The 55,954-nt window shown below is 63.7% G+C and carries 56 protein-coding genes (1 of these 56 cut by a window edge); 39 read left to right on the top strand and 17 right to left on the bottom strand.

The window, feature by feature from the left end; all coding sequences use genetic code 11:
• The 11 genes from BV82_RS03570 to BV82_RS03520 form a co-directional block, all read left to right on the top strand.
• Positions 1-338 carry the 3' portion of an alpha-ketoacid dehydrogenase subunit beta gene (locus tag BV82_RS03570; RefSeq protein WP_010221688.1) on the top strand. Its footprint begins 682 nt before the window's first position, so 338 of the gene's 1,020 nt are visible here — the last part of the coding sequence; its start codon lies off the left edge, out of view; the stop codon is at positions 336-338.
• Positions 335-1,441, top strand: a complete 1,107-nt coding sequence (locus BV82_RS03565) for an acetoin dehydrogenase dihydrolipoyllysine-residue acetyltransferase subunit (protein ID WP_036995557.1) — start codon at positions 335-337, stop codon at positions 1,439-1,441. The genes BV82_RS03570 and BV82_RS03565 overlap by 4 nt, the downstream gene beginning before the upstream one ends.
• Before the next feature lie 90 nt (positions 1,442-1,531).
• Entirely contained in the window at positions 1,532-2,596 is a 1,065-nt protein-coding gene (locus BV82_RS03560) for a 2,3-butanediol dehydrogenase (RefSeq protein WP_244993544.1), read from the top strand.
• Positions 2,597-2,694: 98 nt separating this feature from the next.
• Positions 2,695-3,573 (top strand): 50S ribosomal protein L11 methyltransferase, encoded by an 879-nt coding sequence (gene prmA / locus BV82_RS03555; protein WP_036995555.1) that lies wholly within the window; start codon positions 2,695-2,697, stop codon positions 3,571-3,573.
• Positions 3,574-3,613: 40 nt separating this feature from the next.
• A complete protein-coding gene (locus BV82_RS03550) occupies positions 3,614-4,879 on the top strand; it encodes a DUF3426 domain-containing protein (RefSeq protein ID WP_036995553.1) in 1,266 nt (421 codons plus the stop codon).
• Between the two features lie 213 nt (positions 4,880-5,092).
• Entirely contained in the window at positions 5,093-6,106 is a 1,014-nt protein-coding gene (gene dusB / locus BV82_RS03545; RefSeq protein ID WP_010221683.1) for a tRNA dihydrouridine synthase DusB, read from the top strand.
• On the top strand, positions 6,103-6,423 hold the full coding sequence (gene fis, locus BV82_RS03540; RefSeq protein ID WP_003186237.1) for a DNA-binding transcriptional regulator Fis: 321 nt from the start codon (positions 6,103-6,105) through the stop codon (positions 6,421-6,423). The genes dusB and fis overlap by 4 nt, the downstream gene beginning before the upstream one ends.
• Before the next feature lie 82 nt (positions 6,424-6,505).
• On the top strand, positions 6,506-8,113 hold the full coding sequence (gene purH / locus BV82_RS03535) for a bifunctional phosphoribosylaminoimidazolecarboxamide formyltransferase/IMP cyclohydrolase (RefSeq protein WP_010221682.1): 1,608 nt from the start codon (positions 6,506-6,508) through the stop codon (positions 8,111-8,113).
• A 168-nt stretch (positions 8,114-8,281) separates the two neighbouring features.
• Entirely contained in the window at positions 8,282-9,577 is a 1,296-nt protein-coding gene (purD, locus tag BV82_RS03530; protein WP_036995552.1) for a phosphoribosylamine--glycine ligase, read from the top strand.
• A gap of 135 nt (positions 9,578-9,712) precedes the next feature.
• On the top strand, positions 9,713-12,484 hold the full coding sequence (locus BV82_RS03525; protein ID WP_036995550.1) for a hybrid sensor histidine kinase/response regulator: 2,772 nt from the start codon (positions 9,713-9,715) through the stop codon (positions 12,482-12,484).
• Positions 12,485-12,529: 45 nt separating this feature from the next.
• Entirely contained in the window at positions 12,530-13,126 is a 597-nt protein-coding gene (locus tag BV82_RS03520; RefSeq protein WP_036995548.1) for a MarC family protein, read from the top strand.
• On the opposite strand, the gene BV82_RS03515 is transcribed toward BV82_RS03520, so the two are convergent.
• The 7 genes from BV82_RS03515 to cobG all read right to left on the bottom strand — a co-directional run bounded on the left by BV82_RS03515 (position 13,123) and on the right by cobG (position 19,681).
• The gene (locus BV82_RS03515) at positions 13,123-13,749 is read right to left on the bottom strand and encodes a hypothetical protein (RefSeq protein WP_145997595.1); all 627 of its coding nucleotides are present in this window, start codon (positions 13,747-13,749) and stop codon (positions 13,123-13,125) included. The genes BV82_RS03520 and BV82_RS03515 overlap by 4 nt on opposite strands.
• Positions 13,742-14,428, bottom strand: a complete 687-nt coding sequence (locus BV82_RS03510; RefSeq protein ID WP_036995547.1) for a hypothetical protein — start codon at positions 14,426-14,428, stop codon at positions 13,742-13,744. Before BV82_RS03510 ends, BV82_RS03515 begins: the two co-directional genes overlap by 8 nt.
• 70 nt (positions 14,429-14,498) lie before the next feature.
• Entirely contained in the window at positions 14,499-15,194 is a 696-nt protein-coding gene (locus tag BV82_RS03505) for a hypothetical protein (protein ID WP_010221676.1), read from the bottom strand.
• Between the two features lie 102 nt (positions 15,195-15,296).
• Positions 15,297-16,997 carry a precorrin-3B C(17)-methyltransferase gene (gene cobJ, locus BV82_RS03500; protein ID WP_036995545.1) on the bottom strand — a complete coding sequence of 567 codons (1,701 nt, stop codon included), beginning with the start codon at positions 16,995-16,997 and terminating at the stop codon, positions 15,297-15,299.
• The gene (locus BV82_RS03495) at positions 16,997-17,731 is read right to left on the bottom strand and encodes a precorrin-2 C(20)-methyltransferase (RefSeq protein ID WP_420831689.1); all 735 of its coding nucleotides are present in this window, start codon (positions 17,729-17,731) and stop codon (positions 16,997-16,999) included. Before BV82_RS03495 ends, cobJ begins: the two co-directional genes overlap by 1 nt.
• The gene (locus BV82_RS03490) at positions 17,728-18,354 is read right to left on the bottom strand and encodes a precorrin-8X methylmutase (protein WP_036995543.1); all 627 of its coding nucleotides are present in this window, start codon (positions 18,352-18,354) and stop codon (positions 17,728-17,730) included. Before BV82_RS03490 ends, BV82_RS03495 begins: the two co-directional genes overlap by 4 nt.
• Positions 18,347-19,681 carry a precorrin-3B synthase gene (gene cobG / locus BV82_RS03485; protein WP_036995541.1) on the bottom strand — a complete coding sequence of 445 codons (1,335 nt, stop codon included), beginning with the start codon at positions 19,679-19,681 and terminating at the stop codon, positions 18,347-18,349. Before cobG ends, BV82_RS03490 begins: the two co-directional genes overlap by 8 nt.
• Before the next feature lie 116 nt (positions 19,682-19,797).
• Here cobG and BV82_RS03480 point away from each other — a divergent pair, with 116 nt between their 5' ends.
• The 13 genes from BV82_RS03480 to cycA all read left to right on the top strand — a co-directional run bounded on the left by BV82_RS03480 (position 19,798) and on the right by cycA (position 32,415).
• Positions 19,798-21,009 carry a bifunctional cobalt-precorrin-7 (C(5))-methyltransferase/cobalt-precorrin-6B (C(15))-methyltransferase gene (locus BV82_RS03480; protein WP_036995539.1) on the top strand — a complete coding sequence of 404 codons (1,212 nt, stop codon included), beginning with the start codon at positions 19,798-19,800 and terminating at the stop codon, positions 21,007-21,009.
• Positions 21,002-22,099, top strand: a complete 1,098-nt coding sequence (locus tag BV82_RS03475; protein WP_010221669.1) for a cobalt-precorrin-5B (C(1))-methyltransferase — start codon at positions 21,002-21,004, stop codon at positions 22,097-22,099. Before BV82_RS03480 ends, BV82_RS03475 begins: the two co-directional genes overlap by 8 nt.
• Positions 22,096-22,809, top strand: coding sequence for a cobalt-precorrin-6A reductase (locus tag BV82_RS03470; protein WP_010221668.1), 714 nt, complete (start codon positions 22,096-22,098; stop codon positions 22,807-22,809). The genes BV82_RS03475 and BV82_RS03470 overlap by 4 nt, the downstream gene beginning before the upstream one ends.
• Positions 22,810-23,041: 232 nt before the next feature.
• A complete protein-coding gene (locus BV82_RS03465) occupies positions 23,042-23,479 on the top strand; it encodes an NfeD family protein (RefSeq protein WP_036995537.1) in 438 nt (145 codons plus the stop codon).
• Between the two features lie 25 nt (positions 23,480-23,504).
• Positions 23,505-24,362, top strand: a complete 858-nt coding sequence (locus BV82_RS03460) for an SPFH domain-containing protein (protein WP_010221666.1) — start codon at positions 23,505-23,507, stop codon at positions 24,360-24,362.
• A 96-nt stretch (positions 24,363-24,458) separates the two neighbouring features.
• On the top strand, positions 24,459-24,851 hold the full coding sequence (locus BV82_RS03455) for a DUF2946 domain-containing protein (protein WP_010221665.1): 393 nt from the start codon (positions 24,459-24,461) through the stop codon (positions 24,849-24,851).
• A 47-nt stretch (positions 24,852-24,898) separates the two neighbouring features.
• Positions 24,899-25,369 carry a copper chaperone PCu(A)C gene (locus tag BV82_RS03450; RefSeq protein ID WP_010221663.1) on the top strand — a complete coding sequence of 157 codons (471 nt, stop codon included), beginning with the start codon at positions 24,899-24,901 and terminating at the stop codon, positions 25,367-25,369.
• A gap of 19 nt (positions 25,370-25,388) precedes the next feature.
• Positions 25,389-25,808: a DUF2946 domain-containing protein gene (locus BV82_RS03445; protein WP_036995534.1), complete on the top strand. Its 420-nt coding sequence runs from the start codon at positions 25,389-25,391 to the stop codon at positions 25,806-25,808.
• 78 nt (positions 25,809-25,886) lie between these two features.
• Positions 25,887-27,953 carry a TonB-dependent copper receptor gene (locus BV82_RS03440; RefSeq protein ID WP_010221661.1) on the top strand — a complete coding sequence of 689 codons (2,067 nt, stop codon included), beginning with the start codon at positions 25,887-25,889 and terminating at the stop codon, positions 27,951-27,953.
• Between the two features lie 178 nt (positions 27,954-28,131).
• Positions 28,132-28,920, top strand: coding sequence for an ABC transporter ATP-binding protein (locus BV82_RS03435; protein ID WP_010221660.1), 789 nt, complete (start codon positions 28,132-28,134; stop codon positions 28,918-28,920).
• Positions 28,917-29,867 carry an ABC transporter substrate-binding protein gene (locus BV82_RS03430; protein WP_010221659.1) on the top strand — a complete coding sequence of 317 codons (951 nt, stop codon included), beginning with the start codon at positions 28,917-28,919 and terminating at the stop codon, positions 29,865-29,867. The genes BV82_RS03435 and BV82_RS03430 overlap by 4 nt, the downstream gene beginning before the upstream one ends.
• Positions 29,864-30,886, top strand: coding sequence for a FecCD family ABC transporter permease (locus tag BV82_RS03425; protein ID WP_010221658.1), 1,023 nt, complete (start codon positions 29,864-29,866; stop codon positions 30,884-30,886). The genes BV82_RS03430 and BV82_RS03425 overlap by 4 nt, the downstream gene beginning before the upstream one ends.
• Positions 30,887-30,996: 110 nt before the next feature.
• Positions 30,997-32,415, top strand: coding sequence for a D-serine/D-alanine/glycine transporter (gene cycA / locus BV82_RS03420; protein WP_036995532.1), 1,419 nt, complete (start codon positions 30,997-30,999; stop codon positions 32,413-32,415).
• A 9-nt stretch (positions 32,416-32,424) separates the two neighbouring features.
• Here the strand turns inward: cycA and BV82_RS03415 are convergent, their stop codons facing one another.
• Positions 32,425-32,964: a hypothetical protein gene (locus BV82_RS03415; protein WP_010221655.1), complete on the bottom strand. Its 540-nt coding sequence runs from the start codon at positions 32,962-32,964 to the stop codon at positions 32,425-32,427.
• Positions 32,965-33,018: 54 nt separating this feature from the next.
• Positions 33,019-33,600: a hypothetical protein gene (locus tag BV82_RS03410; protein ID WP_397386684.1), complete on the bottom strand. Its 582-nt coding sequence runs from the start codon at positions 33,598-33,600 to the stop codon at positions 33,019-33,021.
• A 239-nt stretch (positions 33,601-33,839) separates the two neighbouring features.
• Between BV82_RS03410 and urtA the strand changes: the two genes are divergently transcribed.
• The 7 genes from urtA to BV82_RS03375 all read left to right on the top strand — a co-directional run bounded on the left by urtA (position 33,840) and on the right by BV82_RS03375 (position 40,498).
• On the top strand, positions 33,840-35,105 hold the full coding sequence (urtA, locus tag BV82_RS03405) for an urea ABC transporter substrate-binding protein (RefSeq protein WP_036995529.1): 1,266 nt from the start codon (positions 33,840-33,842) through the stop codon (positions 35,103-35,105).
• A gap of 145 nt (positions 35,106-35,250) precedes the next feature.
• The gene (gene urtB / locus BV82_RS03400) at positions 35,251-36,750 is read left to right on the top strand and encodes an urea ABC transporter permease subunit UrtB (protein ID WP_036995528.1); all 1,500 of its coding nucleotides are present in this window, start codon (positions 35,251-35,253) and stop codon (positions 36,748-36,750) included.
• Positions 36,750-37,829: an urea ABC transporter permease subunit UrtC gene (gene urtC, locus BV82_RS03395; protein WP_036995526.1), complete on the top strand. Its 1,080-nt coding sequence runs from the start codon at positions 36,750-36,752 to the stop codon at positions 37,827-37,829. The genes urtB and urtC overlap by 1 nt, the downstream gene beginning before the upstream one ends.
• Before the next feature lie 35 nt (positions 37,830-37,864).
• On the top strand, positions 37,865-38,686 hold the full coding sequence (gene urtD / locus BV82_RS03390; RefSeq protein ID WP_010221650.1) for an urea ABC transporter ATP-binding protein UrtD: 822 nt from the start codon (positions 37,865-37,867) through the stop codon (positions 38,684-38,686).
• A gap of 20 nt (positions 38,687-38,706) precedes the next feature.
• Complete coding sequence (gene urtE / locus BV82_RS03385) at positions 38,707-39,405, top strand: urea ABC transporter ATP-binding subunit UrtE (RefSeq protein ID WP_036995524.1); 699 nt, start codon at positions 38,707-38,709, stop codon at positions 39,403-39,405.
• Positions 39,406-39,443: 38 nt separating this feature from the next.
• On the top strand, positions 39,444-39,971 hold the full coding sequence (locus BV82_RS03380) for a GNAT family N-acetyltransferase (protein ID WP_036995523.1): 528 nt from the start codon (positions 39,444-39,446) through the stop codon (positions 39,969-39,971).
• Positions 39,972-39,976: 5 nt separating this feature from the next.
• The gene (locus BV82_RS03375; protein ID WP_010221647.1) at positions 39,977-40,498 is read left to right on the top strand and encodes a GNAT family N-acetyltransferase; all 522 of its coding nucleotides are present in this window, start codon (positions 39,977-39,979) and stop codon (positions 40,496-40,498) included.
• Positions 40,499-40,609: 111 nt separating this feature from the next.
• On the opposite strand, the gene BV82_RS03370 is transcribed toward BV82_RS03375, so the two are convergent.
• Both BV82_RS03370 and cbpA read right to left on the bottom strand, forming a co-directional pair.
• Positions 40,610-40,915 (bottom strand): chaperone modulator CbpM, encoded by a 306-nt coding sequence (locus tag BV82_RS03370; RefSeq protein ID WP_010221646.1) that lies wholly within the window; start codon positions 40,913-40,915, stop codon positions 40,610-40,612.
• A 2-nt stretch (positions 40,916-40,917) separates the two neighbouring features.
• Positions 40,918-41,877, bottom strand: coding sequence for a curved DNA-binding protein (gene cbpA / locus BV82_RS03365; protein ID WP_010221645.1), 960 nt, complete (start codon positions 41,875-41,877; stop codon positions 40,918-40,920).
• Positions 41,878-42,037: 160 nt separating this feature from the next.
• Between cbpA and BV82_RS03360 the strand changes: the two genes are divergently transcribed.
• Positions 42,038-43,303 (top strand): Hsp70 family protein, encoded by a 1,266-nt coding sequence (locus tag BV82_RS03360; RefSeq protein WP_010221644.1) that lies wholly within the window; start codon positions 42,038-42,040, stop codon positions 43,301-43,303.
• Positions 43,304-43,360: 57 nt separating this feature from the next.
• Here the strand turns inward: BV82_RS03360 and BV82_RS03355 are convergent, their stop codons facing one another.
• Entirely contained in the window at positions 43,361-44,368 is a 1,008-nt protein-coding gene (locus BV82_RS03355) for an AI-2E family transporter (RefSeq protein WP_010221643.1), read from the bottom strand.
• Between the two features lie 219 nt (positions 44,369-44,587).
• Here BV82_RS03355 and BV82_RS03350 point away from each other — a divergent pair, with 219 nt between their 5' ends.
• Positions 44,588-45,508 carry a hypothetical protein gene (locus BV82_RS03350; RefSeq protein ID WP_036995521.1) on the top strand — a complete coding sequence of 307 codons (921 nt, stop codon included), beginning with the start codon at positions 44,588-44,590 and terminating at the stop codon, positions 45,506-45,508.
• A gap of 6 nt (positions 45,509-45,514) precedes the next feature.
• Here the strand turns inward: BV82_RS03350 and BV82_RS03345 are convergent, their stop codons facing one another.
• Complete coding sequence (locus BV82_RS03345; RefSeq protein WP_036995519.1) at positions 45,515-45,796, bottom strand: PsiF family protein; 282 nt, start codon at positions 45,794-45,796, stop codon at positions 45,515-45,517.
• Between the two features lie 62 nt (positions 45,797-45,858).
• Positions 45,859-46,665, bottom strand: a complete 807-nt coding sequence (locus tag BV82_RS03340; RefSeq protein WP_010221639.1) for an AraC family transcriptional regulator — start codon at positions 46,663-46,665, stop codon at positions 45,859-45,861.
• A 98-nt stretch (positions 46,666-46,763) separates the two neighbouring features.
• On the opposite strand from BV82_RS03340, the gene BV82_RS03335 reads away from it, so the two are divergent.
• A complete protein-coding gene (locus BV82_RS03335; protein ID WP_036995518.1) occupies positions 46,764-47,657 on the top strand; it encodes a DMT family transporter in 894 nt (297 codons plus the stop codon).
• Here BV82_RS03335 and BV82_RS03330 read toward each other — a convergent pair.
• Positions 47,638-48,528, bottom strand: coding sequence for a lipase family alpha/beta hydrolase (locus BV82_RS03330; protein ID WP_010221637.1), 891 nt, complete (start codon positions 48,526-48,528; stop codon positions 47,638-47,640). The two genes, BV82_RS03335 and BV82_RS03330, sit on opposite strands and share 20 nt — an antisense overlap.
• A 123-nt stretch (positions 48,529-48,651) precedes the next feature.
• Here BV82_RS03330 and osmE point away from each other — a divergent pair, with 123 nt between their 5' ends.
• Positions 48,652-49,005 carry an osmotically-inducible lipoprotein OsmE gene (gene osmE / locus BV82_RS03325; protein ID WP_010221636.1) on the top strand — a complete coding sequence of 118 codons (354 nt, stop codon included), beginning with the start codon at positions 48,652-48,654 and terminating at the stop codon, positions 49,003-49,005.
• Between the two features lie 90 nt (positions 49,006-49,095).
• Entirely contained in the window at positions 49,096-49,626 is a 531-nt protein-coding gene (locus tag BV82_RS03320) for a ferritin-like domain-containing protein (protein WP_010221634.1), read from the top strand.
• Positions 49,627-49,670: 44 nt separating this feature from the next.
• Here the strand turns inward: BV82_RS03320 and BV82_RS03315 are convergent, their stop codons facing one another.
• A complete protein-coding gene (locus tag BV82_RS03315; protein WP_036995516.1) occupies positions 49,671-51,731 on the bottom strand; it encodes an AsmA family protein in 2,061 nt (686 codons plus the stop codon).
• A gap of 341 nt (positions 51,732-52,072) precedes the next feature.
• Between BV82_RS03315 and BV82_RS03310 the strand changes: the two genes are divergently transcribed.
• The 3 genes from BV82_RS03310 (at position 52,073) to BV82_RS03300 (ending at position 54,484) form a co-directional block, all read left to right on the top strand.
• The gene (locus BV82_RS03310) at positions 52,073-52,474 is read left to right on the top strand and encodes a hypothetical protein (RefSeq protein WP_010221632.1); all 402 of its coding nucleotides are present in this window, start codon (positions 52,073-52,075) and stop codon (positions 52,472-52,474) included.
• A gap of 134 nt (positions 52,475-52,608) precedes the next feature.
• On the top strand, positions 52,609-53,238 hold the full coding sequence (locus BV82_RS03305; RefSeq protein ID WP_010221631.1) for a TetR family transcriptional regulator: 630 nt from the start codon (positions 52,609-52,611) through the stop codon (positions 53,236-53,238).
• A gap of 136 nt (positions 53,239-53,374) precedes the next feature.
• Entirely contained in the window at positions 53,375-54,484 is a 1,110-nt protein-coding gene (locus tag BV82_RS03300; RefSeq protein WP_036995515.1) for an AGE family epimerase/isomerase, read from the top strand.
• 84 nt (positions 54,485-54,568) lie between these two features.
• On the opposite strand, the gene BV82_RS03295 is transcribed toward BV82_RS03300, so the two are convergent.
• Positions 54,569-55,336, bottom strand: coding sequence for an SDR family oxidoreductase (locus tag BV82_RS03295; RefSeq protein WP_010221629.1), 768 nt, complete (start codon positions 55,334-55,336; stop codon positions 54,569-54,571).
• Positions 55,337-55,954: the final 618 nt, after the last annotated feature.

Genomic DNA, 55,954 nt, shown 5'->3' with positions numbered 1-55,954 from the left:
AGGCTGCCGCCAACCTGGCGCGCCAGGGCATCGACTGCGAGGTCCTCGATCTGCGCACCACCAGCCCGCTGGATGAAGACAGCATCCTTGAGAGCGTGGAAAAAACCGGGCGCCTGGTGGTAATCGACGAAGCCAACCCGCGTTGCTCGATGGCTACCGACATCAGTGCCCTGGTGGCGCAAAAAGCCTTCGCCGCCCTCAAGGGGCCGATCGAAATGGTCACTGCCCCGCACACCCCGGTGCCGTTCTCCGACGCCCTGGAAGACCTGTACATCCCCACCGCGGCGAAGATCGAAGCCGCGGTGCACAAGGTGATTGGCGCGAGGAGTGCCGCATGAGCCAGATCCATACCCTGACCATGCCCAAGTGGGGCCTGTCGATGACCGAAGGGCGCATCGACACTTGGCTCAAGCGGGAAGGCGAGCAGATCAACAAGGGCGACGAGGTGCTGGATGTCGAGACCGACAAGATCTCCAGCAGCGTCGAGGCGCCGTTCAGCGGCGTGCTGCGCCGCCTGATCGCCCAGCCGGATGAAACCTTGCCGGTGGGCGCCCTGTTGGCGGTGGTGGTCGAAGGCGAAGCGGACGAAGCCGAGATCGACGCGGTGGTGCAGCGCTTCCAGGCCGAATTCGTCCCCGGCGGCGACGGTGAACAGGACAGCGGCCCGGCGCCGCAGAAAATCGACCTGGGCGGGCGCACCCTGCGCTACTTCGACCTCGGCGAGGGCGGCACGCCACTGCTGCTGGTGCACGGCTTTGGCGGCGACCTGAACAACTGGCTGTTCAACCATCAGGCCCTGGCCGCCGAGCGCCGGGTCATCGCCCTCGACCTGCCCGGGCATGGCGAGTCGGGCAAAACCCTGCAACGGGGCGACCTCGATGAACTGAGCCAGACAGTGATCGCCTTGCTCGACCACCTGGATATCCAGCACGCGCACCTGGCCGGGCATTCCATGGGCGGGGCGGTGTCGCTCAACCTGGCACGCCTGGCGCCGCAACGGGTGCGCACCTTGACCCTGATCGCCAGCGCCGGCCTCGGTCGCGAAATCAATGGCGACTACCTGCAAGGTTTCGTCGACGCCAGCAACCGCAACGCACTCAAGCCGCAACTGACGCAGCTGTTTTCCGACCCTGGCCTGGTGACCCGGCAGATGCTCGAAGACATGCTCAAGTTCAAGCGCCTGGAGGGTGTCGACTCGGCGTTGCGCCAACTTGCCGCGGCCCTGGCTGACGGCAGTGTGCAGCGCCACGACCTGCGCGCGGTGGTTGCCCAGCAGCCCAGCCTGGTGATCTGGGGCGCTGCCGACGCAATCATCCCCGCCATCCATGCCGAGGGCCTGCCGGCCGAGGTCGAGATCCTGCCGGGCCAGGGCCATATGGTGCAGATGGAGGCCGCCGAGCGAATCAACCAGCGGCTGGCGGCCTTCCTCGCCAGCCATTGAACCAACCCGCGCCGCCGTCACCACGGCGGCGCTTTCGTGTACGCCAGGGAGATAACAACAATGAATGATCTTTCCAACCCCGCCGCCAGCATGCGCGCAGCGGTCTGGCACGGCCGCCAGGACATTCGCGTCGAAGATGTGCCGTTGCCCGCCGACCCGCCGCCGGGCTGGGTGCAGATCAAGGTCGACTGGTGCGGCATTTGCGGCTCCGACCTGCACGAGTATGTCGCCGGCCCCGTGTTCATTCCGGTGGAGGCGCCGCATCCGCTGACCGGCATTCAGGGCCAGTGCATTCTTGGCCATGAGTTTTGCGGCGAAATCCTCAAGCTCGGTGACGGCGTGCAGGGCTATGCCATAGGTGACCCGGTGGCTGCCGATGCCTGCCAGCACTGCGGTACCTGCTACTACTGCACCCATGGCCTGTACAACATCTGCGAACGCCTGGCCTTTACCGGCCTGATGAACAACGGCGCCTTCGCCGAGCGGGTCAACGTACCGGCCAACCTGCTGTATCGCTTGCCCGAAGGCTTCCCGCGCGAAGCCGGGGCGCTGATCGAGCCACTGGCGGTCGGTATGCATGCGGTGAAGAAGGCCGGCAACCTGCTCGGCCAGAACGTCGTGGTGGTCGGTGCCGGGACCATCGGCCTGTGCACCATCATGTGCGCCAAGGCAGCCGGTGCCGCCCAGGTAATAGCCTTGGAAATGTCCACTGCGCGCAAGGCCAAGGCCCTGGAGGTCGGCGCCACGGCAGTGCTCGACCCCAAGCAATGCGACGTGCTGGCAGAGATTCGCGCCCTGACTGCGGGCCTCGGTGCCGATGTCAGCTTTGAATGCATCGGCAACAAACACACCGCCAAGCTGGCCATCGATATCATCCGCAAGGCCGGCAAATGCGTGCTGGTGGGCATTTTCGAGGAGCCCAGCGCGTTCAACTTCTTCGAACTGGTGTCCACCGAAAAGCAGGTGCTCGGCGCCCTGGCCTACAACGGCGAGTTTGCCGACGTCATCGCCTTCATTGCCGATGGGCGCCTGGATATCAGCCCGTTGGTCACCGGCCGTATCGGCCTTGAGGCGATTGTCGGCCAGGGCTTCGAGGAACTGGTGAACAACAAGGAGGAGAATGTGAAGATCATCGTCTCGCCGGCCAGGCTCTAGGGACTACAGGGATCCCACAAACCCTTCGCACTCAAGTAAACTGGCGGGCTTCTCGCAGCCTCGGGCTGCCCCTGTAGATTTTTCCAAAGGTGCCCGCCATGCCTTGGCTGCAAGTACGTCTGGCCATCAGCCCGGAACAAGCCGAAACCTATGAAGATGCCCTGCTCGAAGTAGGCGCCGTTTCGGTCACCTTCATGGATGCCGAAGATCAGCCGATCTTCGAACCGGACCTCAACACCACCCCGCTGTGGTCGCACACTCACCTGCTGGCATTGTTCGAAGCCGATACCGACGCCAACGCGGTGTTCGCCCACCTGCAGTTGCTGACCGGCGCCGAACTGCCCGAGCACCAGGCTGAAGTCATCGAAGACCAGGACTGGGAACGCAGCTGGATGGACAACTTCCAGCCGATGCGTTTCGGCCAGCGCCTGTGGATCGTGCCAAGCTGGCATGCGGCGCCCGAGCCCGAGGCGGTCAACCTGCTGCTCGATCCGGGCCTGGCCTTTGGCACCGGCACCCACCCGACCACCGCCCTGTGCCTGGAATGGCTCGACGGCCAGGACCTGAAAGACACCCAGGTGCTCGACTTCGGTTGCGGCTCGGGCATCCTCGCCATCGCCGCGCTGCTGCTCGGCGCCCGCGAAGCGGTCGGTACCGACATCGACGTGCAGGCCCTGGAAGCCTCGCGCGACAACGCCCGGCGCAACGGCATCGCCGACGAGAAATTCGCCCTGTACCTGCCCGAGCACATGCCGGCCATGCAGGCCGACGTGCTGGTCGCCAACATCCTCGCCGGCCCGCTGGTCTCGCTGGCCCCGCAACTGTCGGCGCTGGTGCGTCCGGGCGGCTTGCTGGCGCTGTCGGGGATCCTCGCCGAACAGGGCGATGAAGTCGCCGCGGCCTACGCCAAGGACTTCGACCTCGACCCGATCGCCGTACGCGATGGCTGGGTACGCATCAGTGGTCGCCGCCGCTAAGTGCGCCTAGAATAACCTTCTGCATAACCCGGACCGCCGCATGACCGACAGTTTCGTCACCCAGTGCCCGCATTGCCAGACCAGCTTTCGCGTCAGCCACAATCAGTTGAGCGTGGCCCGCGGTGTGGTGCGTTGCGGCGCCTGCCTGCAAGTGTTCAACGCCGCCCGGCAACTGCTGGAGCAAAGCGCGGCGCAGAACCCACCTGCACAACCGGCGCCTGTCGAACCTGTGGTGGAGCCTGCGCAGGCACCCAGCCAGCATGAGTGGAGCGCCGCCGAGCTGGACCTGGACCAGCTCGACCTCGATCAGGAACTGGCGCGCCTGGAACAGCGTGAAATCCAGCCAACGACCGAGTTCAAGGCCGCCGTACCGCGCCAGGACAACCTCAGCGCGCACCGCGACAGCCCCGAGCAGGACGACCAGCATTGGCCCGACAGCCTGTTCAGCAGCCCGGCTTCAGAGCGCGAGCAACTGAGCGCCGAGCTCGACGAGCCGCAGCCGCCACTGATCGAGCAGGAAGCCCTGGACCTCGCCCCGGCACCCGGTGAGCGCACCGAACCATCGTTGTCGCTGGATGTGCTCGACGACGACCTCGATGCGCCGGCTGCGCCCGCGTCTGCGCTGCATGCCGATGATGACGAACTGCCCGGCGAGCGCCTGTCGGCCCGTGAGCCTGACGACGACCTGGACCGCCCCGAGCCCGGACTGGACGAGCGCCGCGAGCCGGGCCTGGGCCCCGCCAGCGGCCGCCCTGCCCGCAAGGAGCCGCTGCTCGACCTGGTCGACGACCCGATCCAGCTCGGCTGGCAGAAGCCCAAGGTCAACTGGGGCAAGCGCCTGCTGTGGCTCTTGCTGATCCTGCTGGCCGCCGCGGCGCTGGCTGGCCAGTACATCTGGTACCAGTTCGACGAACTGGCCCGCCAGGACCGCTACCGCCCCTGGTTTCAGACGATCTGCCCGACCGTCGGTTGCCAGGTGCCGTCACGGGTCGACATCGCCCGGATCAAGAGCAGCAACCTGGTGGTGCGCAGCCACCCGGACTTCCACGGAGCCTTGATCGTCGATGCAATCATCTACAACCGTGCGCCGTTCTCCCAGCCGTTCCCGCTGCTGGAGCTGCGTTTTGCCGACCTGAACGGCCAGTTGATCGCCAGCCGCCGCTTCAAGCCCACCGAGTACCTCAGCGGTGAGCTGGCCGGCAAGGGCGAAATGCCCAGCCAGACACCGATCCACATTGCCCTGGACATCCTCGATCCGGGCCCCAAAGCGGTCAATTACAGCCTGTCATTCCGGTCCCCGGAATAACAGGCGAGCGGCAAGCTGCAAGCTTCAAGCTACAAGAAAAAGCAGCCCCATACGCTGATCCGTTTTTGCTTGCGGCTTGAAGCTTGCAGCTTGAGGCTTAAAGCCAACTGTTCAGATTTTATCCAAATCCATCTTTATCCGGTCACCGAGAGCGGGTATCATGCCAACCCTTTTTCGAACTCTAATGATCCGGCCCCACAACAGGGAACTCCTATGTCGGCGGTACGCATCGGCCCATACACACTGCAGAACGCCCTGATCCTCGCGCCGATGGCCGGGGTCACGGACCAGCCATTTCGTCAGCTGTGCCGACGAATGGGTGCAGGCCTGGTGGTGTCGGAGATGGTCAGCAGTGACATGAGCCTGTGGAACAGCCGCAAGTCGCGTCTGCGCATGATTCACGAAGGTGATCCCGAGCCGCGCTCGGTGCAGATCGCCGGCGGTGACGCGCAGATGCTCGCAGCTGCGGCCCGGGCCAATGTCGAGGCCGGCGCCCAGATCATTGACATCAATATGGGCTGCCCGGCAAAAAAAGTCTGCAACAAGGCCGCAGGCTCTGCTTTATTGAAAGATGAAGCCCTGGTCAGCGAAATCCTCCACGCGGTGGTTGCCGCCGTGGACGTGCCGGTCACGCTGAAGATCCGCACCGGCTGGGACAGGGCCAACAAGAACGGCCTGACTGTGGCGAGGATCGCCGAGCAGGCTGGCATCCAGGCACTGGCGGTACATGGACGCACACGCGCCGACCTCTACACCGGCGAAGCCGAGTACGACACCATCGCGGCAATCAAGCAGGCGGTGTCGATCCCGGTTTTTGCCAATGGCGATATCACTTCGCCAGAAAAGGCCCGAGCGGTGCTGGCTGCCACCGGTGCCGACGGTCTGCTGATTGGCCGGGCTGCCCAGGGGCGGCCATGGATCTTTCGCGAGATCGAGCATTACCTGCGCACCGGCGAAACACTGCCGGCGCCGCAGTTGGACGAAGTGGAACGAATTCTGCTGGAGCACCTGACCGCGTTGCACGCCTTTTACGGCGATGTGATGGGCGTACGTATCGCCCGCAAGCACGTCGGTTGGTACCTGGCAACGCTACCGGGCGCCAGGGAGTTTCGCGCCCAGTTCAACCGTTTGGAAGACACGCAAGCGCAGTGCGCCAACGTTCGCAGCTTCTTCAGCGAACGTGAACAGAGCCTTGAGACAGAGGACGGACAAGGGGTGGCCGCATGACGATGATGACCGAGACTTTAGTGAGTGGAACAACGCCCGTGAGCGACAACGTCAACCTGAAACAGCACCTGAATACACCGAGCGAAGAGGGCCAGACCCTTCGCGGCAGTGTGGAAAAGGCGCTGCACAACTATTTCGCCCATCTTGAGGGCGCGGCCGTCACGGACGTGTACAACCTGGTGCTCTCGGAAGTCGAAGCGCCGTTGCTCGAAAGCGTAATGAACTACGTCAAGGGCAACCAGACCAAGGCCAGCGAGCTGCTCGGGCTCAACCGCGGCACCTTGCGCAAGAAACTCAAGCAGTACGATTTGTTGTAAGCAAGCATCCAAACCAGAAAAGGCGGCTCCCATTCGATGAGGTCGCCTTTTTTGCTGACTCCACCGCGTTATGGAATCTGAAATGACCGACCAGACTACCCGCCTGCCGATCCGCCGCGCCTTGATCAGCGTCTCCGACAAGACCGGGATCCTTGAATTCGCCCGTGAGCTGCAACAGCTCGGCGTCGAGATCCTGTCCACCGGCGGCACCTTCAAGTTGCTCCAGGACAATGGCGTTGCCGCGGTGGAAGTTGCCGATTACACCGGCTTCGCCGAAATGATGGACGGCCGGGTCAAGACCCTGCACCCGAAAATCCACGGCGGCATCCTCGGCCGTCGTGGTACCGACGACGCCATCATGGCCGAACACGGGATCAAGCCGATCGACCTGGTCGCGGTCAACCTCTACCCGTTCGAAGCCACCATCTCCAAACCTGGCTGTGACCTGCCGACCGCCATCGAGAACATCGACATCGGCGGCCCGACCATGGTTCGCTCGGCGGCCAAGAACCACAAAGACGTCGCCATCGTGGTCAACGCCAGCGACTACGGCCAGGTGCTGGAAAGCCTCAAGGCCGGCGGCCTGACCTACGCCCAGCGTTTCGACCTGATGCTCAAGGCATTCGAGCATACCGCCGCCTACGACGGCATGATCGCCAACTACATGGGCACCGTGAACCAGGCCAGTGAAACCCTGAGCACCGAAGGCCGCAGTGAGTTCCCGCGCACCTTCAACAGCCAGTTCATCAAGGCCCAGGAAATGCGCTACGGCGAGAACCCGCACCAGAGCGCGGCGTTCTATGTCGAGGCCAAGCCCGCTGAAGCCGGCATCGCCACCGCCGTACAGCTGCAAGGCAAAGAGCTGTCGTACAACAACGTGGCCGACACCGACGCCGCGCTGGAGTGCGTGAAGAGCTTCGTCAAGCCGGCTTGCGTCATCGTCAAGCACGCCAACCCGTGCGGCGTGGCCGTCAGCCCGGACGCCGAAGGCGGCATCCGCCAGGCCTACGAACTGGCCTACGCTACCGACACCGAGTCGGCGTTCGGCGGCATCATCGCCTTCAACCGCGAGCTGGATGCTGAAACCGCCAAGGCCATCGTCGAGCGTCAGTTCGTCGAAGTGATCATCGCCCCGAGCGTCAGCGACGAAGCCCGCGCCGTGGTGGCTGCCAAGGCCAACGTCCGCCTGCTGTCCTGCGGCGAGTGGTCGGCTGAGCGTGCCGCTGCCTGGGACTTCAAGCGCGTCACCGGCGGCCTGCTGGTGCAGAGCCGCGACATCGGCATGATCACCGAGGGCGACCTGAAAGTGGTCACCAAGCGCGCGCCGACCGAACAAGAGATCCACGACCTGATCTTCGCCTGGAAAGTGGCCAAGTTCGTCAAGTCCAACGCCATCGTCTACGCCAAGAACCGCCAGACCATCGGTGTCGGCGCCGGCCAGATGAGCCGCGTCAACTCTGCCCGTATCGCGGCCATCAAGGCCGAGCACGCGGGCCTGCAGGTGCAGGGCGCGGTCATGGCATCGGATGCGTTCTTCCCGTTCCGCGATGGCATCGACAACGCCGCCAAGGTGGGCATCACTGCGGTGATCCAGCCAGGTGGCTCGATGCGTGATGCCGAAGTCATCGCGGCCGCTGACGAAGCCGGCATCGCCATGGTCTTCACCGGCATGCGTCACTTCCGTCACTGAGTGAAGCAGCGACAAGCTCCAAGCTGCAAGCTGCAAGAAAAAGCGCATCGCGTCGCATCCTCTTGCAGTTGCAGCCCCTTAAATTTCAGAGTTGCAAGCTACGCAAAAGGCAGCACTGGCTGCTTTTTCTTGTAGCTTGCAGCTTGCAGCTTCTCCGAAGGAGCCTTCATGAATATTCTGATTATCGGTAGCGGCGGTCGTGAACACGCCCTGGCCTGGAAAGTCGCTCAGGACCCACGGGTTGAGAAAGTCTTCGTTGCCCCGGGCAACGCCGGCACCGCCACCGAAGCCAAGTGCGAGAACGTCGATATCGACGTCACCGCCCTGGAGCAACTGGCCGATTTCGCCGAAAAGAACGTCGCCCTGACCATCGTCGGCCCTGAAGGCCCGCTGGTCGCCGGTGTCGTCGACCTGTTCCGCAGCCGCGGCCTGGACTGCTTTGGCCCAACCAAGGGCGCAGCCCAGCTGGAAGGTTCCAAGGCTTTCACCAAGGACTTCCTGGCGCGCCACAAGATCCCGACCGCCGACTACCAGAACTTCACCGAGATCGAGCCGGCCCTGGCCTATCTGCGGGAAAAAGGCGCGCCGATCGTGATCAAGGCCGACGGCCTGGCCGCCGGTAAAGGCGTGATCGTCGCCATGACCCTGGCCGAAGCCGAAGACGCCGTGCGCGACATGCTCGCCGGCAATGCCTTTGGTGATGCAGGTTCGCGCGTGGTGATCGAGGAGTTCCTTGACGGCGAGGAAGCCAGCTTCATCGTCATGGTCGATGGCCAGAACGTGCTGCCAATGGCTACCAGCCAGGACCACAAGCGTGTCGGCGACGCCGACACTGGCCCGAACACCGGCGGCATGGGCGCTTACTCGCCAGCACCGGTGGTCACCGCCGACGTGCACCAGCGCGTGATGGACCAGGTGATCTGGCCGACCGTGCGTGGCATGGCCGAGGAAGGCAACGTCTACACCGGTTTCCTCTATGCCGGTCTGATGATCGACAAAGCCGGCAACCCGAAAGTCATCGAGTTCAACTGCCGCTTCGGCGACCCGGAAACCCAGCCAGTCATGCTGCGTCTGGAATCAAGCCTGGTGCTGCTGATCGAAGCCGCCTTCGCCAAGGCCCTGGACAAGGTCGAAGCGCAGTGGGATCCGCGCCCGAGCCTGGGCGTGGTCCTGGCTGCCGGTGGCTACCCGGGTGACTACAGCAAAGGCGCCGCGATCAACGGCCTGGATGCTGCCGCGAAGCTGGAAGGTAAAGTCTTCCACGCCGGTACCGCACTCAAGGACGGCCAGGTGGTTGCCACCGGTGGCCGCGTACTCTGCGCCACTGCCCTGGGCAACAGCGTCGAGTCTGCCCAGCAACAAGCCTACCGCCTGGCTGCCGAGATCAACTGGGACGGCAGCTTCTACCGCAAGGACATCGGCTACCGCGCCATTGCCCGCGAACGCGGTGAACACCAGCAATAAGCAGGTGCCTGGAGGCCGCGACGCCGCAAGCGTCCTGCCTCCGGCTTGTCGACAAGGCCCGCCATGGGCCTTGCCTTCGGCTTGGCGCGCCGCGCATAGTTACCATCCGGCATTCAGCTAAGAAGGGATTTCGTCGTGCGTTGGCTCAGGATTGCCATTGGCCTCACCGTCAGCTTGCTGACCCTGCTCTGCCTGTTCCCGGCTGCGGCCGAACAAGGCAGTGGTTGGGCGGTATTGCTTGACGATCAGGCCAGCCTGCAATTGAGCGATGTACGCTCGGAACGCTACCGCAACCAGTTCAGCCCCCTCGAACTCAACGAACTCAACGCTGCCACGCCCGACCAGGCGTTGTGGCTGCACTACCGGCTGGAGCCCGGGCAGCAGGAAAAACTGCTGCGGGTCTTCGCCCCCGACCTGTCGCGCCTGGACCTGTACGCTCTCGACGGCGATCGGCTGATCAAGCAGATCCACAACGGTCGCCTGAACGACAGCGACGATCCTTACCTGCGCAGCAGCGACCATGTGCTGGCCCTGCCCAACAGTGCGCACGCGCTGGACATCTACCTGCGCCTGGTATCAGAGCACCAGCTGCGCCCGGCCATCAGCCTGGAGCCTGCCGCCCAGGCCGCCGCCGACCAGCGCCAGCCGCTGTTCTTCGGCCTGCTGTTCGGCTGCCTGCTGATGCTGATGCTGCACAACCTGATCCGCTTCGCTTACTCACGCTCAAGTACCAGCCTGGCCCTGGCGGTCTACCACGCGCTGATGCTGCTCAGCGCACTGATTCTGCTCAACCTCAGCGGCCCCTGGTGGAGCCTCTGGCACTCGGCACAAACACCGGCGGCCTACCTTACTGCCCTGCTGGCGTCGCTGGCCGGCCTGACCTTTACCCTGCGCTTCTTCACGCCTTGCGAACAACCGCGCCTGAGCCGCCTGCTGCAGGGCGAGATGCTGGTGATCGCGCTCTGCGGCCTGCTGCTGTTGTTCGTTGATACCCTGCCATTGAACCTGATGACTTATGCATTGATGGCCCTGGGTAGCCTGACCATGCTGCTGGTTGCCAGCTACCACTGGTACAAGGGCTACGCTCCGGCGCGGCTGTTCGCCGTGGCCATGCTGGCGTTCAATATCGGCTGCCTGGTGGTGTTGCCGGCCCTGCTCGGACTGACCCGCACGCCGACTCAATGGCTGCTGTTCATTCTCCTCGGGCTGACCAGCGTCAGCGGCCTGCTGCTCAACCTGGCGGTCAGCGAGCGCTTGCGGCGCATCAGCGAAGAGCGCTTCAGCGCCAGCCGTGAACTGGCCGCCAGCAACGCCGAGATCAACGCCAAGGCCGAATTCCTGGCCAAGATCAGCCACGAGATCCGCACGCCCATGAACGGCGTACTGGGGATGACCGAGCTGCTGCTCGGCACCCCGCTGTCGGTCAAGCAACGCGACTACGTGCAGACCATCCACAGCGCCGGCAACGAGTTGCTGACCCTGATCAACGAGATTCTCGACATTTCCAAGCTCGAGTCCGGGCAGATCGAACTGGATGACGTGCAGTTCGACCTCAATGCGCTGATCGAGGACTGCCTGAGTATCTTCCGGGCCAAGGCCGAGCAGCAGAACATCGAGCTGATCAGCTTCACCCAGCCACAGGTGCCGCGAGTCATCAGTGGCGACCCGACGCGCCTGCGCCAGGCCCTGCTGAGCCTGCTGGAAAACGCCCTGAAAAAAACCGACCAGGGCGAAATCCTGCTGGTGGTCGCCCTCGACCAACGCGGCGACAGCCCGCGCCTGCGCATTGCCGTGCAGGACAGCGGCGAGCCGATCCCGCCAGGCGAACGCGAAGCGCTGCTGCAGGCAGAGCTGCACAGCAAGCATTTCCTTTCCAGCAACAAGCTCGGCGGCCACTTGGGGCTGGTGATCGCCAAGCAACTGATCACCCTGATGCAGGGCGAGTTCGGTATCAAGACCAGCCACACCATGGGCAATACCCTGTGGATGACCCTGCCGCTCGACCCGCACCGTCTCGAACAGCCGCCTGCCGATCTCGACGGCCCGCTGCGCGGTGCCCGGGTGCTGGTGGTGGACGACAACGACACCTGCCGCAAGGTGCTGGTCCAGCAATGCAGCGCCTGGGGCATGAACGTCAGTGCCGTGCCGTCGGGCAAGGAGGCCCTGGCCCTGCTGCGTACCAAGGCGCACCTGCGCGACTACTTCGACGCGGTACTGCTCGACCAGAACATGCCCGGCATGACCGGCATGCAACTGGCGGCGAAAATCAAGGAAGACCCGAGCCTCAACCACGACATCCTGCTGGTGATGCTCACCGGTATCAGCAACGCGCCAAGCAAGGTCATCGCCCGCAATGCCGGGGTCAAACGCATCCTGGCCAAACCGGTGGCCGGCTATACCCTCAAGACCACCCTGGCCGAAGAGCTGTCCCAGCGCAGCAAGGGTCAGCCGAACATCCCGGTGCAGGCCGGGCTGTCGGCGCCACTGAACCTGCCCAGCGATTTCCGCATCCTGGTGGCCGAAGACAACAACATCTCGACCAAGGTGATTCGCGGCATGCTCGGCAAGCTTAGCCTGGAACCGGACACCGCAAGCAATGGCGAAGAAGCCTTGCAGGCGATGAAGGACAACCACTACGACCTGGTATTGATGGACTGCGAAATGCCGGTGCTTGATGGCTTCTCGGCCACCCAGCAGCTGCGCATCTGGGAAGTCAGCAACCAGCGCCGGCGTACGCCGGTGGTCGCCCTGACCGCGCACATCCTCGCCGAGCACAAGGAGCGTGCGCGCCTGGCCGGCATGGACGGGCACATGTCCAAGCCGGTGGAGCTGTCGCAGTTGCGTGAATTGATCGAACACTGGGTGGCGCGTCGCGAAGCCGAATCAAGCCAGATTCCGACCCCATAATTCGCATACACTTGCTTCACTTCACCCTTGCTGCGAGCCTCGACCATGCTCCATGAGTTGTTCAGCGTCTACCTGAAAATGCTCGTGCTCTACAGCCCGTTCTTCGTGCTCTCGTGCTTCATCAGCCTGACCCGCGGCTACTCCAGCAAGGAGCGCAAGCAACTGGCCTGGCGTGTGGCAATCGCCGCGCTGATCGCCAGCGTGCTGCTGTACCTGTTCGGCCGGGTGATCTTCGGCATATTCGGCATCACGGTGGATGCGTTTCGCATCGGCGCCGGCAGCGTGTTGTTCATTTCGGCGCTGGGCATGGCCCAGGGAAAATCGGCGGTGCAAACCGACAATGTGCAGCAGGACGTGACCATCGTACCGTTGACCATACCGCTAACCGTCGGCCCCGGCACCATCGGTGCGCTGCTGGTGATGGGGGTTGGCCAGCCGCACTGGGATGACAAACTGCTGGCCATCGTCAGTATCGCCCTGGCCAGTTTCACCGTCGGCCTGGTGTTGTACCTGTCGAACCGTATCGAGCGGATTCTCGGCGACCAGGGGTTGCAGATTGTCAGCCGCTTGATGGGTTTGTTTGTCTGCGCCCTGGCGGCACAGATCATCTTTACCGGGATCAAGGGTTACCTGGTGCCCTAGACCAGAAATGTGCCCAGGTTGCGCATACGACCGGCCTGGCGCATTTTTTCCACCTTGGCGCGCAGCTCCTGATCGAACAGCGCGACGTTGAAGCGCACCAGCTCGGCCTTGACCTGCCGGGTCTGGCGCTCGCGGAACAGAAAGCCGGCACGCGTCTGCGTAAGCGCCATCGATTCGTGATACAGCACCATGTCTACCTGCCCGGCCTTGCCTGGAGCACAGGGTAGCAATTGAAAAACCCCCGTTTTTTGCACCCGCTGCTCAAAATGCGCCAGCGCGTCGCGTGCGCCCCTGAGGGCCTCCAGGGTCCCCCCCATCGATAGTGCCAGTTCACTACCGCCGCTGACCGCCGCAATGCTGCGCAGAGCCTTGTCGACGATGTTCGGTCGTTCACCGCCGGGCCAGTGCACCTCGCTTGCCTGAAGCGGGTCGTAACCGTAGAACATCAATTGCCGACGGTAATAGTTGAACCAGTCGTCGATCAGTCCCTGCTCGTAGGCATCACGGGTAACCATCTCGGCTGCCGATATGGCCAGTAGCACCGAATCGCGCTGCGCTGCGCTAACCTCGGGATGAAATGACAGGATGCTCGAGTCGGCGACCACGCCCGTTAGCTTACTCATGATTATCACCTTCAGGTTGACTGTCGAGCGCCATCACATAGTTGTGCTCCTGCTGCTTGCGCGCCATCAAACTGCGCAGATCGGCGCGCGAACCCTCGAACATCTTGCCATCCAACACAGCCGCCCCGCCGTTAATCACAACCTCGTTGCATAACACTTCGCCGGCCAACGACTGCTCGATTCCGGCCACTTCAGGCGCCTGTACGAGGGTAATGGAGATACTGCACAGGTCGATTACAGGACCGGGGTGTACCAGCCCGATTTCCATGATCAGAACTGCACCCGTATCGCGTGCCTCGAAAGTAAACCCACCAAAACACTCCAGGCCCTGTGCATCCCGAGTCAACGCCGCAATCCCTTGATCGATGATTGCACTTGCGCCGGTATATCGGGTTTCCAGCCAGAGTTGCAGAGGTTGGATCGCAGAGAGTAGCGAGCAATCAGATGCGGATTTGCTCTCATGATGGAACTTGGTGAAGATCCAGTCGCGTTCAGTCAGGGTGTTGCGATAGCGTTCGTACCACGTCTGGTAATTCAAAAAACGCGAGCCAGCGAACTTGTTCGCCACCAGTTGCGCATACAACACAGAGTCGAGTACCGCCTGGCGTTGATCCGGCAGTACGTCGGGGGCGATAAGCAACAACGAGCCACCATTCACCCATACACAATAGTCTTCCATGATCCCTCCTGGTCCAGTAGAAGCTTGAATGTCAGGATGGCTAAAGCCTCCAGCCATCCCGACCGTCCAATCAGATATCGTGGAGGAGGACACGGCTCTGCTTGTGTTGTTTCAGCTTGTCGATAATGGCATCGCGAATGCTGTGATAGAGCTTGCGGTTCAGCATTAACGCTGCCGCTGCCTCGTAGGTATCAGAAGAGCTGCCCGCCCATTCGAACAAGGCCCAGTCAGCATCTTTACCCGACTTGCTCGTCTGCACAGCACTTGTCACCAGCACGACGTCGTCGCTTTCGGTCACCAGGCAAGCGGCGAGGCCTACAGAGCCGGTTTTGCTATTGTCGGTCTTACGTTTGATTATTTGCTGAGCCTCTTCACTAAGGCCAAGCTTTTTCAGCGCCCCGTCAGCCAGCTTGCGCAGGGCCGTACCCGCCGGCCCGCCCAGAACAGCGCTGCCAATTCCGCTCACGGCTTTGGAGGCAATGGCGCCGATCTTGAGCGATTGGGATCCCGACTCAGTTTTTTGGTACTTCTGACGGACGACGACCCAGCCACAGTCCTGCATGACGCTGAGAAACTTCTTGAACCACTCTTCACACTGGGTATTAGGGTTGAAGAGTTTCCCGGCAACTTCGGAGGAAAACTGATAGGAGTCAATTACATCTTCACGGGTTGGATCTTTGATCTTGCCGGCAATGGCCAGCAGCGCGCCTGGAATAGCGATAGCCAGATCTTTAGAGGGCTCTTCTTTTTTAGCGACGTCGTTCATCTCGAATAATCCTTTATATGAAGCCCCGCTCGACATCGGCGGGAACTTCACACTATTCGAGACACGACCTTCGGTCAGGGCCGAAAGCCTTCCACGCCAGCATCAACCCTGCGCCGGATACCAGCGCGGGGTATAGACCCACTGCCCACCGTCAGCACGGGCAAACTCGCAGGTCGTCGAGGATCCGACCAGCACCATGGTGCGCATATCGACCATGTCCGGTTGCAGCTCACCGAGATTGACCACTTTCAGCGTCTGCCCCGGCCTACCGATGTCGCGGCCAAGGACTACAGGGGTCAGGGCGGTGCGATGCTGGCGGACGATTTCCAGGGCCCGCCCAAGCTGCCACGGGCGCGAGCGCGAGATCGGGTTGTAGAAGGCCAGCGCCAGGTCGGCCTGGCAGGCCAGGTCCAGGCGCTTCTCGATGATCGACCAGGGTTTGAGGTTGTCCGACAGCGACAGCACGCAGAAGTCATGGCCCAAGGGAGCGCCGGCCTGCGCCGCAGTCGCCAGGGAAGCGGAAACACCGGGCAGCATTTCCAGCTCCACTGCATGCCAGTGTGGATCGCTCGACTCGTGCAATGCTTCGAGCACCGCCGCAGCCATGGCAAACACACCTGGGTCGCCCGAAGACACCACCACTACCGAGCGTCCTTGCGCCGCCAGCTCGAAGGCGTGCCGGGCACGCTGCATCTCTTCGCGGTTGTCGGTGCAGTGCAGCACCTGATCGGCACGGAACGGCCCGGCCATGCGCACATAGGTTTCATAGCCGAGCACATCGTTGGCTCGCGCAAGCTCCGCCTTGACCGCCGGCACCATCAGGTCGGCAGCGCCAGGCCCGAGGCCGATCACCGCCAGGCGCCCGCGGGCGCGGCCGATGTGCTGTGGGTCGATCGGCTGGTTCGAGACCACGATGGCCAGGCCATCGCTCACCGGCTGCGGTGGCAGCAATTGCGGCATTGCCTGAGCGGCCAGGGCACTGGCATCGCCGGCACCCGGGGCAAAGCGCAGGGCCACGCCCAGCTCGGCTGCAGCCGCGTGCAGGTCTGGGTTGGCCATGTGCTGCTCTGCTGCCAGCAGGCAGGCCAGCGCCGGCTCGGCAATCCGTGCTGCCTGCAGAGCAGTGCGAATGGCCTGGGCCAGCTCCGGCAGCACCTCGCTGACTGCCACCAGCACACAGCGCGGATAGATCACCAGCTCATTGGCAGAGGCTTCACGGGCGTCACAACCGACATGAATCGCCAGTTGCGCCTGCTCGCTTTGCGGTAGCTGCGCCTGTTCAAGCCAGGGCGCGGCGCCGTCAATGCGCACGCTTTCACCGGCCAGCAGATCGGAAACGAAACGCTTGCCCAGCTCAAGGTCGGCCAGGGCATAACCGCTGGGCGGGTTGAGCAGGCAGGCACCGAAACGCAGCTCGCCACTGGTGGTGATCGCCGCCGCCACACCCAGGCCGGCACCGATTTCCCGGGCCATGAGATTGACCCCGCCGAGGCCGCCGAGCAGCGGCACCACGGCACTGCCATCCTCGGCCACCGCCAGTACCGGCGGCTCGGCGCCCTTCTCCAGCAACAGGCCGGCCAGGGTGCGGATGACGATGCCGGCAGCGCACAGGGCGATGATTGGCGTGTCTTGCTGATAGAGCTGGCGCACGGTAGCGCCGAACGCCTGGTAACTGCGGTCGGCGCCTTCGACCCGGCCTTCAAGGCCATGGATCAGCGCATCCGGGTACAACTGCTGGATCTTACGGGCAGTGGCCAGGCTGCCTTTGCCAAGGATGACGATGGCCGGGGCTTTACGGGTCATCAACCTTGCCACCTTTCACCGGGCACGATGATCAGCGAGAAGTATGGCGAGGACTGCGGATCGACCTCGTCCAGGGCGACGATCTTCTGGTTGGCCATGGTCGCCCGCTCCACATACAGGGCCCGTTCGGCCAGGCCGAGCTCGGCCAGCACATCGCGAACCTTGGGGAAGTTACGCCCAAGTTTCATGATCACCGCGGCATCGGCATCGGCCAGGCGGCGCTTGAGTTCATCATGGGGCAGCACGCCGGAGAGCACCGACAGGCTCTGGTTGCGATACACCAGCGGCGCACCGAGCACCGAGGCGCCGCCGAGCATCGAGCAGACCCCCGGGATCACCTGGGCTTCGTAGCGTTCGGAGAGACGGTCATGCAGGTACATATAGGAGCCGTAAAAGAACGGATCGCCTTCGCAGATCACCGCCACGTCGCGGCCGGCATCCAGGTGCGCGGCAACCTCAAGGCTGGCGGCATCGTAAAAATCGCTAATGACCTGTTCATAAGACAACGGCGCCGGCAGCACTTCGGTGGTCACCGGGTACACCAATGGCAGCAAGGTCTGGGCTTCCTGCAGATGGCTTTCGATGATGCCGAAGGCGTTGCCGCGCTTGCCCTTGGCAACGAAGTAGGCCACCACTGGCGACTCGCGCAGCAGGCGCAATGCCTTGACGGTGATCAGTTCCGGGTCGCCGGGTCCGACGCCCAGGCCCAGCAAACGTCCATGAGCCTGCATCATTCGACCTCCGTGGCCAGCGCATTGACCGCCGCAGCGGCCATGGCGCTGCCGCCCAGGCGCCCCTGCATGATCACGAACGGCACGCCACGGCTGTCGGCGGCGAGCATCGCCTTGGATTCGGCAGCGCCGACAAAGCCCACCGGGAAGCCGAGGATCAGCGCGGGTTTGGGCGCGCCGGCGTCGAGCATTTCCAGCAGGTAGAACAGCGCAGTCGGCGCGTTGCCGATCACCACCACGCTGCCTTCCAGGTGCGGCCGCCACAGCTCCAGGGCCACCGCCGAACGGGTGTTGCCCAGCTCGCGGGCAAGCGCCGGCACCTGCTCGTCGCGTAGGGTGCAGATCACCAGGTTGTTGGCTGGCAGGCGTGCACGGGTAATACCCTCGGACACCATCCGCGCATCGCAGAGGATCGGCGCGCCGGCGGCCAGGGCATCGCGCCCGGCCTTGCCGGCACCCGAAGAGAACTGCAGGCCATCGATCGCATCGACCATGCCGCAGGCGTGAATCACGCGGACCGCGAGCTTTTCCAGATCGGCCGGGATGCGATCGAGCCGGGCTTCCTCTCGAATGATCGCGAAGGAATTGCGATAGATCTCCTGACCATCGCGGATGTAATCAATCATCAAGGGTGCTCCGTGAGCCGGCGTCTAGCAGTGCGCCGGCTTCTTTTAGTGTGAGGTTGCGTGCGCGCAGGCGGCCGAAGCCCGGCTCGGTTGCGTCACGCAGGTACAAGTCGTAGTGGCCGGGGCTTTGCGCCAGCAAGGTGGCGTGCGCCACGTGGGCCATGGCACAAGAGCGCGGACAGCCACTCAGGTGCACGCTGGCCGGGGCACCGGGGGCCAGCAGAGTCGCCAGCAGGCGGGCATCGCCCTTGGTTTCGGCCTGGCCCTTGGCACAGCCGGCGGAACCGGTGCAGGCGACCAGACGGGACAGTTGTTCACTCGCCGAGACCAGCAGCCCCAGTTGGGCCAGACTCTCGCTGACCCGCTCGGCATGGCGCTGGGCAATAGCGGGCAGCAACAGGCTTTGCCAGGGTGTCATGCGCAGGGTGCCGTCGCCCTGTTCACGTGCTAGCCGGGCCGCGCCGCGCAGCATCGAAGGGTTCAGGCGGCCCAGCGGCGCTGCGGCACCGACAGCGCTCAGGCCGGTTTGCAGTTGGGGATAAATGCCCAGATAGCTAGCCGCTGTCAGCGAGCGGCGCCATTGACAGACCGCTGCGTCAGCCCGGATCGGCAAGCCCAACCCGGCGGTAATGGCCTGCGGTGCATACTCGGCCAGCAACTGGCGCATCCGTGTTTGCTCTGGGCGGGCCAGGTCGAGAAAACGGTTGAGCACCGCCAGCACCAGCTCATGGCCCTGGCTCAGGGGCACAGCGCCCAATGGCGCATCCTTGGCCGGGCACCCGGCCAGACCGAACGCCAGCCACAGTTCGTCGTCAAGCTTCAGCGGGCTGAGCCACAGGTCATGGGGGTGCTCGAGCATCGCCAGGGCCTCGCCGCCATCCAGCTGCACGGCGAACTTGGCCGAGAGCTGATGAAAGCGCGGGGTGGTTTCCAGCGACTGCAGCACCTGCTGCGCCAGTGGCCGGGTGTCGAGCAGCATCTGCGGATCGATGCCTGCGGTGGGGCTGAGCATCAGGTTGCGCACATCGTCGCCGGCGGCCTCGCGTGGCCCAAGGCCGGCAGCCAGCAGCAGCTCGATCAGCCCGCTATGGTCGCAGCCGATGCCGCGAATCTGCAGGTTGCCACGGTTGGTGACTTCAATTTCACCACTGGCATAACGCTCGGCCGCCGCCGCAACGGCCTCGGCCTGATCCGCCGTCAGCGCTCCGCCTGCCAGCTTGATCCGGCAGATGCCGCCGTCCAGCGCCTGGACGATGCGCCACAACCCTGGACAGGCCGAGGGACGCAGCGAAGCTTGGGGCTGGTGGGCCGATACAGGCTGGTTCAAAAGGTCACCCGGCAATCGTGAAAAGGCACTTCAGTGTAGAAGGCGCGGTATTATGCCTGCTTTGTCCGAAGGCATGAAAAGCCTGCCGGTCGGATTGCGTTGAATTGAGGAAATCCATGTCGCCCTGGCTGACAGTAGTAGGTATCGGTGAAGACGGTTTCAGTGGCCTGGGCAAGAATGCCCGGCGCGCACTGCTGGGCGCCTCACGGGTGTTTGGCGGCCAGCGCCAGCTGGATCTGCTGCCGCACTGCATCACTGGCGAACGCCTGCTCTGGCCCAGCCCTTTTTCCCTGGCGCCGGTCCTGGCCCTGCGTGGCGAACCGGTGTGCGTGCTGGCCAGCGGCGACCCGATGTTCTATGGCGTTGGCGCAAGCCTTGCGCGGCAGCTCGATGTCAGTGAAATGAACGTGCTGCCGATGCCCTCCTCCTGCGCCCTGGCCGCCGCCCGCCTGGGCTGGCCGTTGCAGGAGGTACTGAGCCTTTCGGTGGTGGCGCGGCCGATCGCGGCGCTCAACGCTCATCTGTACAGCGGCATGCGCCTGCTGGTGCTGAGCAACGATGGCAGCAGCCCGGCTGCCATCGCCGCATTGCTGCGTGAGCGCGGTTTCGGGCCGAGCCGGCTGCAGGTCTTCGAGCACCTTGGCGGCAACGCCGAACGCCGACTCGAGGGCACTGCCGAGCACTTTGCGCACACACAGGTTGCCGACTTGAACCTGATCGCCATCGAATGCCTGGCCGCACCCGATGCGCCGCGCCTGTCGCCCCTGGCCGGTCTGCCGGACAGCGCCTTCAAACACGATGGCCAGCTGACCAAGCGCGATGTGCGTGCCATTACCCTGGCGCGCCTGGCGCCGCGACCGGGTGAACTGCTCTGGGATGTCGGCGCTGGCAGCGGCTCGATCGGCATCGAGTGGATGCGCGCCCACCCCAGTTGCCGGGCGCTGGCCATCGAGTCCGATAAGGGGCGCCAGCAGTTGATCGAACACAACCGCGATGCCCTCGGCGTGCCCGGCCTGCAATTGATCCGCGGCCGCGCACCGATGGCCCTGCAGGGCCTGGAGCGCCCTGATGCCATTTTCATCGGCGGCGGCGTGACCCGCGCAGGCGTGTTGCAGCATTGCTGGGAGCAACTGCGCCCGGGCGGGCGTCTGGTGGCCAATGCCGTGACCCTGCAAAGCGAGCTGGCCCTGGTCAACTGGCGCGAGCAGCATGGCGGCGAGCTGACCCGCATCCATATCGCCCAGGCGCAACCGCTGGGCGAGTTCGATACCTGGCGCCAGGCCCTGCCGATTACCCTGCTAGAAGCGGTCAAGCCTGTCGATGCGTGACGAGACCCGGGAACAACCCGCCCCGCTGCGCAGCGGCCTGACCACCGGCAGCTGCGCCACCGCTACCAGCCTCGCAGCGGCCCGCCTGCTGCTTGCCGGCGAGGGCAATGACGCCGTGCACATCACCCTGCCCAAGGGCAAGGTGGTGCAGATGCGCCTGGAGTTCTGCCGCCTGCTGGAGGATGGCGCCGAGGCCGGCACCCTCAAGGATGCCGGCGATGACCCGGACGTTACCCACGGCGCCCTGCTTTACAGCCGCGTGCGTTTACAGGCGGAGCCTGGCGTACGCTTTGTCGCTGGCAAGGGCGTCGGCACGGTGACCCGCCCCGGGCTGGTACTGGCGGTTGGCGAGCCGGCCATCAACCCGGTACCCCGGCGGATGATGACCGAACACCTGCAGCGCCTGGCCGCCGAACACGCTTATGCAGGCGGGTTCGAGGTCACGGTGAACGTCCAGGACGGTGAAAGCCTGGCGCTGAAAACCATGAACCCGCGCCTGGGCATTCTTGGCGGCCTGTCGATCCTCGGCACCAGCGGGATTGTCCGGCCGTTCTCCTGCTCGGCCTACATTGCCTCGATCCACCAGGGCATCGACGTGGCGAAAACCAACGGTTACCAACACATCGCCGCCTGTACCGGCAACGCCAGCGAAGACACCATGCGCCGAGTCTACAACCTGCCGGAAATCGCCCTGATCGAAATGGGCGACTTTGTCGGCGCGGTGCTCAAGCACCTGCGCAAAGTGCCTGTGGATAAACTCAGCCTGTGCGGTGGCTTTGGCAAGATCAGCAAGCTGGCCGCCGGGCACATGGACCTGCACAGCCGCCATTCGAGCATCGACCTGCCGCAACTGGCCGACTGGGCGGCAGCGATCGGTGCCGACGACGCCTTGCAAGACGCGATTCGCCAGGCCAACACCAGCCAGCAGGCGCTGGCCCTGGCCAGCGCCGCCGGCGTTGCCCTGGGCGACGCGGTCTGCGCCCATGCCCTGGCCTTTGCCCGCAGCGTAGTACCGGCGCAGGTGCAGGTGGAGGTGTTTGCCATCGATCGCCAGGGTGGCATCGTTGGCCATGCGGGGGGCTTTGCATGAAACGCATCCTGTTGCTCGGCGGCATCACCGAGGCCCTGGCCATTGCCCGCACCCTGGACCCGCAGCACGTCTACAGCCTGGCCGGAATTGGCCGGGTGCCCACTGACCTGAAGTGCCAGGTGCGGGTCGGAGGCTTTGGCGGTGCCGAGGGTTTGGCCGCTTACCTGCTTGCGCACAACATCGATCTGCTGATCGACGCCACCCACCCCTACGCCGCCCGGATCAGCGCCAACGCCGCTCGCGCCGCGCAGCTCACCGGCGTGCCGTGCTGGGCTTTGCGCCGCCCGGCATGGCAAGCCCAGGCCGGCGATGACTGGCGCGAGGTGGCCGACTGGGCCGAGTTGATCGATGCCCTGCGCCCGTTCCAGCGGCCGCTGTTCACCCTCGGCCGTGAGCCGCTGCAGCATCTGCAGGAAATTCCCGCCCATCAGTTCTGGACCTTGCGCGCCCTTGAAGCCTGCCCTGGCAATGAGCGCTGCGAAGTGATCGGCGCACGCGGGCCGTTTCACCTGGACGACGAACGCGCGCTGTTCGAGCGGCGGCAGATCGATGTGCTGATCAGCAAGAACAGTGGCAGCGGGGCGACCGAACCCAAACTTGAAATCGCCAGGCAACGGCGAGTGCCGGTGTTGATCCTCAAGCGACCGGAACTGCCGCCAGTCGACAGAGAATTCTTCAGCCCTTCAGAGTTATTGGCAGACCTGCCTTGATGGATTTGCTTGCACCACAACCTGTGGGAGCGGGACTTGCCAGCGATCGACCGCAGAGCGGTCGCAATCCAGACAACACAGCTTTATCGCCTAGCCTGGCCTCATCGCTGGCAAGCCAGCCCCCACAGAAGGCGAGCTATATTTTAGGAGGTTTCTTACTGGGTTGATTTGCCCCATCCCCACCCCACTGCCTTACACTACGCCCCTCCTCACCCCGGAAGACTTCACCCATATGGAAATGCAATGGTGGATCTGGCTGGTATTCGGTTTCGGCCTTGTAGTGCTCGAACTGGTCCTGCCAACCTTCTTCATCCTCTGGTTCGGCATAGGCGCCGTGCTGGTTTCGTTCATCGCCTTTCTGGCGCCGAGCCTGCAACTCGACATGCAAATGCTGCTATGGGTGGTGTTCTCATCCATCACCACGCTGTTGTGGTTCAAGGTGTTTCGCAAGAAGCAGCCAGACACCCGCTGGACCGCCGACAGCGTGATCGGCGAGGTCGGCCTGCTCACCGCCACAGTCTCTGAATTCCAGAAAGGCCGCGTGCGCTTCCAGAAACCCATCCTGGGCAACGAGGAGTGGATCTGCGTTGCCAATGCCGAGATCCCCTCGGGCGAGCGCGTGCGCATCACCGCCATCGAAGGCAATACCGCCCGGGTTACCCGGGCCTGATCAGCAAAAAAGGAAGCTTTGACTCATGACCAGCCTTATCGTCGTCGGCACGATCGCCGCATTCGCCCTCCTCACCCTGTTCAAGGGCGTGCGCATCGTGCCCCAGGGCGAGGAGTGGATCGTCGAGCGCCTGGGCCGCTACCACAGCACCCTCAAGCCAGGCCTGAACCTGCTGATCCCGTACATGGACGTGGTCGCCTACCGCCTGCCGACCAAGGACATCATCCTCGATGTACAGCAGCAGGAAATCATTACCCGCGACAACGCGGTGATCGTCGCCAACGCCCTGTGCTTCGCCAAGGTCGTCGACCCGCAGAAGGCCGCCTACGGTGTCCAGGACTTCACCTTCGCAGTGACCAGCCTGACCATGACCTCGCTGCGCGCCATCGTCGGCGCCATGGACCTGGACGAAGCGCTGTCGAGCCGCGAACAGATTAAGGCGCGCCTGCGCGAAGCCATGTCCGAGCAGACCGAAGACTGGGGCGTGACCGTGCGCTCGGTAGAGATCCAGGACATCAAGCCGTCGCAGAACATGCAGGCGGCCATGGAGCGCCAGGCCGCCGCCGAGCGTGAACGTAAAGCCGACGTCACCCGGGCCGAAGGCGCCAAGCAGGCCGCCATCCTTGAAGCCGAAGCGCGCCAGCAGGCAGCCAAGCTCGACGCCGAAGCGCAGATCAACCTCGCCGAAGCCTCGGCGCGTTCGATCACCCTGGTCAAGGACGCGGTGGGTACCGAGATCACCCCGGCAATGTACCTGCTGGGCGAGCGTTACATCGGCGCCATGGAGAGCCTTGCCAGCAGCGACAACGCCAAGGTCGTGGTGCTGCCCGCCGACCTGCAGGAAACCGTGCGCGGGCTGATGGGCCGCAACAAGCAGGCCTGATGCTGGCCGGGTGTGCGGCACTTCACCGCACCCCCGGTAATTTTCCCTATACTGGGCGTTACAATAGCCACCTCTGATTCCTGACCGGATCTTTCCATGTCCCCATATCGGCCCGCCATTGCCTGGATCGCCTGCTTCGCAGTGCTGTTCAATCTGCTGGCCATGCCGTTGGCGTCCGCAGCCCCCAAGGGGCCGGCCGAACAACTGCTATGGGGCGCCTTCTGTTCGAGTGTCGGCGGCAAGGCCAAGGCGCAAATCATTGCCCTGGGCAAGATCGACCTCGGCCAGCAAGGCGATGATCACTCCAGCATGCAGCACTGCTGGTGCTGCTCTGGCGCAGCGCCCTTGCTGGCATTGCCTGGCCACCCACCACGCTTGCTGATGCCCAGCCAGGATTTCGCCCGTGCGCCTGCGCTGCTTGCCATCCACCAGCCAACACCCCGGCAACAGTGGCCGGCCCTCAACCCACGCGCCTCCCCTCTGGTCTGAGTTCACTGCGCTACCTGCTGCGAACCTGAATCGACTGGAGAATCACCATGTTCAAGAACGCCCTGCTGCTGGCCGCACTGATGCTGCCGGCGACCTTTGCCAATGCCCATGAATACACCGTAGGCGAGCTGCATATCGCTCACCCGTGGTCGCAGGAACTGCCGCCCAACGCGCCCAACGTGGCGGCCTATTTCGTCGTGCATAACAACGGCAAGACGGCCGACACCCTGCTCAGCGTCAACAGCCCGATCAGCGACGATGCCCAGTTGCACGAGCATGTGCACAAGGACGGCCTGATGAAAATGCAGCAGGTACAGAGCGTCGACGTCCCTGCCGGTGGCGACCTGAAGTTCGCCCCCGGTGCCTACCACGTGATGCTGATGCAGCCCAAGGACCGCAGCCTGCTGGCTGATGGCAAGCGCTTCCCGCTGACCCTGCATTTCAAGAACGCCGGTGATATCACCGTCGAGGTCGCGGTACAGAAGCAGGCACCCGAGGAAGCCGCCCACAGCCATTGATCGCTGAAGGCTGCCCGGCGTGACGATCGCCCGCAGCAGGTTCAGCCACACCGCGCGTCCTGAGTCGAGGACGGTTCGCGGCAGCTGGCTGAGCCTGTTCGCCATGTTGATGATCTTTATCGGCCCACTGGTTTCCCAGTCGATGCCGATGGATCACCGTGCCATGCCGGCCGGCATGAGCATGGACAGCGCTGCCGATTATTGCCATGCCGACAGCCACCACGGTGGCAGCCCGGCGCTGAAGGTGATCTGGGAGAAATGCGGCTATTGCAGCCTGTTCTTCCATTGCCCGGCGCTGCCCCAGGCCCTGAGCCTGCTCAACACCGAAGCCGTTCCCGCCAGCCACCGACTGCTCGTCCACCCGCGCCAGGGCCATGCCCGGCAGACGGTATTCCCCGGCGCCCGCAGCCGCGCGCCGCCTTCCCCCATCGTCGTCTGAGCCCACTACCTGCGCCCGAAGTCCGGCAACTGCCGTCGACTGCGCGCACCCTTATGACTGATCGATGTTGGAATCATTATGTCCGGCTGCACCGCTGTTTTTCGTCTGTCCCTGCAAGGGACCATCGCCGTGATCTGCGGCACCCTGCTCAGCCCCCTGGCCCTGGCCGCCAACCAGGCCCAGGACACGCATGTCCATGACCAGGCCGAACTGAGCCCGACGGTGATCACCGCCGTGGCTCCCAGCTCGCCACTGACCATCGTCACCAACCCCAAGGACCCACGCCAGCCGGTACCGGCCAGTGATGGCGCCGACTACCTGAAAACCATCCCGGGCTTTTCGGCCATTCGCGCTGGTGGCACCAATGGTGACCCGGTCCTGCGCGGCATGTTCGGCTCACGCCTGAACATCCTCACCAACGGCGGCGTGATGCTCGGCGCCTGCCCCAACCGCATGGATGCCCCGACTTCGTACATCTCGCCGGAAACCTACGACCGCCTGACCGTGATCAAGGGCCCGCAAAGCGTGATCTGGGGCCCGGGCGCCTCGGCCGGGACCATCCTCTTTGACCGCGAGCCGGAAAAATTCGGCGAGCTCGGCAGCCGCGTCAACGCCAGCCTGCTGGGTGGCTCCAACGGCCGCTTCGACAAGGTGCTGGATGCCGCCGCCGGCAATCGCTACGGCTATGCGCGTTTCGTCGGCAACCAGTCGCGCTCCGATGACTATGAAGACGGTAATGGCGACACCGTGCCGTCGCGCTGGGACAAATGGAACGGTGACGTCGCCCTGGGCTGGACGCCGGACGCCGACACCCTGGTGGAACTGACCGCCGGCAAGGGCGACGGTGAAGCCCGCTACGCCGGGCGCGGCATGGACGGCTCGCAGTTCAAGCGCGAAAGCCTTGGCCTGCGTTTCGAGAAGTCCAACATCGGCGAGGTCTGGGACAAGCTCGAAGCCCAGGTCTACTACAACTATGCCGACCACGTGATGGACAACTACAGCCTGCGCACGCCCTCGGGCATGGGCATGATGGGCATGCCGATGGTCAGCAACGTCGACCGACGGACCCTTGGCGGGCGAATCAAGGGCACTTGGCGCTGGGATGACCTGCAACTGATCAGCGGCATCGACGCGCAGACCAACGAACACCGCCAACGCGGCGGCATGGGCATCGATGCGCACAAGCACATGGCCTGGACCAAGGACGCCGACTTCCACAACTACGGGGTGTTCGGCGAACTGACCTGGTACGCCGCCGAACAGGACCGGCTGATCACCGGCGCGCGCCTGGACCGTGCCTCGGCCAAGGACTACCGAGCCACCAGCGCCACTCGCGACAATACCCGCGCCGATACCCTGCCCAGCGGTTTTATCCGCTACGAGCATGACCTGGTGGACGTTCCCGCCACCACCTACGTCGGCCTCGGCCACGCCCAGCGCTTTCCCGACTACTGGGAGCTGTTCTCGCCCAAGTCCGGTCCGGCCGGTTCAGTCAACGCCTTCGACAGTATCAAGCCGGAGAAAACCACCCAGCTCGACTTCGGCATCCAGTACCAGACCGAGACCATCGACGCCTGGGCCTCGGGCTATGTCGGGCAGATTCGCGATTACATCCTCTTCGACTACCGGCCGGGGATGATGGGCATGCCCAGCTCGCGCGCGCAGAACATCGACGCGCGGATCATGGGCGGCGAACTGGGCGCGGCGTACAAGTTGACCAGCAACTGGAAAGCCGACGCCACCCTCGCCTACGCGTGGGGCAAGAACAGCAGCGACGGCAAGGCACTGCCGCAGATGCCACCGCTGGAAAGCCGCCTGGGCCTGACCTACAGCCGTGATGTGTGGAGCGCCGGCGCCTTGTGGCGCCTGGTCGCGGCACAAAACCGCATCGCCGAGAATTCCGGCAACGTGGTGGGCAAGGACTATGAGAAGAGCGGCGGTTTCGGCGTGTTCTCGCTCAACGGCGCCTACAAGGTCAGCAACAACCTCAAACTCAGTGCCGGGGTCGACAACCTGTTCGACAAGGCGTACGCCGAGCACTTGAACCTGGCGGGCAATGCCGGCTTCGGCTTCCCGGCCAGCGACCCGCAGCCGATCAATGAGCCGGGGCGTACGTTCTGGACCAAGGTCGACCTGAGTTTCTGACCCACCCCGGGCGCGATTACTGATCGCGCCTTCCCCAGGCAACACGGGAGCGGGCTTGCCCCGCGAGACCCTGCGACTGAAGAACCGCTATCGCGGGGCAAGGCGAATCGCCACGCCGCCGCTCCTACAGCAAATCCGTTAACATAGGCCCCCGCTTTTTCAGGCCCGCAGGACCTTGATGAGTACCCTGAGTATCAGCGACCTGTACTGGTCGCCCCTGGGCCACGGCCACTGCCACCACCAGTTCCAGCTGCGCGCCGTTGAGCTGCAGGTCGGCGTCGGCGAGTTCGTCGGCCTGATCGGCCCCAACGGCAGCGGCAAGACCAGCCTGCTGCGCTGCGCCTACCGCTTCAACAAGCCGGAACGCGGCCAGGTGCGCCTGGGCGCACATGACCTGTGGCAGCAGTCTTCGCGCTGGTGCGCCCAGCGCATTGCCGTGGTGCTGCAGGAGTTTCCCGATGCCTTCGGCCTGAATGTCGAGGAAGTCGTCGCCATGGGCCGCACGCCCCATAAAGGCCTGTTCGACGGCGACAGTCACGCGGATCGCCAGTTGGTGCAACAGGCCTTGCAGGCGGTCGGCCTGCAGGGTTTTGATGACCACACCTTCGCCAGCCTGTCCGGCGGCGAGAAGCAGCGAGTGATCCTCGCCCGCGCCCTGGTCCAGCAACCCCAGGTGTTGATCCTCGATGAGCCGACCAACCACCTCGACCCCCGTTATCAGCTGGAGCTGTTGCAGCAGGTGCGGCGCCTGGGCATTGGCACCCTGGCGAGCATCCATGACTTGAACCTGGCTGCGGCCTTCTGTGATCGCCTGTATGTGCTCGATCACGGGCGCATCGTCGCCAGCGGCACGCCTGACCAGGTGCTGACTGCCGAGTTGCTGCAGGAGGTGTTCGGCGTGCAAGCGCTGATCGACCGCCACCCTCTGGCTGACCACCCACGCCTTACCTGGATAACCCAGCGATGATTCGATCCACCCTGCTGCTCGGCCTGGCCTTGCTGCTGGCCAGCCCCGGCGTTTTCGCCGAGGCGACCCAATACCCGTTGACCGTGCAGAGCTGCAACCGCCAGGTGACCTTCACCCAAGCCCCGGAGCATGCCCTGAGCCATGACATCAACATGACCCAGATGATGCTCGCCCTCGGCCTGCGCTCGCGCATGGTCGGCTACAGCGGCGTCAGCGGCTGGAAGGCGGTGACCCCGCAGTTGCGCAAGCAACTCGACGGCCTGCCGGAACTGGCGGCCAAGTACCCGTCGGTGGAAACCCTGCTCAACGCCAATGTCGACTTCCTGTTCGCCGGCTGGGACTACGGCATGCGCGTCGGTGGCGACCTGACGCCACAGAGCCTGGCGCCGCTGGGCATCCCGGTCTATGAGTTGACCGAGTCCTGCGCCTTTGTCATGAAGCGCCCGGCCGCGAGCCTGGATGACACCTATACCGACCTGCGCAACCTCGGCAGGATCTTCGACGTGCAGGAACGCGCCGAGCGACTGATCGGTGAGATGCAACAGCGCGTCGCCGTGGTCCAGCAGCACTTGCCGGCACAGCGCCCACGGGTGTTTCTCTACGACAGCGGCGAAGACCGGGCCATGACCTCCGGGCGCCTGGGCATGCCCGAGGCGCTGATCGCCGCAGCGGGCGGGCGCAATGTGCTCGACGACATCGAGGCCAGCTGGACCCGGGTCAACTGGGAGAGCGTGGTCGAACGCAACCCCGAGGTGATCGTCATCGTCGACTATGGCGAAGTCAGCGCCGCGCAGAAGCAGGCGTTTCTCCAACAGCACCCAGCCCTGCAATCGGTCGATGCGATCCGCAACAAGCGCTTCGTGGTCATTCCTTACGTAGCGGCCACGCCAAGCCTTGAGAACGTCGAAGCCATCGAGACCATCGCCAAGAGCCTGCACGGCGCATGAGGTCCGCAAGCGCCCGTCATCGCCTGTTGCTGCTCGGGCTGTTCGCCCTGCTGCTGGTCTCCTGCGTGGTCTCCCTGGGCTTCGGCTCGGCACCGGTGCCGGTCGAGGTGGTCTGGCGGGTCCTGCTGTTCAAGCTGTTCGGCGTTACCGGCGAAGCGCCTGCATGGAGCACCGGCCAGGAGCATATCGTCTGGTTGATTCGCGTGCCGCGCATGCTCCTGGCGGCGCTGGTCGGCGGCGGCCTGGCGATGATTGGCGCCGTACTGCAGGCCGTGACCCGCAACCCGCTGGCCGACCCGCACCTGCTCGGCGTCACCTCCGGGGCAACACTCGGTGCAGTACTGGTGGTGCTGCATATCGGTGAACTGCTGGGTGTGTTGACCTTGCCCCTGGCGGCCTTCATCGGTGCCCTGTGCAGCATGCTGCTGGTGCTGGCCATCGCCAGCCGCCACGGCCGCCTGGACAGCGACCGTCTGCTGCTCTGCGGCGTGGCGGTGGCCTTTGTGATGATGGCAGCGGCTAACCTGCTGCTGTTTCTCGGTGATCACCGGGCAAGCTCGGCGGTGATGTTCTGGATGCTCGGCGGCCTGGGCCTGGCGCGCTGGGAGCTGCTGCCGATTCCGGCCATCAGCGTGTTGCTGGGGCTGGCCTTGCTGCTGGGCATGGCCCGCTCGCTGAACGCGCTGATGGCCGGTGAGCAGACCGCCGTGACCCTTGGCCTGAATGCGCGCAAGGTCCGTCTGCTGGCGTTTCTGATCTGTTCGCTGTTGACCGGCGTGCTGGTGGCGATCAGTGGCTCGATCGGCTTTGTCGGCTTGATGGTGCCGCACATCGCCCGGCGCCTGGTCGGTGCCGAGCACAGCCGCCTGCTGCCGGTGTGCCTGCTGCTGGGCAGCCTGTTCCTGATCTGGGTCGACGTCGCCGCGCGCACGTTGATCTCGCCCGAGGACCTGCCCATCGGCATCGCCACCGCCGCCATTGGTGGCTTGTTCTTTATCGGCCTGATGCGCCGACGTTGATCGCGGTCAACACCGCCGGCGCCTTGAGACGTATTGTCGCGCTAGCGCCAGGAAGGCGCGTGTTAGCCTAGCGGCGCACAAAAAGACTGAACTCAACGGAATGCCTGCCGATGACTGTGAACCTGCCCCCGCAACACCCCGTTCCCGATGACCATGACCACCTGCAACGCAGCCTGTCCAACCGCCATATCCAACTGATCGCCATCGGTGGCGCCATCGGCACCGGCCTGTTCATGGGCTCGGGCAAGACCATCAGCCTGGCCGGTCCGTCGATCATCTTCGTCTACATGATCATCGGTTTCATGCTGTTCTTCGTCATGCGTGCCATGGGCGAACTGCTGCTGTCGAACCTCAACTACAAGTCGTTCATCGATTTCTCCGCCGACCTGCTCGGGCCCTGGGCCGGCTACTTTACCGGCTGGACCTACTGGTTCTGCTGGATCATCACCGGCATCGCCGATGTCATCGCGATCTCGGCCTATTCGCAGTTCTGGTTCCCTGACTTGCCGCAATGGGCGCCGGCGATTGCCTGTGTCGGCCTGCTGCTGTCACTGAACCTGATCACGGTGAAGATGTTCGGCGAAATCGAGTTCTGGTTCGCCATGATCAAGATCGTCGCTATCGTCGCCCTGGTCGGCACCGGTCTGTACATGGTCATGGCCGGCTTCCAGTCGCCCGCCGGGCGCACCGCCGACATTGCCAACCTGTGGAATGACCAGGGCATGTTCCCCCATGGCCTGATGGGCTTTTTTGCCGGTTTCCAGATTGCCGTGTTCGCCTTCGTCGGCATCGAACTGGTGGGCACCACCGCCGCCGAAGCGAAGAACCCGGAGCGCAACCTGCCGCGGGCAATCAACTCGATCCCGGTGCGCATCATCGTCTTCTACGTGCTGGCGCTGATCACCATCATGGCGGTCACGCCATGGCGCGACGTGGTGCCCGGCAAGAGCCCGTTCGTGGAACTGTTCGTGCTCGCCGGCCTGCCGGCGGCGGCCAGCATCATCAACTTCGTGGTGCTGACCTCGGCGGCCTCGTCGGCCAACAGCGGCGTGTTCTCCACCAGCCGCATGCTCTTCGGCCTGGCCCAGCAGGGTGATGCACCCCGCAGCTTCGAACACCTTTCCAGCCGCAAGGTGCCGGCCAACGGCCTGTACTTCTCCTGCACCTGCCTGCTGCTGGGCGCCGCACTGATATATGTGGTCCCCGACCTGATCGAAGCCTTCACCCTGGTGACCACGGTATCGGCGATCCTGTTCATGTTCGTCTGGACCCTGATCCTGCTGTCTTACCTGAGCTACCGCAAGCAGCGCGCGGCGCTGCACCAGGCCTCGAAGTACAAGATGCCTGGCGGGCGCTTGATGTGCTGGGTGTGCCTGGCGTTCTTCGCCTTCATCCTGGTGCTGCTGGGCCTGGAGCACGATACCCGCCAGGCGCTGATCGTCACGCCGCTGTGGTTCGTGTTGCTGACCGTGACCTACCAGTTCGTGCGGCGTAACCGCGCGCTGCTGATGGCCAGCGCCGACAGCTGATCAGCCGAACTACAGGCCGCCCTGCTCGTACGCCGCCGCCACACTGTCCCACAGCTGTTCCAGTACGGCGGCGGCCTCGGCGCGCTGTGCCTCGCTCGGGCCGTCGATGAACTCACTGCGGCCCTGGCCAAGGCTCAGGCAGGCATCGATGCCATTGCCCCAGATGTACGAATAGATCAGCAGAAAACTGTCCGAATCGACGTCGGCGTAGTGCGCGACCTGCCGCAGGGGCGCCAGCAGTTGCAGCATCTCGCCATAATTGTCAGTGAACTCCAGCACGGCGAACGTCCACACCCCGGCCTGCTCATCGTAATGACTGCGGCTACCCGGGGAGAACTCAACCCAACCTGCGATCAGGTCGCCCAGGCTGCAGGTAGTGGATCGATCCAGGTCATGGGCGGACAGCTCACCCGCCCCGTAGGCGTCCTTGCTGTCATACCAGCGTTGCCAATCATCGAACTGCCGCGGGTTGGCCACCGGCGCGCTCATAACCGCCTGATAGGCAGCGGGGCTGAGGTTACAGCGAATGTACAGCGACGAAGCTTCCATCGGGTCTGTCCTTGTTCCGTGGGTGAGGGTTGATTAAAACGAGCGCAGGGCAGCTCAGCGTTGTGCCGCCTTGAACAGTTCGGCCAGCACTGCATCGGCCTCCTGACGTTGGGCCGGCGTCGGTGCCTTGGCAAACTGGCTGCGACCGTTGAGGGTCAGGTAGGCGTCGTCGCCGTTGCCCCAGATGTACGAGTAGACCAGCATGAAACTGTCGGAGTCGGCCGCGCAATAGGGTGCGACGCTGCGTAGCGGCGCCAGCAGGGAGATCATCTCGCCGTAGTTATCGCTGAACTGCAACAGGGCGAAACGCCAGGCGCCCGCCTTCTCGTCGTACTCCGAGTACGTGCCCCAACCAGTGACGCCGACCAGCTCTCTAAGGTTTCGCGCCACCAGCGGCCGCAGGTCTTCACTCCTGACCTTGCCCGGGCCATACATCCCATGGCTGTCGAACCATTGCTGCCAATCATCGAAGGCTGGCGCCCCGCCCGGCGGGGCGGCCTTGACCTCGGCGTACTGGGCAGCGGTCATGTTGCAGCGAAAATACAGCGAGGACGGCTCGCTGGCCTGCACCTGCCCCACTGCGGTCCACAAGCCGGCCACCAGCATCCCTGCACGCACGTGTCTGTTCACTGTCATCGTCCCTGAACGGTGTTGAAGGCGGCGATGATACCCGCGCGAACCAAAGCTGTGCAGACAAGTTTGCAGCGCACAGGTCCCGGCGCCATCACGGTGCAGGCACGCTTCATTGCCATCGCAAATCCCCATGAAACCCCTGTCCCAGACAACCTCGCGCTACCCGGCACAGCCCTTGCTAACGCTCTTGGGCGAAGTCGCCATCTGCCCAACAGAACATCCGATTCCATGGAGAGAGCACTATGAAGCGTCGCAGTCTGATCAAGGCCTTTACCCTCAGCGCGTCCATCGCGGCCATGGGCCTGAGCTGGAGCATCCAGGCCGCCGAGACCATCAAGGTCGGCATCCTGCACTCGCTGTCGGGGACCATGGCGATTTCCGAGACCTCGCTCAAGGACATGGCCCTGATGACCATCGAGCAGATCAACGCCAAGGGTGGGGTCAACGGCAAGCTGCTGGAGCCGGTGGTGGTCGACCCGGCCTCGAACTGGCCGCTGTTCGCCGAAAAGGGCCGCCAGCTGCTGACCCAGGACAAGGTCGCGGTGGTGTTCGGCTGCTGGACTTCGGTGTCGCGCAAGTCAGTACTGCCGGTGTTCGAAGAGCTCAATGGCCTGCTGTTCTACCCGGTGCAGTATGAGGGCGAAGAGATGTCGCCGAACGTCTTCTACACCGGTGCCGCACCCAACCAGCAGGCGATCCCGGCGGTGGAATACCTGATGAGCGAAGACGGCGGCGGCGCCAAGCGCTACTTCCTGCTGGGTACCGACTACGTCTACCCGCGCACCACCAACAAGATCCTGCGCGCCTTCCTGCACAGCAAGGGCGTGGCCGACAAGGACATCGAAGAGGTCTACACGCCGTTCGGCCACAGCGATTACCAGACCATCGTCGCCAACATCAAGAAGTTCTCCGCCGGCGGCAAGACCGCGGTCATCTCCACGGTCAACGGCGACTCCAACGTGCCGTTCTACAAGGAACTGGCCAACCAGGGCCTGAAAGCCACCGACGTGCCGGTGGTGGCCTTTTCGGTGGGCGAGGAAGAACTGCGCGGCATCGACACCAAGCCGTTGGTCGGGCACCTGGCGGCGTGGAACTACTTCGAGTCGGTGGATAACCCGGTCAACAGCCAGTTCGTCGCCGATTGGAAAGCCTACGCCAAGGCCAAGAACCTGCCAGGCGCCGACAAGGCGGTGACCAACGACCCGATGGAGGCCACCTACGTCGGCATTCATATGTGGGCCCAGGCGGTCGAGAAAGCCAAGTCCACCGATGTCGACAAGGTCCGCGAAGCCCTGGCCGGGCAGACCTTCAAGGCGCCGTCGGGCTACACCCTGACCATGGACAAGAGCAATCACCACCTGCACAAGCCGGTGATGATCGGCGAGATCCAGGATGACGGTCAGTTCAACGTGGTCTGGGAAACCGGGCAGCCGCTGCGTGCGCAGCCATGGAGCCCGTTCATCCCGGGCAACGACAAGCGGCCGGATTATGCGGTGAAGGGCAACTGAGCCACCGGGGCCGCTTGGCGGCCCATCGCTGGCAAGCCAGCGCCCACAAGGACCGCGTCTCCCCACAGACACTGCATGTACCTGTGGGAGCTGGCTTGCCAGCGATGAGGCCCTGAGAAACTCCACAACCGCGACGGATCCCGCTATGCCCAAGGCCCTCCAGCGCCTCCTCCTCGGTCTGCTCCTGCTGCTGCCGCTAGCCGCCCCGGCAGCCGACGCAGACTACTTCATCGCCGCCAAGGCCAATGAGCAGGCGCGCCTGCTCCAGGACTGGGCGGCGCAACCGGACCCGGCCCGCGTTGAACTGCTGAGCGCTCTGCAACAAGGCCGCATCGCCGCCGGCGACACCCGCAAACTGCGCCTGAACAACCGCTTGCGCGGGCTTGTGGATAACGCCCTGGCCAGCCATCAGTTGCTCAGCGCAGATAGCACAGTGCGCCTGGCGGCTGCCCAGCAATTGCAGAAAAGCGCCCAGCCGGCCCAAGTCGCCTTCCTCGACCGGCGCTTCGCCAGCGAAGCCGATGCCGCCGTCCATGCGGCATTGGCCCTGGCCCTGGCCAACCTGCAACTGGTCGACAGCGACCCGGCCGTGCGCCTGGCGGCGGTGCGCCTGCTCGGCGAAACCGGCGACCCGATGGCCCGCACCCGATTGGAGGCGCTGCTCGAACCCGGTGTCGAGAGCAACGCCGGCGTGCGTACCGCAGCCGAAACCAGCCTGGCCCAGGTCAAGCGCAAGCTGCTGTTTGGCGAGCTGCTCGGCCAGGCCTTCAGCGGCCTGTCGCTGGGTTCGATCCTGTTGCTCGCGGCCCTGGGCCTGGCCATCACCTTCGGCCTGCTCGGGGTGATCAACATGGCCCACGGCGAGATGCTCATGCTCGGCGCCTACGCCACCTATGTCGTGCAGGTCCTGGTGCAACGCTACGTGCCCGAGGCCATCGTGTTCTACCCGCTGATCGCCCTGCCGGTGGCCTTCGCCGTCAGTGCCGGGGTCGGCATGCTCCTGGAGCGCACGGTGATCCGCCACCTGTATGGCCGCCCGCTGGAAACCCTGCTGGCCACCTGGGGCATCAGCCTGATCCTGATCCAGGCCATCCGCCTGCTGTTCGGCGCACAGAACGTCGAAGTGGCCAACCCGGCCTGGCTCTCCGGTGGCATCCAGGTGCTGCCCAACCTGGTGCTGCCCTACAGCCGCCTGGTGATCATCGCCTTCGCGCTGTTCGTGGTGCTGCTGACCTGGTTGCTGCTCAACCGCACGCGCCTGGGCCTGAACGTGCGTGCCGTCACCCAGAACCGCAACATGGCCGCCTGCTGCGGCGTACCGACCGGGCGTGTGGACATGCTTGCCTTTGGCCTCGGCTCCGGTATCGCCGGGCTCGGTGGCGTGGCCCTGAGCCAGATCGGCAACGTCGGCCCGGACCTGGGCCAGAGCTACATCATCGACTCGTTCCTGGTGGTGGTGCTGGGCGGCGTCGGGCAACTGGCCGGTAGCCTCTGGGCGGCCTTTGGCCTGGGCATCGCCAACAAACTGCTGGAGCCGCAGATCGGTGCAGTGCTCGGCAAGATCCTCATCCTTGCGCTGATCATTCTGTTCATCCAGAAACGCCCGCAAGGCCTCTTCGCGCTCAAGGGACGGGTAATCGACTGATGAACCAGCCTCTGCTTGTTACCGCCAGCCAGAAGGCCGGCCCGCGCTGGACCCTGGCCATCGGCACCACGGTGCTACTGGTGCTGCTGGCCCTGCCAGTGCTGTCATTGCTGCCCGCCGGGCACAGCCTGCAAGTCTCGGCCTACAGCCTGACCCTGGTCGGCAAGATTCTCTGCTACGCCATCATCGCCCTGGCCCTGGACCTGGTCTGGGGCTATGCCGGGTTGCTGTCGCTGGGCCATGGCCTGTTCTTCGCCCTCGGCGGCTATGCCATGGGCATGTACCTGATGCGCGAAGCGTCTGGTGATGGCCTGCCAGCGTTCATGACCTTCCTGTCGTGGAGCGAACTGCCCTGGTACTGGGCCGGCACCCAGCACTTTGCCTGGGCCCTGTGCCTGGTGGTGCTGGCGCCGGGTTTGCTGGCGCTGGTGTTCGGCTACTTCGCCTTCCGTTCGCGGATCAAGGGCGTGTACTTCTCGATCATGACCCAGGCCCTGACCTTCGCCGGCATGCTGCTGTTCTTTCGCAACGAGACCGGCTTTGGCGGCAACAACGGCTTCACCCATTTTCGCAGCATCCTCGGCTTTGAAATCACCGCGCAAAGCACCCGCGCGGTGCTGTTCCTGCTCACCGTCGCCTTGCTGGTGGCCAGCCTGTACCTGGGCTGGCGCCTGGCCCGGAGCAAGTTCGGCCGGGTCCTGACCGCCCTGCGCGATGCCGAGAACCGCCTGATGTTCTGCGGCTACGACCCGCGCGGTTTCAAGTTGTTCGTCTGGGTGCTGAGCGCGGTGCTGTGCGGTCTGGCCGGGGCCTTGTACGTGCCGCAGGTGGGCATCATCAACCCTAGCGAGATGTCGCCGACCAACTCCATCGAAGCTGCCGTGTGGGTCGCCCTCGGCGGACGCGGCACACTGATCGGGCCGCTGCTGGGGGCCGGCCTGGTCAACGGCATGAAGAGCTGGTTCACCGTGGCCTTTCCCGAGTACTGGCTGTTCTGCCTCGGAGCGCTGTTCATCCTGGTGACCCTGTACCTGCCACGGGGCGTGGTCGGTCTGCTGAACAAAAGGGGCGAACAATGAGAGCCATCCCACTACCGCCGGTGCACCCGGAATTCATGCTCGAACCGATCCTCGACGCTGGCAGCGGCCGCGATGCCATCGGCCTCGGCCAGCGCCGCGGCGAAGGCCTGGAGGTGCGCCACGGCACGCTGCTGACCCTGGAAGACATCAACGTCAGCTTCGACGGTTTCAAGGCGCTGAACAACCTCAACCTGTACATCGGCGTCGGTGAGCTGCGCTGCATCATCGGCCCCAACGGTGCCGGCAAGACCACCCTGATGGATGTGATCACCGGCAAGACCCGCCCTACCAGCGGCAAGGCCTGGTTCGGCGACACCCTGGACCTGACGCGCATGAGCGAGGTACAGATCGCCCAGGCCGGAATCGGCCGCAAGTTCCAGAAGCCGACGGTGTTCGAGGCCCTGAGCGTGTTCGAGAACCTGGAGCTGGCGCAGAAGGCCGACAAGTCGGTGCTGGCCAGCCTGCTGGCGCGCCTGAGCGGCGAGCAGCGCGAGCGCATCGACGAGATCCTGCAGACCATTGGCCTGAGCGCTTCGGCCCAGCGCCCGGCCGGTTTGCTCTCCCACGGCCAGAAGCAGTTCCTGGAGATCGGCATGCTGCTGATGCAGGACCCGCAGTTACTGCTGCTGGATGAGCCGGTGGCGGGCATGACCGATGCCGAAACCGAATTCACCGCCGAACTGTTCAAAAGCCTGGCCGGCAAGCATTCGCTGATGGTGGTCGAGCATGACATGGGCTTTGTCGGCAGCATCGCCGACCACGTCACCGTGCTGCACCAGGGCAGTGTGCTGGCCGAAGGGTCGCTGGAACAGGTGCAGGCGGATGACCGGGTGATCGAGGTCTACCTCGGGCGATGAGGCCAACAAAGGACGACAACATGCTGAAAATCGACTCACTGCACCAATACTACGGCGGCAGCCACATCCTGCGCGGCTTGTCGTTCGAGGCCAAGGTCGGTGAAGTCACCTGCCTGTTAGGCCGCAATGGCGTCGGCAAGACCACCCTGCTGCGCTGCCTGATGGGCCTGCTGCCCACCCGCGAAGGCAGCGTGCACTGGGAAGGCCAGGCGATCACCACACTCAAGCCGCACCAGCGGGTGCACGCCGGCATTGCCTACGTGCCCCAGGGCCGCGAGATTTTCCCGCGCCTGAGCGTCGAGGAGAACCTGCTGATGGGCCTGTCGCGCTTTGGCGCCAGCCAGGCCCACAGCGTGCCGGCGTTCATCTACGAGCTGTTCCCGGTGCTGCTGCAGATGAAACAGCGCCGTGGCGGCGACCTCTCCGGTGGCCAGCAACAACAACTGGCCATCGGCCGCGCCCTGGCCAGCCAGCCGCGCCTGCTGATCCTCGACGAGCCCACCGAAGGCATTCAGCCTTCAGTCATCAAGGAGATCGGCGCGGTCATCAGCACGCTTGCCGCCCGTGGCGACATGGCGATCCTGCTGGTCGAGCAGTTCTACGACTTTGCCGCGGAGCTTGCCGACCAGTACCTGGTGATGTCACGCGGTGAAATCATCCAGGCCGGGCGTGGCGAAAATATGGAAGCCGAGGGTGTGCGCGGCCTGGTAACCATTTAACCTGAGCCGATCACCGTGCCCCTGTTCGAGAACCTGCCATGACTTACCTGTTGCGCGATGCAGTGCCTGCCGACCTGACGGGCATTCGCGATATCTATAACGACGCCGTGCTCAACACCACGGCGATCTGGAACGAGCAAGCGGTCGATCTGGGCAACCGCCAAGCCTGGTTCGATGCTCGCCAGGCCCAGGGTTATCCGATCCTGGTGGCGGTGAACGCTGCCAACGAGGTACTCGGCTATGCTTCATTTGGCGACTGGCGGCCGTTCGAAGGTTTTCGCCATACCGTCGAGCACTCGGTGTACATCCGCAGTGACCAGCGCGGCAACGGCCTGGGGCCCAAGCTGATGCAGGCGCTGATCGAACGGGCCCGCGCCTGCAACAAACACGTAATGGTCGCCGCCATCGAAAGCGGCAACGCCGCCTCGATTCGCCTGCATCAGCGCCTGGGCTTCACCTTCAACGGGCAGATGCCCCAGGTCGGGGTGAAGTTTGGTCGCTGGCTGGACCTGACCTTCATGCAGTTGATCCTCAGCCCCGATGCCCCGCCCCCGACAATGGAGTGACGCCTGTGAATGCTGCGCAGCTTAATCGTGTGACCCATGAAAGCTTTGCCTACTACCGCGACGGCCTGGTGGCGTTGCTGCTCGATGCCGTGCAACACGGCGCCTCGGTGGGGTTTCTGGCCGATATCGATGCGCAGCAGGCCGAGGGCTATTTCGAGGAGGTGCGCCAGCGCCTGGTCAGCGGTGAGCTGTTGCTGTGGGTGGTGGGCAAGGACAAGGAAGTGCTGGGCAGTGTCCAGCTGGGCTTGTGCCTTAAGCCCAATGGTTTGAACCGGGCTGAAGTGCAAAAGCTGCTGGTGCACAGCGCGGCACGGCACCGGGGCCTTGGCCAGCAACTGATGCAGGCGCTGGAAACGACGGCGCGGCAGAAGCAGCGCGGCATGCTGTACCTGGATACCGAAGCAGGCTCGGGGGCCGAAGCTTTTTATCGGTCGCAGGGGTACAGCAAGGCCGGGGAGATTCCTGATTATGCCTGTGGGCCGGACGGGATCTATCGGGCAACGGCGCTGTACTACAAATTGCTCTAGGTCTTCAGGGCCAATCGCCGGCAAGGCCGGCTCCCACAGGGTACTGCATGCACAGGGCCAGTGTGGGAGCCGGCCTTGCCGGCGATCGGTCGCGCAGCGCAGGCAATGAACTCAGCCCTGCACAAACCGCCCCAAACGTTGCCTGAGCATGCTGTTCTCGCTGCGCAGTTGCTGCACTTCCTCCAGCAGCTCCAGGGCCAGCGCGACCCCTTCCCACTCCAGTTGCAGATCGTGGTGCAGCTTGGCCGCGCGCTTGGCCAGCACCGGCGCCTGATCGTCAAACAGCCAGTCTTCCGGCGTTCGCCCGGAAGGCTCGACAATGCCGTGTTCGACGATTTCGATCACGTAGGCCGCCGGCAGATCGGCTTCCTGACAGAGGGTCTGCATGTCCAGTTGAACGACCAGGGTACTGCTCATGATCAGCTACTCCATTGTGTCCTCGGGTTGAATGCGGCCTTTTCCGACAACTTGGTCCACAGCTCGCGGGCGGCGGCATCGGACTGGCTCGGCATCACCACTTTCAATTGCGCGAACAGGTCGCCGCGCTGGCCGTGCTTGTTGCCCAGGCCCATGCCCTTGATCCGCAGGCGCTGACCGTTCTGGCTGTCCGGACGGATGGTCAAGTTGACCTTGCCGGTCAGGGTCGGCATCGCCACCTTGGTGCCCAGCGCGGCCTCCCACGGTGCCAGCGGCACGGTGATGATCAGGTCATGACCTTCGACATCGAACAGCGGATGCGGTGCCATGCGAATGGTCAGGAACAAGTCGCCATTGGCCCCGCCACCGACGCCCGGTGCGCCCTGGCCCTTGAGGCGGATCTTCTCGCCGTCGCTGACGCCGGCCGGGATCTTCACGTTCAGGGTCTTGGTGGTAAAGCCGGTGCGCTGACCACTGGCGTTGTGCTGCGGCACCTGGAAGCTGATCTGCTTGGACTCGCTGGACAGGGTCTCTTCAAGGAAAATCGCCAGTTCCATTTCCACGTCTTGCCCCCGCCGTCCGGCACTGCGTTGCTGGCCGCGGCCAAATGGATTGCCATTGCCACCGCGCGAACCGAAGATCGAGCTGAAGAAATCGGAAAAATCGCCACCGTCACCAAAGCCGCCAGCACCTGCCGAACCGCGGCTTTGCCAGCCTGGCGGGCCCTGGAATGGCCGACCGTGCTGGCCGTATTTGCGCAGTTCGTCGTACTCGGCGCGTTTTTCCGGGCTGCTCAGGGCTTCATAGGCCTCGTTGGCCTCCTTGAATTTCTCCTCGGCGTCACGCTCTTTGCTGACGTCGGGGTGATACTTGCGCGCGAGCTTGCGGTAGGCGGTCTTGATCGCCTTGTCATCCGCCGTCGGCTCTACGCCAAGAATCTTGTAATAGTCTTTGAAGTCCATCTAAGGAATCACCATGGGTTAATCGAATGCTTGTGTAGATTGGGGTCAAGCATAGCCTTTCAAGGTGCCCATGGGTTTGCTGCAAAGCAGATAATCGGTCTTGATTCTGCTGACGGCTGGCATAAACTGCGCGGCCGTTTTTCCCCCGGAAGTACAACCCATGAGTGACGCATCCCCGGCCCGTGCCTGCGGTATCGACTTTGGCACCTCCAACTCCACCGTCGGCTGGCACCGCCCGGGCGTGGAGTCGTTGATCGCCCTGGAAGACGGCAAGATCACCCTGCCGTCGGTGGTGTTCTTCAACATCGAGGAGCGCCGCCCGGTGTACGGCCGCCTGGCCCTGCACGAATACCTCGAAGGCTATGAAGGCCGCCTGATGCGCTCGCTCAAGAGCCTGCTGGGTTCCAAGCTGATCAAGCACGACACCAGCGTGCTGGGTACCGCGCTGCCGTTCAAGGACCTGCTGGGCATGTTCATCGGCGAACTGAAAAAGCGCGCCGAAGCCAATGCCGGCCGGGCCTTCGACGAGGTCGTACTGGGCCGCCCGGTGCATTTCGTCGATGACGACCAGGCCGCCGACCAGGAAGCCGAAGACACCCTGGCGCAAGTCGCGAAGAAGATCGGTTTCAAGCACGTGTCGTTTCAGTACGAGCCCATTGCCGCGGCCTTTGACTATGAGTCGAACATCCAGGGCGAAGAGCTGGTGCTGATCGTCGACATCGGCGGGGGTACTTCGGACTTCTCCCTGGTGCGCCTGGCCCCCGAGCGGCACATGCTCGATGACCGCCAGCAAGACATCCTCGCCACCGGTGGCGTGCACATCGGCGGTACCGACTTCGACAAGCAGCTGAGCCTGCAGGGCGTGATGCCGCTGTTCGGCTACGGCAGCCGGATGAAAAGCGGTGCCTTCATGCCCACCAGCCACCACATGAACCTGGCCACCTGGCACACCATCAACTCGGTGTACTCGCAAAAATCCCAGCTGGCCCTGGGCAGCATGCGCTACGACATCGAAGACACCGACGGCATCGACCGCCTGTTCAAGCTGATCGAACAGCGCGCCGGGCACTGGCTGGCGATGGAAGTGGAAGAAACCAAGATCGAGCTGACCCACAACGAGCGCCGCCTGGTCGACCTCAAGCGGGTCGAGCCAGGCCTCAGCGTCGAGTTGAGCCGGGCGCTGTTCGAGGAGTCGATCGACAACCTGCTCGAGCGCGTGCGCGGCAGTGTCAGCGAGTTGCTGGCCAAGGCCGGCGTCGGCGTCGCGCAGGTCGACACGGTGTTCTTCACCGGCGGTTCCAGCGGCATCCCGGCCTTGCGCCAGAGCGTGGCGGCGATGCTGCCCAATGCCCGCCATGTCGAAGGCAATATCTTCGGCAGCATTGGCAGCGGCTTGGCGATCGAGGCGCGCAAGCGTTACGGTTGAGATAGCCGGGGCCGCGTTGCGGCCCTTTCGCCGGCAACGCCGGCGCTAGCCTTCAGTTCACACCAGCTCTTGCTGGCGCAACTCACTCTTCAGGTAGGCGTAGTAAATCGGCCCCGCCACCACCCCCGGCAAGCCGAACGCCGCCTCGCATACCAGCATCGCCAGCAGCAATTCCCACGACTTGGCACTGATCTGCCCGCCGACGATCCGCGCGTTGAGGAAGTACTCGACCTTGTGGATAACGATCAGGTAACCGAGCGCCGCCATCGCCACCCAGATCGACAACGACAGGCCGACGATGGTGATCAGGGTGTTGGACATCAGGTTGCCGATCACCGGCAGCAAGCCGAGCAGGAAGGTCAGCACGATCAGGGTCTTGGTCAGCGGCAGGTGCACGCCGAACAGCGGCAGTACCACGGCAAGGAAGATGCCGGTGAAGAAGGTGTTGAGCAGGGAAATCTTGATCTGCGCGAAGACAATGTTGCGAAACGCCTGCACTAAAAGCGCCAGACGGTTGAACAACGCCGCCGCCAGAGGCTTGCGCTTGGAGATGTCGGGGATGCGCTGCAGGGCGACAATGGCGCCGAGGATCATGCCGATCAGCAGGGTGACGAACATGTGCGCCGCGCCCTTGCCCACCAGTTGCAGCTCACCCAGGTGGGTCTTGAGCCATTCGCCGATGGCCACTTTGAACTCCGAGGCGCTGGCCGGCAGGTAGGCATCGATGAACGGCGGCAACTGCCCGCGGGCCTGGTCGACCAGCAGCATGAACTTGTCCAGGGATGCCCCGGGGTTTTCCGCTTCATGCAGCAAGAAACTGATGGCGCCGGCGAACAGCAGGGTCAGGGTGCTGACCACCAGGGTGCCGAGCAACGCCACCGCCAGCCAACGCGCCCGTTGCCCGGCAATCAGGTGCTGCAGTTTGGGGGTGAGCATGTTGACCAGTTCGAACACCAGCAGACCGGCCAGCAGGCTCGGCAACAACTTGAGCGGCAACACCAGCAACAGGCCGGAGAAGACGATGATCCAACTGGCCAGGGTGATCTGGCGCGGAGTAAAGGTCATACAACCTCGAAAGGCGACGGCATGGAAAACCGGCAGTCTGCCAGCCTTCGCCCGGCAGGCATAGTGGCATGCAGCGGCACTGCGGCTGGCAATGCCGTTGTGATGTTTCTATGATTGCCGCCCCCCGATGGAATGGTGGCGTCTCGCAGCGCATTCGCAGGTAAGCGAAACAGGAGTCCCTCTGTGCCTTCCCACCTTCAAGGCAAAGAGCTCCAGACCATGTGCAAACTGCTTGTCCTGCTTCCGCTGATGCTGCTTGGCGGCTGTTCGGAAGATTTCGCCACCCTGCATTTCGCGCAGCCGGTAAGCGCCTACTATGGCGACCTCAGGCCGCAATACGGCGATGACCTGTACCAGGCCATCCTGGCACTGAAAATCGATCCAAAAGACATCGAGGTCGAGCTTGACGATGACCACCGGCAGAACTTGCTGATCAACGTCTCACGCTCGCTCGATGCCGGTAAGCGCCAAGCCCTGCGCGAGTTGTTCGATGAAATTCCCCGGGCTCGCGCCGCCGCTTCCTGGGAAGTCGATGTCACCCTTGAACCGCACGCGCCGGGCGCCAGGTTCGACGGTTTTAGCGAGGCGGTCAAAAGCATCCAGGGGCCAGTCACCCTGCAGCTCAAGCTTGGCAATCGTATCGAAGCGCTTTCCAGTGCCACGCTGCGCGAGCGCACGCTTGCCGCCGAGAACAACAGTGAAGTGTCGAGCATCATCACCTGTCACGTGCTGGCCGAGGTTTCCGGTGGGCCGTTCAAGTTCAGGTCGATCGTGCAGCGCGACGATGGCCCACCGGAACGCGCGCAGGTCATTATCGAGTACGCGCCGATGCATTTCGCCCAACTGCCGGCACGCTTCGACTTCAAGGACCCGACCCTGCGGGAGAGAATTCACAACGGCCAGGTCAAGGCCTGGCAAGCCGAGGGGACGCCGCAGCGCAGCCCGTGGCGCCCCTTCGAGATGGCCTTCGAGATCGGCTCGCTGGGCAAGCAGAGGCTGAACTTGAATCCGGGCAAGGACCTGCGTATCGGCATGCTCCAGGGCGACTGCCGGGAGCTGGCCAACCGCGCCGGCCGGCCATTCTCGCTGTTTATCGGCGAGGGCCTGGACCGGCTCGAGTCGGTGACTTACGCCAACTGACGAAGGTTACTTTTTCTTCAGGCAGTCGCTCATGAACGCTTTGCGCTCATCGCCCTTGAGCGCCTTGGTGGTGGCGTCGGCGTTGCAGGTTTTCATTTTCTCCTGCTGGGTCGCCGGCTTGGCTTTCAGGCAGTCGCTCATGAACGCCTTGCGCTCGTCACCCTTGAGCGCCTTGGTGGTGGCATCGGCATTACAGGTTTTCATTTTTTCCTGTTGCGCCGTGGCGGCAAATCCTTGGGAACACATCAGCAAACCCAGCAACAGCAACGGCACACGCACCATCTTCATGGCGTTTTCTCCTGGTCGCCGCGCACCACGCGCAGCTCTGGCGAGAGTGTAGACAAATATGGTTACAAACCTCCAGCACGCGGCTCTTCGGCCCGCGCTTGCCGCCGGTATTGCTCGGGCGTGCAGTGGGCCTGGCGCTGGAACATGGCGATGAAGGCCGAGGCGCTGCTGTAGCCCAGGTCGAAGGCAATCTGCTGAATCGGCAGGTTCTGTTCCAGCGCCTCGATGGCGCGCAAAAAGCGCAGGCGCAGGCGCCACTCGCCAAAGCTCATGCCCAGCTCGCGGATGAACTGGCGGGCCAGGGTGCGTTCGCTGACATGCAGGCTGGCGGCCCAATGGCCGAGCGGGCGATTGTCACCGGGCTGGGCATGCAGGGCCTGCAGCACCTCGCTCAGGCCGGCGCTGCGCGCGTATGGCAGGTAGCAGGTCTGGGTCGGTGCGCGGCGTAACTGGTCGACCAGCACCTGGGCCAGACGCTGGTCGGCCTGATCCTGCGCCACCTTGACGTCACGGGCGGCGAAGTCGCCGAGGATGGCCTTGAGGATCTCGCTGATCACCAGGGTGCAAGGGGCATCAGGCAGGCCCTGGCACAGCTCGCGATCCAGATAGACCGAGCGATAGACAATGGCCTGCGGGTTGTAGCAGCTGTGCTCGGTATCCGGCGGCACCCACACCGCATAGTGCGGTGGCGAGATGAAGCGCTGGCCGTCGATCTCCAGGTGCATGATGCCATGGGCCGCATAGTTGAGCTGGCCCCAGGCGTGCCGGTGCGCGGCGCTGTGGGTGTCGGCGCCGAATTCGTCGTAACGAAAGTACACCGGGGCCGGCAAGACCTCGAATTGCGGGATTTCTACGTACTTTATCGCCATGCTGTCTGGATCTATGCGCAGGTTGTCTGGATGCAAGTATAAGCAACAGGACAGACAAGCGGATAATGGCCGCCTGTTCCCTCAAGAGTTTCTGTTTCATGAATTATGCGTTTCCGTTGCTGGCGATCTTCATCTGGGCCGGCAATACCGTGGTCACCAAGATGTCTGCCGGGGCGATCTTCCCAGCCGAAATCGGCTTCTATCGCTGGCTGCTGGCAGGCCTGTTGTTCACCCCGTTCCTGCTGCGCCCGGTGCTGCGCAACTGGGCGGCCATTGGCCCGAACCTGGGCAAGGTCTTCATCCTCGGCATATTGGGCATGGCGGTGTACCAGAGCCTGGCCTACTTCGCCGCCGCCATCACCAGCGCCACCAACATGGGCATCATCCTTTCGCTGATGCCGCTGATGTCCCTGGCCCTGGCGATCATCAGCCTCGGTCAGCGGCTGACCATCGGCGCGCTGATCGGGGCGCTGGTGTCGTTCATCGGTGTGCTGGTGGTGGTGTCGGCGGGCGATCTGGCGGTGCTGGCGCAACACGGGGTCAACGGCGGCGATGCGCTGATGCTGATCGCCACCCTGGCCTACGCGGTGTACAGCACCCTGCTGAAAAAGTGGCAGCTGCGTATCCCGCCGTTGCAACTGCTGTACCTGCAGGTGCTGGTGGCGATCATCGTATTGCTCCCGCTGTTCCTGTTCTCGGCAAAGACCGGCCTGGGCGCGGGCAACATCGGTCTGGTGGTCTATGCCTGCGTTCTGGCCTCGATGATCGCGCCGCTGGCCTGGATGCAGGCGGTCAGCCGCCTGGGCCCGAGCCGCACGACCCTGTTCTTCAACCTGTTGCCAGCGGTGACGGCGGTGATCGCCGCCGGGGTGCTGGGTGAGCAACTGGCCCTTTATCACCTGGTGGGCGGGGTCTTGACCCTGGTCGGGGTGATCCTTGCCGAACGCTGGAAAACACCCCTGCGCCGCGCGACTATAGCCCCGCAGCCTTGAGCCTGGCGGCATGCTCGGTGAACAGCCGCACCGGCTCCGCGCCCTTGCCCACCGCCCCTAGCGACTGGTTGACGATGTCCAGGTGATCGAGCGGATAGTCATCACCGATCACCTGGCCCAGGTGCGAACTGAAGCGCCCGACCATACCGTCACACTGGCCCTTTTCCCGCACGAACGTGCGGGCGAACAGGCGGCAAAAGCGGTTGCTGCCGTCCAGGCGGTTGAGGCCGCGGTCGGTCCGCCCCGGTTGCAGGGTGCCGGACCAGGAGTAGTAACGCACACCATTGACCTCGGCCGGGCCCTCACCGCCCCAGGTGGTTGGCAGGCCCTGTGGATAAGCCTGGTTGAACAACGCCACCCCGGCGCTGGTCAGGGAGTGGTGCGAAGCGTGCACGTCGATCGGCAGTTTCGGCCCACGCCAGCCAGTCTCCAGCCAGCCCATCAACACCCCCAAGCCATGCAACAGTGCTGTGAGCAGGCGGCCACGAACAGAATCGGCCGGGTAGTGTTCGAGCAGGTAATCGGCCAGTTCCGAGCCATGGTTGGGGCCGGCGATCGAGGTAACCGAGGCAACCCATTCCGGCCGCTTGGCCGCAGCGTAGCGCGCGGTCAGGGCGCCCTGGCTGTGGCCCAGCAGGTTGACCTTGTCGGCCCCTGTACGCTGGCGAATACCTTCGATGATCAACAGCAACTGCTCGCCGCGCACCTCACTCGAGTTGAGCGCTGACACCTGCACGGCAAACACTTTGGCGCCGCCCCGGCGCAACGCCGAAACGATACCGAACCAGTAGGGATACAACAGCAAGCGAACAAACCCGAGCATGCCCGGCACCAACACCAGTGGATAACGCGTGGCGAGCCCTTGGGCCATGGCTGCATTCCCCGTTCCGTGGACAGTCGGCCAACCCTACAGGCAATTCGATGGCAATCGCAATCGAACTCCCGCCGCTCGCTGGGGTTCCAAGCCAATAGACCCTCAGCAAGGAGCTCAACCATGTACAAACATACCCTGGCCATTCTGTTGACCACCGCCACCCTGGCCGCCTGCGGCAGCCGTCCTGAGAACCCGGTGGACTACGTCACCTACCACGAGGAACCGCTGGTCAAACAGGTCGAGAACGGCATGACCATGCAGCGGGTGATCGCCATTGGCGGCAGCCCGTCGACGGTGATCGACCTGCCCCACGGCGGCACCTGCAACAACTACATCCTCAACCGTGACGGCAAGCAGCAGGCCTACTACGTACGCTTCGATGCCACTGGCCATGTCGACGCCAAGGGCTTCAAGACCTGCGAACAGCGTCAGGTCGATGACGATGCCGTCGAGAAGGCCAAGGCCAAGCTATAAAACTTTTCCGCCTGCCGGGGACTCACAGCTTAAGTAACCAGCGCGCCGACAGAGCGTGAAGATCTATCCATTTTCAGCCTGGAGATGATGATGAGCAACGTTGAACTGACCGATGTTAAAACCTTGCGTGAACGCGCCCGCCAGCATGTCGAGCAGGGCGCGGTGACCGAGGGCTACAGCGCCGACCGGGAGAAAATCCTGCGCCTGCTCAACGAGTCGCTGGCCACCGAGTGGGTCTGCGCCCTGCGCTACAAGCGCCACTACTACATGGCCAGCGGGATCAAGGCCAGTGTCGCCGCCGACGAGTTCCTCGAGCACGCCACCCAGGAGCTGGAGCACGCCGACAAGCTGGCCGAGCGCATTGTCCAGCTGGGCGGCGAACCGGACCTGAACCCGGACAACCTGAGCAAGAACTCCCATGCCCAGTACGTCGCCGGCAGCAACCTCAAGGAAATGGTCCTGGAAGACCTGATCGCCGAGCGGATCGCCATCGACAGCTACCGCGAGATCATCCAGTACATCGGCGAGAGCGACCCGACCACCCGGCGCATCTTCGAAGACATCCTGGCCCAGGAAGAAGAGCACGCCGACGACATGGCGGATTTGCTGCAAGGCCTCTGATCACCTCCCGCCAAAGGGCCGCGAAGCGGCCCCGCCCCACACAATTACCCCGCCTTCACCGCCCGCGGTGCCTTGCCAGCCTTCATCTGCTCCAGCAACGGCGTGCACTGGTTGGGTACATCGCCACTTGGCGCAATCAACGCCAGCAAACCGGCTGCAGGGCCGGCAACCACGCCCAACGCCACCATCCCCGCCCCCCGCAGCGCTAGCGGCAGCGCCTGCACGCCAGCACTGGGCTTGGCAAACGGCCCGCGCACATACAGCGGCGAGCGCAACGAGAACAGGCGCACGCCCTTGGACTCGGGGTTAATCTTCAGGTCCAGCTGCTCGCTGGCAAAGTTGGCCGTGCCATCGATGTAGATGATCGCGTTCTCGGTGTCGAAGACGAACACCCGGGTCGTGGCCAGGCCATCCTTGATACCGAAATCGGCCGCCGCGCAGTTGATCTTCACTTCCTTGTCGCCAAACAGCTTGCCGACCACGTAGTTGCCGACGTTGAGCCCGGCGATCTCCATCAGTCCGCGGCTGATCGCACCATCGTTGATGAGCATTTTCAGGTCGCCATTGGCGGTGGCCAGCAAGGCCGCAACCGAGTTGCCGCGCCCGCTGATGTCGGCGTCGCCATTGATCTCGCCGAAGCTGGTCTTCATCGGCTCGAAGGTCGGGAACAGTTGCTTGAGCTTGAAGTTGCGCGCACTCAATTGCGCCCTGCCCTGCAGCGGCACGCTGCGGCCATCGAGGCGCACCTGGGCGTCGAGCTTGCCGCCGGCGATGCCAAAGCGCAGCGGCTCCAGGCGCAGCACACCGTCATCGAGGACGAAGTGGCTGGACAGGTCAGTGAACGGCAACTCGGCACTGTGCACGATGCGTTTGCCGCTGAAGGTCACGTCGGCGTCCATGGTCCGCCAGCGTTCGGTACGAAACTCCTCGACCGGCAACACCTTGCCCGCCGGTTGCTTGCTGGCACCGCCGCGGGCTTTCTGCTGGGCGTTGGAGTCAGCGCCGATCAGCGGCGCCAGGTCCTTGAATAACAACTGGTTGGACACCAGCTTGCCGGTCAGCTTGGGCCTCGGTTGGCTGGCGACGAACGCCAGGTCGCCATGGATATCGCTGTCGCCGATCTTGCCATTGAAGCCTTCATAGCGAAATACCGCGCCGCCCGGTTCATGCAGCTTGGCGGTCAGATGACCGTCGGTGGCGTAGGGCGGCGAATCAGGCAGGGTCACGCCGGTCAGCGGATACAGGTTACCGAGGCTCGCGCCCGACAGCCGCAGGCGCAGGTCGAGGGCACCGAGGTTGCGCGGGTCGGTCAGGGTGCCAGCGACGGCGATGCGGGTATCGCCAATGGCCATGTCTGCCTGCAGTGGGAACGGCTGCGAGGCGTCCTGCAGGGCCAGCAAACCGCCGATCTTGCCGGTACCGGCCAATGTCTGGCCTTTATAGCGACCCTTGACCATGAGGCCGAAGGCGTAGTCCTGGGCACTGCCGGCCTTCTGCGCTGAAGCCTTGCCGACGATGTCGCTGAACGGAATCGGTTTGCCCAGCGGGTCGATCAGTACGTCCAGACGGGTTTTCAATGTCTGGTCATCAACACTGACCTGGCCCTTGTCGAAGCCGATGGCGCCGATGTCCAGCACCCACTCCGATGGTTGGGCCTGCTCATCCTTGGGGCCGAAGTCGAAGGTCCAGTTGGCACGACCGTCGGCCAGACGCTTGAGGCTGGCGGTCGGCTGGTTGAGGTCGATGCGCGGAATGACGATCCGCTGCACCAGCAGCGGCAGCGGCGCCAGGCGGAACTCGACGCGCTTGAGGCCGACCATCTGTGGCTCCTTGAGCCAGTCCGGGTTGCCCAGGGTCAGGTCTTCGGCGATGAAATGCGGCCATGGCAACCAGGCGCGCCAACCACCCTGCTCCAGCTCGCGCTGCCAGCGCACCGTCAGGTTACCGTTGATAGCGAAGGGCCGGTGCAGCGCTTCGGAGACCTTGGCATTGAGGGTGGGCTTGACCCGGTTCCAGTCGAACGTGGCGATGACGATCACCAGTACGGCCAGGACCAGCAGCAGGCTGGCGAGGGTCCAGGTGATGAGTTTGGCGGGGCGCGTCATTGCACGATTCTCCTGATGACTGCATGGCAAAAAGCGGGCGCGTTGATGGCACTTATCTCTTCGGACTGATGAAAAGCCGAGGGGTTTAATGGATCAGCCATGATATCGAGGTTTTTTCTGACCTCTCTCTCAACTTTTGTTGATCGTTACCCCATCCGCCAGCCCCGCCAACGGCCTCAGCAGCGCTGCTCATCGCGCCGTAACCAGCTAGCTAGAGCGGTCGCGGTAAAACATCAATTCCGTTGATTGTTACCATTATCTTTATGAACTTTTATCTGGCGTGTCCCGGCGTAGCATTGGCTCCGTACCCACTTTCCAGCCCCTCCGAGGAGCACCGAATCATGAAACGCCAATTACTGCTGAGCCTGTCCCTGTCCATTCTGGCCGCCAACGCCTTTGCCGTTCCCGCCGCCGACCAAGCCCTGAGCGCCGAATCGCGCTCGAGCTCGACGGTGATTTCGCAGCCACTGAACCCGCTGGCTGAAGGCGGTTCGGATCGCGTACTGGAACGCAACAACCGTGTCGCTGAAGGCGGCTCCGATCGCGTACTGGAGCGTAACAACCGTGTCGCCGAAGGCGGCGCCGATCGCCTGAATGACCGGGTCAAAGTTGCCGAGGGTGGCTCTGATCGCCTGAAACAGTATTACAAAGTAGCCGAAGGTGGTTCTGACCGTCTGAAAGCACGCTTCGAGGTCGCAGAAGGTGGCGCTGATCGCCTGATCGAAATCCAACGCGCGAGCTGAAGCCTATGCCAGACAACAAGACTCACCAATGCTGTAGCGGCTCCCCTCCCAGCCCGGTCCATTGACCGGGCTTTGTTTTTCCGGCGCCAGCCTATTAGAGTGCAGGGCTGTTTCACTGCCTGCCGATACTTGCCATGCTGCCGCGCGCCGAACAAAAGCAACAGACCCGCCACGCCCTGCTGGATGCCGCCCGCCACCTGATGGAAAGCGGTCGAGGTTTCGGCAGCATCAGCCTGCGTGAAGTGGCGAAAACCGCAGGTATCGTCCCGACCGGCTTTTACCGGCATTTCTCCGACATGGACCAACTGGGCCTGGCCCTGGTCAATGAAGTCGGCGAAACCTTTCGCCAGACCATCCGCCTGGTACGCCAGAACGAATTCGAGCTCGGCGGCATCACCGACGCCTCGGTGCGGATCTTTCTCGATGTGGTAGCGGCCAACCGCGCCCAGTTTCTGTTCCTGGCCCGCGAGCAATATGGCGGTTCGCAACCGGTGCGCCAGGCCATCGGTACCTTGCGTCAAGGCATCAGCTCGGACCTGGCTACCGACCTTGCGCGTATGCCGCGTTGGCAGCACCTGGACGCCGCAGCCCTGGCGGTGATGGCCGACCTGGTGGTGAAAACCGTGTTCGCCACCCTGCCGGAACTGATCGATGAGCCGAGCGACAATACCGCCGTGCCAATCAGCGCCCAGGAAAAAATCACCCAGCAGCTGCGCTTCATCTTTGTCGGCGCCAAGCACTGGCAGGGGCTCAGCACCCTGTAGGCAGTCTGTTGTGCTGGTTGTACTGGCCTCATCGCGGGGCAAGCCCGCTCCTACAGCCAGCGATGAGGCCGGCAAAGTCCCCGCCGTTTCCTGCTACCATTGCGCGCAAACGCACTGACCGCGACGAACTTTCTCCATGCCCGACCTTCGTACTGCCCAGCCTCAACTGCCCGCCCTGCTCGCCGAGGTCCAGGCGCACTTTGCCCAGCGCATCGTGCCGCTGTGGCAAGGCCCGGGCTGGAATGCAGAGATGGCCCTGCCCTTCGAAGCCCTCGACTCGCAGCAGCAGCCATTGCCTGCGCAGCGCTACCGGGCCATGGCCTGCGCGCGCCAGCTGTACCTGTTCAGCAGCCGCATCGAGCAGCCCGGCGCCAGCGAGCGCGCCGCGGCTCTGTTTCGCTCGTTGCAGCGGCACTTCCATGATGCCGAACACGGCGGCTGGTTCTACAGTATCGATGCCCAGGGCAAGCCGCTGGACCGGCGCAAGGACCTCTACACCCACGCCTTTATCGTCTTCGCCTGCGCGCATTACTGGGGCAAGGTTCGTGAGCCACTGGTCGAATCGACCCTCAATGCCGCGCTGGAAGTGGTGGCCGTGCAGTTCGCCCGCGATGACGGCCTGTACGAAGCGAGCCTTGGCGAAGATTGGTCGGACCTGGCCAGCGGCCCGCTGCAAAACCCGCTGATGCACCTGGCCGAAGCCTTCCTTGCCACCCTGGCAGTGCGTGACGATGAAGCCGTTCAACACGCGCTGGAAACCCTGGCAGCGGCCATGCAGATGCACTTCATCGATCCCGATCACGGGGTGATGCTGGAAAAACCGCGCGGCGCTGTGGATAACTGGTTCGAACCGGGTCACCAGTTCGAATGGTTCTACTTGCTGGAGTCTTCGCCGCGGCTACGCGGTGGTGAGTTGCATGGGTCGCTCAGCCGGGCATTCACCTATGCCGAGCAATGCGGGGTGAAGGACACCGCGGTGCTGGCAATGCTCAGCGCCGATGGCCAGGTGCGCGACGCTACCCAGCGCATCTGGGCCCAGGCTGAATACCTGCGCGCCCTGACCTTGCGCCCGGAGAGCGCCGCCACGGTGCTGGCCCAGCTCAAGGCGCTGCAACAGAACTTCCTGCATGCCGGTGGCTGGTATGAGTGCCGGGATGCCAGTGGCAAGGTCAGCCGCTTCGATATGCCATCGACTACGCCTTACCATCTGGCGACGTGCCTGGAAGGCTTGCAGCGTCAGGTCTGACGCTATCGCCGGCAAGACCGGCTCCCACAACGGCCCTGGTGGCCAGCCCCCCCTGTGGGAGCTGGCTTGCCAGCGATTAGGCCCTCACGCCTTGCCCGAACGATCGATAGAGAAACCCGCCCACGCCTGACTGACCGGCATCAGCTCAAGGCTGTTGATGTTGATGTGCGCCGGCTGGTTCATGATCCAGAAGATGGTCTCGGCGATATCCTGCGGCTGGATTGGCTCGGCCCCGGCATAGGTGGCGTCGTAACGCGCCTGGTCGCCACCGAAACGCACCAGCGAGAACTCGCTCTCGCACAGGCCCGGCTCGATGTTGCTCACCCGCACGCCAGTGCCCTGCAGGTCGCAGCGCAGGCTCAACGAGAACTGCCCGACGAACGCCTTGGTGCCGCCATACACGTGGCTACCCGGGTACGGATAGTTACCGGCCACCGAGCCGACGTTGAGGATGGTCGCACCACGGCCATGGGCGATCAGCCGTGGCAGCAGCAGGCGGGTGCTGTACATCAGGCCCTTGATGTTGGTGTCGACCATGGTTTCCCAGTCATCCAGGTCACACTTGGGCGCCGGGTCCGCGCCCAGGGCCAGGCCGGCGTTGTTGATCAGCCCGCGCAGCTTGGCGAACGACGGCGGCAGGTTGGCGATGGCTTCTTCCATGGCCTTGCGGTCACGCACATCAAGTACCAGGCCGTGCACTTCGGTCAGCTGGGACAGCTCGGCGCACAGCGCTTGCAGGCGCTCCTGACGGCGACCGGTGAGCACCAGCGACCAGCCGGCTTCAGCAAAACGACGGGCGCAGGCTTCACCGAAGCCGGATGTTGCGCCAGTGATGAAAACGGTAGAGGTCATGCGGGTCTCCTTGATGAGGCTGATCACAGGGTTTTCAGCATGCCCACCATCGCATCCGGCAGCAAGCCATTCGGTTTACTGTACAAAAATCGATCAAACCTTGGAAAGGCCCGGTATAGAAGGCCTGCGGCAAACTTTGCTCATCTTATCCACAAGCCCTTCCACAAAATCCGGGGGCAACTTGAAAACCCTGAAAGCCATGTAATCCGGGCCTTGCGCAAGTATTTTCCTTGACCTTGGGCGCTGGCCTTGACCTCAGGGCCGTGGCGCGCGCTCACGGCGCGGATTTCCATGATGGCTCCAGGCCTGTAACTACGCTGTGTACGTCGATCTTTCCAAGGCTTGCCCACAGAGTTATCCACAGGCATTTGGAGCCCGTTAATCGCTATTTGCACTAAGGACAAAACACTTGACAAACCCTGATGCGAACGCCGGAAAAAAACCTGATCAAAAAACAACCACAAGCCTGAAGGCCTTGTAAATAAAGGCCTACAGCAAGCTGCACCCAAGTTACCCACAGTCGCTTCCACACCAATGGTGGACAACTCAAAAGCTGATAAAACAGCCAGTTAAAGCGACTTTCTGTCGCGCCCAAAAGAACGTTACCGCAAGGTTTTC

The organism is Pseudomonas donghuensis, from assembly GCF_000696345.2.
In the GTDB taxonomy this organism is placed as follows: Bacteria; Pseudomonadota; Gammaproteobacteria; order Pseudomonadales; family Pseudomonadaceae; genus Aquipseudomonas; species Aquipseudomonas donghuensis.
Note: the sequence above shows the minus strand (reverse complement) of the source record. Positions and strands in the feature narration are given on the sequence as shown.

Bases quoted from the DNA above. Each gene is read 5' to 3' on its own strand.
- osmE (WP_010221636.1), top strand. From the start codon at position 48,652: ATGTACAAACATACCCTGGCCATTCTGTTGACCACCGCCACCCTGGCC.
- BV82_RS03520 (WP_036995548.1), top strand. From the start codon at position 12,530: ATGCTCCATGAGTTGTTCAGCGTCTACCTGAAAATGCTCGTGCTCTAC.
- BV82_RS03495 (WP_420831689.1), bottom strand. From the start codon at position 17,731: ATGATGCAGGCTCATGGACGTTTGCTGGGCCTGGGCGTCGGACCCGGC.
- BV82_RS03315 (WP_036995516.1), bottom strand. From the start codon at position 51,731: ATGACGCGCCCCGCCAAACTCATCACCTGGACCCTCGCCAGCCTGCTG.
- BV82_RS03295 (WP_010221629.1), bottom strand. From the start codon at position 55,336: ATGACCTCTACCGTTTTCATCACTGGCGCAACATCCGGCTTCGGTGAA.
- BV82_RS03560 (WP_244993544.1), top strand. From the start codon at position 1,532: ATGCGCGCAGCGGTCTGGCACGGCCGCCAGGACATTCGCGTCGAAGAT.
- BV82_RS03565 (WP_036995557.1), top strand. From the start codon at position 335: ATGAGCCAGATCCATACCCTGACCATGCCCAAGTGGGGCCTGTCGATG.
- BV82_RS03335 (WP_036995518.1), top strand. From the start codon at position 46,764: ATGAATTATGCGTTTCCGTTGCTGGCGATCTTCATCTGGGCCGGCAAT.
- BV82_RS03550 (WP_036995553.1), top strand. From the start codon at position 3,614: ATGACCGACAGTTTCGTCACCCAGTGCCCGCATTGCCAGACCAGCTTT.
- purH (WP_010221682.1), top strand. From the start codon at position 6,506: ATGACCGACCAGACTACCCGCCTGCCGATCCGCCGCGCCTTGATCAGC.
- BV82_RS03505 (WP_010221676.1), bottom strand. From the start codon at position 15,194: ATGAACGACGTCGCTAAAAAAGAAGAGCCCTCTAAAGATCTGGCTATC.
- urtD (WP_010221650.1), top strand. From the start codon at position 37,865: ATGCTCGAACCGATCCTCGACGCTGGCAGCGGCCGCGATGCCATCGGC.
- cobJ (WP_036995545.1), bottom strand. From the start codon at position 16,997: ATGACCCGTAAAGCCCCGGCCATCGTCATCCTTGGCAAAGGCAGCCTG.
- BV82_RS03370 (WP_010221646.1), bottom strand. From the start codon at position 40,915: ATGAGCAGTACCCTGGTCGTTCAACTGGACATGCAGACCCTCTGTCAG.
- prmA (WP_036995555.1), top strand. From the start codon at position 2,695: ATGCCTTGGCTGCAAGTACGTCTGGCCATCAGCCCGGAACAAGCCGAA.
- BV82_RS03455 (WP_010221665.1), top strand. From the start codon at position 24,459: ATGTCCCCATATCGGCCCGCCATTGCCTGGATCGCCTGCTTCGCAGTG.
- fis (WP_003186237.1), top strand. From the start codon at position 6,103: ATGACGATGATGACCGAGACTTTAGTGAGTGGAACAACGCCCGTGAGC.
- BV82_RS03440 (WP_010221661.1), top strand. From the start codon at position 25,887: ATGTCCGGCTGCACCGCTGTTTTTCGTCTGTCCCTGCAAGGGACCATC.
- BV82_RS03380 (WP_036995523.1), top strand. From the start codon at position 39,444: ATGACTTACCTGTTGCGCGATGCAGTGCCTGCCGACCTGACGGGCATT.
- BV82_RS03355 (WP_010221643.1), bottom strand. From the start codon at position 44,368: ATGACCTTTACTCCGCGCCAGATCACCCTGGCCAGTTGGATCATCGTC.
- urtA (WP_036995529.1), top strand. From the start codon at position 33,840: ATGAAGCGTCGCAGTCTGATCAAGGCCTTTACCCTCAGCGCGTCCATC.
- BV82_RS03360 (WP_010221644.1), top strand. From the start codon at position 42,038: ATGAGTGACGCATCCCCGGCCCGTGCCTGCGGTATCGACTTTGGCACC.
- BV82_RS03465 (WP_036995537.1), top strand. From the start codon at position 23,042: ATGGAAATGCAATGGTGGATCTGGCTGGTATTCGGTTTCGGCCTTGTA.
- BV82_RS03480 (WP_036995539.1), top strand. From the start codon at position 19,798: ATGTCGCCCTGGCTGACAGTAGTAGGTATCGGTGAAGACGGTTTCAGT.
- BV82_RS03470 (WP_010221668.1), top strand. From the start codon at position 22,096: ATGAAACGCATCCTGTTGCTCGGCGGCATCACCGAGGCCCTGGCCATT.
- BV82_RS03340 (WP_010221639.1), bottom strand. From the start codon at position 46,665: ATGGCGATAAAGTACGTAGAAATCCCGCAATTCGAGGTCTTGCCGGCC.
- BV82_RS03310 (WP_010221632.1), top strand. From the start codon at position 52,073: ATGAAACGCCAATTACTGCTGAGCCTGTCCCTGTCCATTCTGGCCGCC.
- BV82_RS03475 (WP_010221669.1), top strand. From the start codon at position 21,002: ATGCGTGACGAGACCCGGGAACAACCCGCCCCGCTGCGCAGCGGCCTG.
- BV82_RS03515 (WP_145997595.1), bottom strand. From the start codon at position 13,749: ATGAGTAAGCTAACGGGCGTGGTCGCCGACTCGAGCATCCTGTCATTT.
- BV82_RS03435 (WP_010221660.1), top strand. From the start codon at position 28,132: ATGAGTACCCTGAGTATCAGCGACCTGTACTGGTCGCCCCTGGGCCAC.
- BV82_RS03320 (WP_010221634.1), top strand. From the start codon at position 49,096: ATGAGCAACGTTGAACTGACCGATGTTAAAACCTTGCGTGAACGCGCC.
- BV82_RS03410 (WP_397386684.1), bottom strand. From the start codon at position 33,600: ATGACAGTGAACAGACACGTGCGTGCAGGGATGCTGGTGGCCGGCTTG.
- BV82_RS03330 (WP_010221637.1), bottom strand. From the start codon at position 48,528: ATGGCCCAAGGGCTCGCCACGCGTTATCCACTGGTGTTGGTGCCGGGC.
- BV82_RS03450 (WP_010221663.1), top strand. From the start codon at position 24,899: ATGTTCAAGAACGCCCTGCTGCTGGCCGCACTGATGCTGCCGGCGACC.
- cycA (WP_036995532.1), top strand. From the start codon at position 30,997: ATGACTGTGAACCTGCCCCCGCAACACCCCGTTCCCGATGACCATGAC.
- BV82_RS03345 (WP_036995519.1), bottom strand. From the start codon at position 45,796: ATGAAGATGGTGCGTGTGCCGTTGCTGTTGCTGGGTTTGCTGATGTGT.
- urtB (WP_036995528.1), top strand. From the start codon at position 35,251: ATGCCCAAGGCCCTCCAGCGCCTCCTCCTCGGTCTGCTCCTGCTGCTG.
- BV82_RS03300 (WP_036995515.1), top strand. From the start codon at position 53,375: ATGCCCGACCTTCGTACTGCCCAGCCTCAACTGCCCGCCCTGCTCGCC.
- BV82_RS03430 (WP_010221659.1), top strand. From the start codon at position 28,917: ATGATTCGATCCACCCTGCTGCTCGGCCTGGCCTTGCTGCTGGCCAGC.
- BV82_RS03490 (WP_036995543.1), bottom strand. From the start codon at position 18,354: ATGATTGATTACATCCGCGATGGTCAGGAGATCTATCGCAATTCCTTC.
- dusB (WP_010221683.1), top strand. From the start codon at position 5,093: ATGTCGGCGGTACGCATCGGCCCATACACACTGCAGAACGCCCTGATC.
- urtC (WP_036995526.1), top strand. From the start codon at position 36,750: ATGAACCAGCCTCTGCTTGTTACCGCCAGCCAGAAGGCCGGCCCGCGC.
- BV82_RS03415 (WP_010221655.1), bottom strand. From the start codon at position 32,964: ATGGAAGCTTCGTCGCTGTACATTCGCTGTAACCTCAGCCCCGCTGCC.
- BV82_RS03510 (WP_036995547.1), bottom strand. From the start codon at position 14,428: ATGGAAGACTATTGTGTATGGGTGAATGGTGGCTCGTTGTTGCTTATC.
- urtE (WP_036995524.1), top strand. From the start codon at position 38,707: ATGCTGAAAATCGACTCACTGCACCAATACTACGGCGGCAGCCACATC.
- cbpA (WP_010221645.1), bottom strand. From the start codon at position 41,877: ATGGACTTCAAAGACTATTACAAGATTCTTGGCGTAGAGCCGACGGCG.
- BV82_RS03425 (WP_010221658.1), top strand. From the start codon at position 29,864: ATGAGGTCCGCAAGCGCCCGTCATCGCCTGTTGCTGCTCGGGCTGTTC.
- BV82_RS03305 (WP_010221631.1), top strand. From the start codon at position 52,609: ATGCTGCCGCGCGCCGAACAAAAGCAACAGACCCGCCACGCCCTGCTG.
- purD (WP_036995552.1), top strand. From the start codon at position 8,282: ATGAATATTCTGATTATCGGTAGCGGCGGTCGTGAACACGCCCTGGCC.
- BV82_RS03350 (WP_036995521.1), top strand. From the start codon at position 44,588: ATGTGCAAACTGCTTGTCCTGCTTCCGCTGATGCTGCTTGGCGGCTGT.
- BV82_RS03460 (WP_010221666.1), top strand. From the start codon at position 23,505: ATGACCAGCCTTATCGTCGTCGGCACGATCGCCGCATTCGCCCTCCTC.